Annotated in this window: 54 protein-coding genes and 1 tRNA gene (2 of these 55 running past the window's edge); 27 read left to right on the top strand and 28 right to left on the bottom strand. The window is 40.3% G+C overall.

The genetic code is table 11. The features are described from left to right. The 3 genes from HPC41_RS12675 to lgt all read right to left on the bottom strand — a co-directional run. On the bottom strand, positions 1-102 hold the beginning of the coding sequence (locus HPC41_RS12675; protein ID WP_172394367.1) for a L,D-transpeptidase family protein. The gene continues 441 nt to the left of window position 1, outside the view; the window shows 102 of its 543 coding nt (coding positions 1-102); its start codon is at positions 100-102; the stop codon falls past the left edge of the window. Positions 103-222: 120 nt separating this feature from the next. After that, positions 223-1,413, bottom strand: coding sequence for a tryptophan synthase subunit beta (gene trpB, locus HPC41_RS12670; protein ID WP_216660743.1), 1,191 nt, complete (start codon positions 1,411-1,413; stop codon positions 223-225). Positions 1,414-2,146: 733 nt separating this feature from the next. Continuing rightward, positions 2,147-2,962 (bottom strand): prolipoprotein diacylglyceryl transferase, encoded by an 816-nt coding sequence (gene lgt, locus HPC41_RS12665; RefSeq protein ID WP_172394366.1) that lies wholly within the window; start codon positions 2,960-2,962, stop codon positions 2,147-2,149. 163 nt (positions 2,963-3,125) lie between these two features. On the opposite strand from lgt, the gene HPC41_RS12660 reads away from it, so the two are divergent. From HPC41_RS12660 to HPC41_RS12585, 16 genes are all read left to right on the top strand, one after another. Continuing rightward, entirely contained in the window at positions 3,126-4,244 is a 1,119-nt protein-coding gene (locus HPC41_RS12660) for a M42 family metallopeptidase (RefSeq protein WP_172394365.1), read from the top strand. Between the two features lie 37 nt (positions 4,245-4,281). Beyond that, a complete protein-coding gene (locus tag HPC41_RS12655; RefSeq protein WP_104382326.1) occupies positions 4,282-4,623 on the top strand; it encodes a DUF3467 domain-containing protein in 342 nt (113 codons plus the stop codon). Between the two features lie 154 nt (positions 4,624-4,777). Beyond that, a complete protein-coding gene (locus HPC41_RS12650; RefSeq protein WP_172394364.1) occupies positions 4,778-6,286 on the top strand; it encodes a carbon-nitrogen hydrolase family protein in 1,509 nt (502 codons plus the stop codon). A gap of 68 nt (positions 6,287-6,354) precedes the next feature. Beyond that, positions 6,355-8,397, top strand: coding sequence for a M13 family metallopeptidase (locus HPC41_RS12645; protein WP_172394363.1), 2,043 nt, complete (start codon positions 6,355-6,357; stop codon positions 8,395-8,397). 149 nt (positions 8,398-8,546) lie between these two features. Further along, the gene (rplU, locus tag HPC41_RS12640) at positions 8,547-8,858 is read left to right on the top strand and encodes a 50S ribosomal protein L21 (protein ID WP_028068281.1); all 312 of its coding nucleotides are present in this window, start codon (positions 8,547-8,549) and stop codon (positions 8,856-8,858) included. Between the two features lie 43 nt (positions 8,859-8,901). Beyond that, positions 8,902-9,165: a 50S ribosomal protein L27 gene (gene rpmA, locus HPC41_RS12635; protein WP_046672918.1), complete on the top strand. Its 264-nt coding sequence runs from the start codon at positions 8,902-8,904 to the stop codon at positions 9,163-9,165. 415 nt (positions 9,166-9,580) lie between these two features. Next, entirely contained in the window at positions 9,581-10,324 is a 744-nt protein-coding gene (locus HPC41_RS12630) for a hypothetical protein (protein WP_246250627.1), read from the top strand. Positions 10,325-10,329: 5 nt separating this feature from the next. Beyond that, the gene (locus tag HPC41_RS12625) at positions 10,330-10,920 is read left to right on the top strand and encodes a hypothetical protein (protein WP_172394362.1); all 591 of its coding nucleotides are present in this window, start codon (positions 10,330-10,332) and stop codon (positions 10,918-10,920) included. A gap of 238 nt (positions 10,921-11,158) precedes the next feature. Further along, positions 11,159-12,127 carry a formylglycine-generating enzyme family protein gene (locus HPC41_RS12620; RefSeq protein WP_172394361.1) on the top strand — a complete coding sequence of 323 codons (969 nt, stop codon included), beginning with the start codon at positions 11,159-11,161 and terminating at the stop codon, positions 12,125-12,127. A gap of 34 nt (positions 12,128-12,161) precedes the next feature. Continuing rightward, entirely contained in the window at positions 12,162-13,475 is a 1,314-nt protein-coding gene (locus tag HPC41_RS12615) for a Gfo/Idh/MocA family oxidoreductase (protein WP_172394360.1), read from the top strand. Between the two features lie 52 nt (positions 13,476-13,527). Beyond that, positions 13,528-14,511, top strand: coding sequence for an FAD:protein FMN transferase (locus HPC41_RS12610; RefSeq protein WP_172394359.1), 984 nt, complete (start codon positions 13,528-13,530; stop codon positions 14,509-14,511). Between the two features lie 15 nt (positions 14,512-14,526). Further along, entirely contained in the window at positions 14,527-15,450 is a 924-nt protein-coding gene (locus HPC41_RS12605) for a hydroxypyruvate isomerase family protein (protein ID WP_172394358.1), read from the top strand. A gap of 95 nt (positions 15,451-15,545) precedes the next feature. After that, positions 15,546-16,790 (top strand): nucleoside permease, encoded by a 1,245-nt coding sequence (locus HPC41_RS12600; RefSeq protein WP_172394947.1) that lies wholly within the window; start codon positions 15,546-15,548, stop codon positions 16,788-16,790. 43 nt (positions 16,791-16,833) lie between these two features. Beyond that, the gene (locus tag HPC41_RS12595) at positions 16,834-18,519 is read left to right on the top strand and encodes a GMC oxidoreductase (protein ID WP_172394357.1); all 1,686 of its coding nucleotides are present in this window, start codon (positions 16,834-16,836) and stop codon (positions 18,517-18,519) included. Positions 18,520-18,538: 19 nt separating this feature from the next. Next, positions 18,539-19,972, top strand: coding sequence for a Gfo/Idh/MocA family protein (locus tag HPC41_RS12590; protein ID WP_121121941.1), 1,434 nt, complete (start codon positions 18,539-18,541; stop codon positions 19,970-19,972). 19 nt (positions 19,973-19,991) lie between these two features. After that, complete coding sequence (locus HPC41_RS12585; protein ID WP_172394356.1) at positions 19,992-20,621, top strand: gluconate 2-dehydrogenase subunit 3 family protein; 630 nt, start codon at positions 19,992-19,994, stop codon at positions 20,619-20,621. Between the two features lie 28 nt (positions 20,622-20,649). On the opposite strand, the gene HPC41_RS12580 is transcribed toward HPC41_RS12585, so the two are convergent. Then, positions 20,650-21,375 (bottom strand): acyl-[acyl-carrier-protein] thioesterase, encoded by a 726-nt coding sequence (locus HPC41_RS12580; RefSeq protein ID WP_172394355.1) that lies wholly within the window; start codon positions 21,373-21,375, stop codon positions 20,650-20,652. Positions 21,376-21,698: 323 nt separating this feature from the next. Here HPC41_RS12580 and HPC41_RS12575 point away from each other — a divergent pair, with 323 nt between their 5' ends. Then, positions 21,699-21,965, top strand: a complete 267-nt coding sequence (locus HPC41_RS12575; protein ID WP_172394354.1) for a hypothetical protein — start codon at positions 21,699-21,701, stop codon at positions 21,963-21,965. Positions 21,966-22,069: 104 nt separating this feature from the next. Here the strand turns inward: HPC41_RS12575 and HPC41_RS12570 are convergent, their stop codons facing one another. The 6 genes from HPC41_RS12570 to panB form a co-directional block, all read right to left on the bottom strand. Then, complete coding sequence (locus tag HPC41_RS12570; RefSeq protein WP_172394353.1) at positions 22,070-23,371, bottom strand: TolC family protein; 1,302 nt, start codon at positions 23,369-23,371, stop codon at positions 22,070-22,072. A gap of 7 nt (positions 23,372-23,378) precedes the next feature. Then, entirely contained in the window at positions 23,379-26,462 is a 3,084-nt protein-coding gene (locus HPC41_RS12565; RefSeq protein ID WP_172394352.1) for an efflux RND transporter permease subunit, read from the bottom strand. Positions 26,463-26,468: 6 nt separating this feature from the next. Further along, complete coding sequence (locus tag HPC41_RS12560) at positions 26,469-27,530, bottom strand: efflux RND transporter periplasmic adaptor subunit (RefSeq protein WP_172394351.1); 1,062 nt, start codon at positions 27,528-27,530, stop codon at positions 26,469-26,471. Between the two features lie 189 nt (positions 27,531-27,719). After that, positions 27,720-27,875 (bottom strand): 30S ribosomal protein THX, encoded by a 156-nt coding sequence (locus HPC41_RS12555; RefSeq protein ID WP_172394350.1) that lies wholly within the window; start codon positions 27,873-27,875, stop codon positions 27,720-27,722. A gap of 85 nt (positions 27,876-27,960) precedes the next feature. Continuing rightward, positions 27,961-28,563, bottom strand: a complete 603-nt coding sequence (locus tag HPC41_RS12550) for a PH domain-containing protein (protein ID WP_172394349.1) — start codon at positions 28,561-28,563, stop codon at positions 27,961-27,963. Between the two features lie 9 nt (positions 28,564-28,572). After that, positions 28,573-29,388 (bottom strand): 3-methyl-2-oxobutanoate hydroxymethyltransferase, encoded by an 816-nt coding sequence (gene panB / locus HPC41_RS12545; protein ID WP_172394348.1) that lies wholly within the window; start codon positions 29,386-29,388, stop codon positions 28,573-28,575. A gap of 82 nt (positions 29,389-29,470) precedes the next feature. Here panB and HPC41_RS12540 point away from each other — a divergent pair, with 82 nt between their 5' ends. The 6 genes from HPC41_RS12540 to HPC41_RS12515 are packed head-to-tail and all read left to right on the top strand — an operon-like array spanning position 29,471 to position 35,689. Next, the gene (locus HPC41_RS12540) at positions 29,471-30,214 is read left to right on the top strand and encodes an RluA family pseudouridine synthase (RefSeq protein WP_172394347.1); all 744 of its coding nucleotides are present in this window, start codon (positions 29,471-29,473) and stop codon (positions 30,212-30,214) included. An 18-nt stretch (positions 30,215-30,232) separates the two neighbouring features. Beyond that, the gene (locus HPC41_RS12535) at positions 30,233-30,817 is read left to right on the top strand and encodes a TlpA disulfide reductase family protein (RefSeq protein WP_172394346.1); all 585 of its coding nucleotides are present in this window, start codon (positions 30,233-30,235) and stop codon (positions 30,815-30,817) included. 19 nt (positions 30,818-30,836) lie between these two features. Continuing rightward, positions 30,837-31,673: an orotidine-5'-phosphate decarboxylase gene (gene pyrF, locus HPC41_RS12530; RefSeq protein ID WP_172394345.1), complete on the top strand. Its 837-nt coding sequence runs from the start codon at positions 30,837-30,839 to the stop codon at positions 31,671-31,673. A gap of 42 nt (positions 31,674-31,715) precedes the next feature. Further along, positions 31,716-33,266, top strand: a complete 1,551-nt coding sequence (guaA, locus tag HPC41_RS12525; RefSeq protein ID WP_172394344.1) for a glutamine-hydrolyzing GMP synthase — start codon at positions 31,716-31,718, stop codon at positions 33,264-33,266. Beyond that, positions 33,223-34,506, top strand: a complete 1,284-nt coding sequence (locus HPC41_RS12520) for an ABC transporter substrate-binding protein (RefSeq protein ID WP_172394343.1) — start codon at positions 33,223-33,225, stop codon at positions 34,504-34,506. Before guaA ends, HPC41_RS12520 begins: the two co-directional genes overlap by 44 nt. Positions 34,507-34,513: 7 nt before the next feature. Next, complete coding sequence (locus tag HPC41_RS12515) at positions 34,514-35,689, top strand: RsmB/NOP family class I SAM-dependent RNA methyltransferase (protein ID WP_172394342.1); 1,176 nt, start codon at positions 34,514-34,516, stop codon at positions 35,687-35,689. Between the two features lie 90 nt (positions 35,690-35,779). Here the strand turns inward: HPC41_RS12515 and HPC41_RS12510 are convergent, their stop codons facing one another. Then, a complete protein-coding gene (locus HPC41_RS12510; protein ID WP_172394341.1) occupies positions 35,780-36,253 on the bottom strand; it encodes a universal stress protein in 474 nt (157 codons plus the stop codon). A gap of 73 nt (positions 36,254-36,326) precedes the next feature. Between HPC41_RS12510 and HPC41_RS12505 the strand changes: the two genes are divergently transcribed. Continuing rightward, complete coding sequence (locus HPC41_RS12505; protein ID WP_172394340.1) at positions 36,327-37,106, top strand: C40 family peptidase; 780 nt, start codon at positions 36,327-36,329, stop codon at positions 37,104-37,106. A 53-nt stretch (positions 37,107-37,159) separates the two neighbouring features. Here HPC41_RS12505 and HPC41_RS12500 read toward each other — a convergent pair whose 3' ends face one another. From HPC41_RS12500 to HPC41_RS12475, 6 genes are all read right to left on the bottom strand, one after another. Beyond that, a complete protein-coding gene (locus HPC41_RS12500; RefSeq protein WP_172394339.1) occupies positions 37,160-37,747 on the bottom strand; it encodes an outer membrane beta-barrel protein in 588 nt (195 codons plus the stop codon). 313 nt (positions 37,748-38,060) lie between these two features. Next, the gene (dnaJ, locus tag HPC41_RS12495; protein WP_172394338.1) at positions 38,061-39,215 is read right to left on the bottom strand and encodes a molecular chaperone DnaJ; all 1,155 of its coding nucleotides are present in this window, start codon (positions 39,213-39,215) and stop codon (positions 38,061-38,063) included. Positions 39,216-39,225: 10 nt separating this feature from the next. Then, positions 39,226-39,774 (bottom strand): nucleotide exchange factor GrpE, encoded by a 549-nt coding sequence (locus tag HPC41_RS12490; protein WP_172394337.1) that lies wholly within the window; start codon positions 39,772-39,774, stop codon positions 39,226-39,228. A 157-nt stretch (positions 39,775-39,931) separates the two neighbouring features. Further along, entirely contained in the window at positions 39,932-40,612 is a 681-nt protein-coding gene (locus tag HPC41_RS12485) for a cell division ATP-binding protein FtsE (protein WP_172394336.1), read from the bottom strand. Positions 40,613-40,617: 5 nt separating this feature from the next. Beyond that, positions 40,618-40,821: a fructose-6-phosphate aldolase gene (locus HPC41_RS12480; RefSeq protein ID WP_172394335.1), complete on the bottom strand. Its 204-nt coding sequence runs from the start codon at positions 40,819-40,821 to the stop codon at positions 40,618-40,620. 55 nt (positions 40,822-40,876) lie between these two features. Further along, on the bottom strand, positions 40,877-41,890 hold the full coding sequence (locus tag HPC41_RS12475; RefSeq protein ID WP_172394334.1) for an acyl-CoA reductase: 1,014 nt from the start codon (positions 41,888-41,890) through the stop codon (positions 40,877-40,879). Positions 41,891-42,047: 157 nt separating this feature from the next. On the opposite strand from HPC41_RS12475, the gene HPC41_RS12470 reads away from it, so the two are divergent. After that, on the top strand, positions 42,048-42,398 hold the full coding sequence (locus tag HPC41_RS12470; RefSeq protein ID WP_172394333.1) for a 4Fe-4S dicluster domain-containing protein: 351 nt from the start codon (positions 42,048-42,050) through the stop codon (positions 42,396-42,398). A 173-nt stretch (positions 42,399-42,571) separates the two neighbouring features. After that, positions 42,572-44,008, top strand: a complete 1,437-nt coding sequence (locus tag HPC41_RS12465) for a dicarboxylate/amino acid:cation symporter (protein ID WP_172394332.1) — start codon at positions 42,572-42,574, stop codon at positions 44,006-44,008. 87 nt (positions 44,009-44,095) lie between these two features. Here the strand turns inward: HPC41_RS12465 and HPC41_RS12460 are convergent, their stop codons facing one another. The 11 genes from HPC41_RS12460 to HPC41_RS12410 form a co-directional block, all read right to left on the bottom strand. Further along, on the bottom strand, positions 44,096-44,476 hold the full coding sequence (locus HPC41_RS12460) for a YchJ family protein (RefSeq protein ID WP_343043822.1): 381 nt from the start codon (positions 44,474-44,476) through the stop codon (positions 44,096-44,098). Between the two features lie 15 nt (positions 44,477-44,491). Beyond that, the gene (gene metQ / locus HPC41_RS12455) at positions 44,492-45,304 is read right to left on the bottom strand and encodes a methionine ABC transporter substrate-binding lipoprotein MetQ (RefSeq protein WP_172394331.1); all 813 of its coding nucleotides are present in this window, start codon (positions 45,302-45,304) and stop codon (positions 44,492-44,494) included. Between the two features lie 200 nt (positions 45,305-45,504). Further along, positions 45,505-46,158 carry a methionine ABC transporter permease MetI gene (gene metI / locus HPC41_RS12450; RefSeq protein WP_172394330.1) on the bottom strand — a complete coding sequence of 218 codons (654 nt, stop codon included), beginning with the start codon at positions 46,156-46,158 and terminating at the stop codon, positions 45,505-45,507. After that, the gene (locus tag HPC41_RS12445; RefSeq protein ID WP_172394329.1) at positions 46,151-47,170 is read right to left on the bottom strand and encodes a methionine ABC transporter ATP-binding protein; all 1,020 of its coding nucleotides are present in this window, start codon (positions 47,168-47,170) and stop codon (positions 46,151-46,153) included. Before HPC41_RS12445 ends, metI begins: the two co-directional genes overlap by 8 nt. 166 nt (positions 47,171-47,336) lie before the next feature. Next, complete coding sequence (locus tag HPC41_RS12440) at positions 47,337-48,197, bottom strand: fumarylacetoacetate hydrolase family protein (RefSeq protein WP_172394328.1); 861 nt, start codon at positions 48,195-48,197, stop codon at positions 47,337-47,339. 58 nt (positions 48,198-48,255) lie between these two features. After that, the gene (locus HPC41_RS12435; protein WP_172394327.1) at positions 48,256-49,188 is read right to left on the bottom strand and encodes a TIGR01777 family oxidoreductase; all 933 of its coding nucleotides are present in this window, start codon (positions 49,186-49,188) and stop codon (positions 48,256-48,258) included. 279 nt (positions 49,189-49,467) lie between these two features. Continuing rightward, positions 49,468-50,310 carry a DUF3347 domain-containing protein gene (locus HPC41_RS12430; RefSeq protein WP_172394326.1) on the bottom strand — a complete coding sequence of 281 codons (843 nt, stop codon included), beginning with the start codon at positions 50,308-50,310 and terminating at the stop codon, positions 49,468-49,470. Positions 50,311-51,022: 712 nt separating this feature from the next. Next, positions 51,023-53,398: a hypothetical protein gene (locus HPC41_RS12425; RefSeq protein WP_172394325.1), complete on the bottom strand. Its 2,376-nt coding sequence runs from the start codon at positions 53,396-53,398 to the stop codon at positions 51,023-51,025. A 52-nt stretch (positions 53,399-53,450) separates the two neighbouring features. Continuing rightward, complete coding sequence (locus HPC41_RS12420) at positions 53,451-54,320, bottom strand: SH3 domain-containing protein (protein ID WP_172394324.1); 870 nt, start codon at positions 54,318-54,320, stop codon at positions 53,451-53,453. A 254-nt stretch (positions 54,321-54,574) separates the two neighbouring features. Further along, positions 54,575-54,661, bottom strand: a tRNA-Ser gene (locus HPC41_RS12415). 127 nt (positions 54,662-54,788) lie between these two features. Continuing rightward, on the bottom strand, positions 54,789-56,906 hold the full coding sequence (locus tag HPC41_RS12410; RefSeq protein WP_172394323.1) for an HD family phosphohydrolase: 2,118 nt from the start codon (positions 56,904-56,906) through the stop codon (positions 54,789-54,791). 150 nt (positions 56,907-57,056) lie between these two features. Here HPC41_RS12410 and rpe point away from each other — a divergent pair, with 150 nt between their 5' ends. Then, on the top strand, positions 57,057-57,671 hold the 5' portion of the coding sequence (gene rpe, locus HPC41_RS12405; protein ID WP_172394322.1) for a ribulose-phosphate 3-epimerase. Its footprint extends 66 nt past the window's final position; only the first 615 of its 681 coding nucleotides appear in the window; the start codon lies at positions 57,057-57,059; its stop codon lies off the right edge, out of view.

The raw sequence follows: 57,671 nt of genomic DNA, 5'->3' as shown, positions 1-57,671 counted from the left end.
GGGTTCTGGATAGAGGTTATAGGCGGTAGTCCCCAAAAACAATACGAGGAATACGACAGCAACGATTTTTAGCCAGTTGCGGCGGTTTTTATTTCGTTTCATAAGAATCACTATTATCTAAATGGATCGGTTAGCTTACATGGAAAACCAGGATTCATATTAATAGCCATAACGAATTGCTGCATGAGCAATCCGCTATAGCTATTTAAATTCAGTGATCTATTAAAATTCACGGTCGACATCCTTGTCTCCACGGCCAGATAGATTGACGATAGCAAGTTTGTTTTTATCTTTCAATAGTTTGACTGCCAAGGCAACAGCATGTGAGGACTCGATTGCCGGGATGATTCCTTCTAATTTGGAAAGCAATTTATAGGCGTCGATTGCTTCGTCGTCCGTAACCGGATAATAGTTGGCCCGATTGCTGTCCTTTAAAGCGGCATGCTGAGGCGAGATGCCCGGGTAATCTAGTCCAGCAGATACGGATGTGGATGGGATCGGATTGCCTTCATCGTCAACAAGGCAGTAGGAATAGGTACCCTGAAATACAGTTGGTTTACCAAAAGATAGGGTAGCGGCTGTTTTAGGGTAAGTGCCTGAGCCGCCGCCTTCACCGCCATTGATTTCAACTTCTTGATCATCCAGAAAACCTGAAAATAACCCAATGGCATTTGATCCACCGCCTACACAGGCAAAGATACTGTCTGGAAGGCGTCCTTCCTGTGCAAGAATTTGTTGCCGGGCTTCCTTGCCGATCACACTCTGAAAATAGCCCACCATTTTAGGATAGGGATGCGGTCCGACATGTGAACCAAGAAGATAATAAGATGTCGGGTTTTCAACATAATACATCAACGCGGCGTCAACAGCATCTTTAAGTGTTCGGCTTCCTAGATTTGTTGTGACAACCTCAGCACCAAGCAGCTCCATCCGTTTCACATTCAAGGCCTGACGGACGGCATCGATTTCGCCCATAAACACCTTGCATGGTATATTTAAGAGAGCAGCGGCGGTCGCGGTTGCAACTCCATGTTGACCAGCTCCGGTTTCGGCAATAATTTCCGTAGCTCCCATTTGTTTTGCCAATAAGATCTGACCGATACAATTGTTGATTTTGTGTGAACCTGTATGATTCAGGTCTTCCCGTTTTAAGTAGATCTTGGATCCTACATATTCACTCAGATTTTTTGCAAAATACAAAGGTGAAGGACGTCCCACATAGTGTCTGAGGATGGAGATGAATTCCTTCTGAAATTCTTCTTTCTGAACATGGCTGTCAAAAAAATCGGCTAATTTGTTTAACTGATTTTCTAGGACAGGTGGGATATAAGATCCTCCATACTCACCATATTTACCATTGTATTGAAGCATGTTCTCGTTCGCTTCGACAGATGCACACTTTTCTAGACTCATTTTAGGCTTAAGTTTCTTGTTGTAAAAATTTTGCTCATTAAAGAGGCCTAAATATAGTAATCTTTGTAAGCTTTAGCTATACAACGCACTAATTTTGTTAATTAATATGGATGCAATAATTATTATTGAGCTGGGTGATTCATAACAGCTATATAAAGCATTGAACAGATCTAATAGAAAATTGAAAGTAGACAGGCATAACAATACGTAGGTTGTGTATTGAAGTTTCGAACCTAACGAATTATTCGTGATACAAGTATTATCTATAGCTCCTTTTGTATAGATAAATACATTAATTCTTATTTTTAAAATATTGTTTTACTATTTAAAAGTATGGGTTTTAAATTCAATAATATATTTATATTATATATTCATATGTTTTATATAAATAGAGTCCGTGTTTAATACGAGATATAACAAGTGTTCGGTTCTTATTCGAGACTGATTCATGGCTGATTCGTATCTGAGAGCAGGTGTGAGGAGCTTGTCAATAAGGTGACAGCAGCCTGAATCCGTGCTATACTCGGACTCACCACGGACTCATGTCGGATTCATCATGGATTTATAGTGAGGAAGGCCCGACGGAGGGGCGGAGCAGTCTGCCATCATTGTCGAAGGAATATCGCGGCCGAAAGCGTAAGGGTATCTGAACTGCTAGGGCACAATAAAAAAAAGCATCTTTGCTAAAAAAGATGCCTTAATGAATATTTTTTAGGTTAGTTTAACCGCTTTTTTATGCTTTTGGTTTGCGGAAGATAAAATAGAGGCCGATCAAAATAAACGGTATACTCAAAATCTGTCCCATATTGAGCAGCATACTTTGTTCAAAAGGTTCCTGATCAATTTTAAAGTGCTCCAATACCATTCGTGCACCAAATAATAAGACCATAAAAATACCGAACAATTTTCCTTTTTGACGATTCGGGTCTGATTTGAATAAGGAAGCGATGATAATAAAGATGACAATATAGGCTATAGCCTCATAGAGCTGGCCTGGATGACGGGGGATATTGTCATGACGCTCAAAAATTATTGCCCAAGGCAAGTCCGATGGTGTACCGACCATCTCTGAATTGAAAAAATTGCCGATACGAATCAGCGCGCCAGCAATAGGTACAACCACAACTAATCTGTCTGCCAACCATAAAAAATCGGTCTTCGTCTTACGGCAGTATAGGTAGAGTGCAACAAGGATGCCGATCGCTCCTCCATGCGAAGCCAAACCGGCAAAACCGGTGACGTGGAATCCGTTTTTATCCCATTTAAAAGGAAGAAAAATTTCCAATATATGGTCTTTGTAATAATCAAAATCGTAGAATAAGCAATGACCAAGTCGTGCGCCGATCAGTGTGCCGAGGAAGATATAGATAGATAGTTGATCCAGTTGTTCTTGCGTGCGGCCTTCATTTTTGAAAATGCGCAACATAATAACATAGGACACAAAGAAAGCGAGGAGCCAACATAAGGCGTAATAGCGTAGGGCAAAAGCGCCAAAGTTGAACATCTCGGGATCTACATTCCAATGTATTGCACTTAGTATTGAATTCATATTTTTTTATGTCTGTTTAAATTACTAAGGTAAAGATAGGGTTTAATCTTATTTTTCAATAAAATCAAAGTGAAATGTAAAAGGAATATTCCAAAAAACATTTTTACTTTTGCATTTCATTGAAATTTTCATATTTTGACGAAAGTAAATAGAAAAGGACAAGATGGCTGAAAAGAATAAGAAAAAAGAACAGAAAACAACTGCGGTCGTAACAAAAGATTCGCTTTCATTTTTTGAAAAATATATAAATAATGCTTCACCCACAGGTTTTGAATGGGACGGTCAGCGTTTATGGTTGGATTACCTGAAGCCTTATGTCGATGACACTTTCGTTGATAATTATGGTACAGCTGTTGGCGTTATCAACCCAAAGGCTGCCTATAAAGTGGTAATCGAAGCGCATGCCGACGAAATTTCCTGGTTTGTCAATTACATTACAAAAGATGGATTAATCTACGTGGTACGGAACGGTGGTTCGGATCATCAAATTGCTCCTTCTAAACGTGTCAATATCCATACAGAAAAAGGGATTGTAAAGGCTGTATTTGGCTGGCCTGCTATTCATACCCGTTCGGGAGAGAAGGAAGAAAATCCTTCCCTGAAAAATATCTTTTTGGATTGCGGCTGTAGTTCTAAAGAAGAAGTGGAGGAACTGGGTGTACATGTCGGCTGTGTGATTACTTACGAAGACACGTTTTCGATCCTGAATGATCGTTATTATGTCGGACGTGCTTTAGATAACCGTGCCGGTGGTTTTATGATTGCTGAGGTTGCGCGTTTGCTAAAAGAGAATAAAAAGAAATTGCCGTTTGGATTATATATTGTAAATTCGGTGCAGGAAGAGATTGGTCTGCGGGGTGCAGAGATGATTGCAGAGCGTATTAAGCCCAATGTGGCCATTGTGACGGACGTAACACACGACACCCAGACACCAATGATCAACAAGATCACCCAGGGAGATTTGTTCTCCGGAAAAGGTCCGGTATTGTCTTATGCGCCAGCAGTTCAGGTCAATTTGAATAAACTGTTGGTGAAAGTTGCAGAGCAAAACAATATTCCGTTCCAACGTCAGGCATGCTCACGATATACTGGGACAGATACGGATGCTTTTGCGTATAGCAATGGCGGTGTACCTTCGGCGTTGATTTCCCTGCCATTACGTTATATGCATACGACTGTTGAAATGGTACACAAAGAGGATGTTGACAATGTGATCCGTTTGATTTATCAGACATTGTTGAATATCGAGGATGGACAGGACTTTAGAACTTTTACAAAATAGAATTTAGGATTATATTAACTTATCATTTAGAATTATTATGGAAAATAACCAAAATCAAAACGAATTGAGCATTGAGTTGACAGAAGAAGTAGCAGAAGGAATCTACTCAAATCTTGCGATTATCACTCACTCTAATACAGAATTTGTGGTTGACTTTATCCGTGTGATGCCAGGAGTGCCAAAAGCAAAAGTGAAATCAAGAATCGTTTTGACTCCAGAGCACGCAAAACGCTTGTTAGGTGCATTGGTTGATAACGTGAATCGTTTCGAAGCATTGAACGGTCCGATCAAAATGGATGTAGGTGTTGCAGAACAACCTCAACAAGGTGGTGACCCAACAGTGGCATTTCCATTCGGAACTCCTCAAGGTCAAGCATAGTCAGTAGTACAATCTATCGATATTTTAAGGCGCCAATAAAACAATTGGCGTCTTTTTTTGTCTCAATTTGTGGTTGCTTGGCTACCCCGATATTTGGGCTCAGGCTCGACTTTTACTATTTTTAGGAAAACTTATTTCAAAAGGAGATTTATATATGGATATTCAGGTGCGCAACTTGACAAAGAAGGATTATGTTGATCTGAAAAAATCAATGGAGCAAGCTTATGATGGTGTAGGGGATACCTGGTCAAAGGAAAATATTCAGGATTTGATCGAAATATTTCCCGAAGGACAATTGTGCGTGGAGATCGACGGGCATGTAGTGGCCTGTGCGCTGTCCATTATCCTTAATTCCAAAAAGAATAATATCTACGATAGTTATTACGATATTATTGATGATGGAAAATTCAGTAAACACAGTGATGACGGAGATACGTTATATGGCATCGAAGTGTTTGTTCATCCCGAACATCGTGCATTGCGCTTAGGGCGACGCCTCTATGACGCACGGAAGGAGCTGTGTGAACAGATGAATTTAAAATGTATTGTTGCCGGCGGCAGGATTCCCAATTACCATAATTATGCGGACAAAATGAGTCCGAGAGTATACATTGAGAAGGTAAAACGCAAGGAAATTTATGATCCGACACTGACCTTTCAGCTTTCCAATGATTTTCATGTCAAAAAGGTGCTGAAACATTATCTACCGGAAGATGCCGAGTCTATGGAATTTGCCACCTTGCTGGAGTGGAATAATATTTACTACGAATCAGAAACCCGATCGATCTCAACGACCAAACAGACAATTCGTCTGGGATTGGTACAGTGGCAAATGCGTTTATTTGATAATATAGAAGCTTTTTATGATCAGATTGAATTCTTTGTGGATACGGTAAGTGACTATGGAACAGACTTTATTATGTTTCCGGAGTTTTTCAATACGCCACTAATGAGCCCGTATAATGATCTTCCCGAGCGGCTGGCGATGGAAAGGCTGGCACAGCATACTTCAGATATTATCGATCGTATTCAGCAATTTGCTGTTTCCTATAATGTGAATATTATCGCGGGATCTATGCCGCTGATGGAAAATAAGAAACTCTATAATGTTTCTTACTTATGCCATCGTAATGGTAAGCTGGATGAATTTAAGAAAATTCATATTACGCCAAATGAATTTAAATACTATGGTATGGTAGGTGGAAGCGAGGTGAAGGTATTTGATACCGATTGTGGTAAGGTTGGCCTGCTGATCTGCTACGATGTAGAGTTTCCGGAACTCAGTCGTATATTGGCTGACCAAGGTATGCAGATCCTCTTCGTACCTTTTATGACTGATACACAGAATGGCTACATCCGGGTCAGGACCTGTGCACAAGCGCGCGCCATTGAAAACGAATGTTATGTGGCAATTGCTGGTTCTGTCGGTAACTTGCCACGTGTCAACAACATGGATATTCAATACTCGCAATCTGCAGTCTTTACACCGTCAGATTTTGCATTTCCGAACAATGCAATCAAGGCTGAAGCCACCCCCAATGCGGAGATGGTACTGATTGCAGATGTAGATCTTTATGCCTTAAGGGATCTGCATGAATATGGCACTGTAAAAGTTAAAAAGGATCGACGCAAAGATCTCTATGAAGTAAAACTTTTGAAATAATTAACCTGTATTTTTGAAGGACTTCAAAATATGCTTAGCTTTAATTATATTCTTTAATCTAATAAAGTATGATACAAAAATTCAAATGGGGGACGCTCTCTATCGTCTTAATGATGATGTCATGTCAGTCAAATAAGAGCAAGGAGAGTTCTCAGGAAGTCAGAACCAGCTTTTTTGATGTTTCTGGCATGGATACAACGGTCCATCCTGGCGATAATTTTTTTCAATATGCGAACGGAGCATGGATGAAAAATACCCAGATACCAGCTTCTGAAACAGGTTGGGGGTCATTCTATATTTTGGCAGATGAAAATTTGCAGAAACTAAAAACTGTTTTGGAAAATGCAGCCCAATCCAACAGTAAAAAGGGATCAGATCAGCAAAAAGCTGGTGATTTCTATGCGAGTGGAATGGATACCGTAACCATCGATAAATTAGGTGCCAAGCCGATAGAAGAGGCTGTTCAGAAAATCAATGCGTTGAAAAATGTCGATGAACTGATCGCCTATGCGGCCGATGGATTCAAAAATGGTGATGGCGACCTATTCAGCTTTTATGTGGCTGCAGATGATCGAATCAGTAGTAAAAATGCGCTACAATTTTTTCAGGGTGGATTGAATCTACCGGAAGCTAGTTATTATTTGGATCAGGATGATAAGGCCAAAAAGATCAGGGAAGCCTACAATGCTTATCTGGTTAAACTGTTTGGATTGATCGGTGAGGAAGCAAGTGCCCAAAAATCTGCCGAAGAAGTGCTCAAGCTGGAAACAGAAATTGCGAAATCCCATTTGACACCTGTTGAATTAAGGGATCCGATTAAAAACTATAACAAGTTTGCTGTTCAGGATTTTCAGAAACAGACCCCAAATCTGAATTGGAAAGAGATCCTCGGTCGCTTGGAGGTAAAGACCGATACGATTTTGGTACAGCAGCCTAAGTTTTATATCGCATTGAACAATTTGTTGAAATCGCAATCTGTAGATGTCTGGAAAACAAAGTTAAAAGCTGACTTAGCGAATGCATCGGCAAGTGCGCTTAGCAAGGAATTCAGAGATGCTAAATTCGAGCTATTCGGCAAGACCCTGAATGGACAGAAACAACAGAAAGAACGCTGGAAATTGATGGTCAGTTCGGCTGATGAAAATTTGGGTGAGATTGTCGGAAAACTCTATGTGGATGACTATTTTAAACCGGAAGCAAAACAGCGCATGCTGGAATTGGTCGATAATTTGCAAAAGGTCTACAAGACAAGAATTGAAAAATTAGACTGGATGACGCCGGAAACCAAGAAAAAAGCAATTGAAAAATTGGAAGCGTTTGTCAAGAAGATTGGTTATCCGGAAAAATGGAAAAATTATAGTGATGTAGAAGTAGCGAAAGATACTTACTATGCCAACCTTCAGTCCTCAGCTAAGCATGCCTATAAAGAAATGGTCAATAAAATAGGTAAACCGGTCGATAAAAAAGAGTGGTTGATGACGACTCCGACAGTCAATGCATACTATAATCCACCATACAATGAGATTGTATTCCCTGCGGGAATTCTGCAATTTCCATTCTTTGATGCCAATGCGGATGATGCGATTAATTACGGTGCTATTGGTGCTGTAATAGGGCATGAGATGACACATGGTTTTGATGATCAAGGTAGACAATATGATAAAGCTGGTAACTTAAACGATTGGTGGACAGCAGTAGATGCCAAACAATTTACCGAACGTGCAAATCAAGTCGCAAAATTATATGGAAGCTTTACCTTGTTGGACAATCAACATGTCAACGGGGAACTAACCTTAGGTGAAAATTTGGCTGATATCGGTGGTTTGAATATTGCTTACGATGCTTTTAAATTGACCAAGCAGGGGCAGGGAAGTGAGAAAATTGATGGTTTTACGCCCGATCAACGTTTCTTCTTGAGTTTTGCGCAAGTTTGGCGGGTAAAAAGCAGCGATGAACGTATGCGTTTGCGTTTGAAGGTTGATCCTCATAGTCCAGAGCAATTTCGTGTAAATGGACCTGTTTATAATATGGAAGCGTTTTATAAAGCATTCAATGTGCAGCCTACAGCTAAAATGTACGTTGCACCCGAAAAAAGAATTTTAGTTTGGTAAGCTGTTAATAGCTGCTTTTCTGTTATTTCCGACGGTAGTAGCGGATCAGCTGGGCGTAAATGAAGGGAAAAAGATAGATTTATCTTTGAATTGTGGTAAAAACTAATTACTTTTGCCCTTCATTTAATAACACATTTAATTAATTAACAATGTACGCAATAGTAAATATAGCAGGACAGCAATTTAAGGTTGCAAAAGACCAGTTCCTTTTTGTACACCGTTTACAAGGAGATGAAGGCGCTAGTATTGAATTTGACAATGTATTGTTAGCAGAAGACGGTGGTAAATTTACCATTGGTACACCTAGCGTTGCTGGTGCAAAAGTTTCGGCTAAAATTTTGTCTCATTTAAAAGGTGATAAAGTTATCGTTTTCAAGAAAAAACGTCGTAAAGGCTACAAAAAGAAAAACGGTCACCGTCAACAATTTTCTAAAATCCAGATCACTGGTATTACGTTATAATTGAATTTTTAATCAGACATTAGTCTTAAATTAAGATAAAGAAATGGCACACAAAAAAGGTGCGGGTAGTTCTAAGAACGGCCGTGAGTCACATAGCAAGCGTTTAGGTATCAAAATCTTCGGTGGTCAACAAGCAATCGCAGGTAACATCATCGTACGCCAACGCGGTACACAACACAATCCTGACACAAATGTTGGTATTGGTAAAGACCACACATTGTTCGCTTTAGTAGACGGTAAAGTAGTTTTCCGTAAAAAAGCTAACAATAAATCTTATGTATCTGTAGTTCCTACAGAGCAAGCATAAGTTTTGCAACAATATTTGAAAAAGGCATCAAGCAATTGATGCCTTTTTTATGCAAGGTACTTTCTGCTATTAAATTTTTATGCTTAATAAATTTATTCCATTTTGTTAAAATTGAAGCGATTCATCTTGTTGAATATGAGTTTATTGTAGGTTTGTGGAGTCCAAGTGTGTTGAATTTACGCCTAAATTATACGCTTAAATAATACCGCGAACTGTTATTTTCTGTTAAATGTAACCGCTTTGGTACAATTTTTATAAGGGATAGGTGTTTTTAAAATAAATACCGATTTATGAATTATTCGCGATTGGAAAATACAAATGACCAGGCAATAGCATGTACGCCATTTGGAGTTAAATACTTGTGCCTAAATAATCGGGATCTTCCTATAGCCTTTAAAATACTAATTATTTACATATGAAATACAACAAGTTGGGATATGGTATGTGTGTTGGGGTGTTTGCCTGTTCATTATATTCCTGTAGTTCCATTTATATGCCCAATGTGCCTTCGGCGCCCATGTTTACAGAAGCGGGTGAGGTATATGTTTCAGGGAATATCAATACAAAGGCAAATGTGTCTGCAAATCTAGGCGTAGCGGTGACCGATCATGTCGCTGTTATTGCAAATGGGTCTTATGTGGATAACAAATCCAATACGAAAGACTATGCACAGAAAATGGGCGAAGCGGGGATCGGGTACTATACGCGTTTTGGTAGAAAAAATAATCGTGTATTTGAGGTATATGGAGGATACGGACTGGGGACTACAAGTGTAGTTGACAAACGATCTTCAACAATGGGACAGGCGATTGTGGAGACGCAGGATATGGATTTTGATAAGGTATTTGTGCAAGTAAACTTTTCGTCCGAGAAGAAAGATGCCCTGAAATTGTTCGGTAATAGACATGATATTGATTATGGGACTATTATAAGACTGAGTAATATGCGGATGAAGAATTTTGCCATTGATGGTCTGCCAGTGGAGAAAGAAGACAACATGCTCATTGAACCTGTATTTTATACAAGGATGGGGCTTGGAAAAGGATGGAAGTTACAGTATACAAATGGTATGGTTTTCGGTTTTAAAAGTAATACATATTTAAAAGCGGGCTATCCATTGTTTACACTAGGAGTTTTGTATAAATTTGGAGGAAAATAGCGGCTATGAGCAAGAAAATTTTATTTGCGTGTTTAGTATTTTTAGGTTTGTTCATTTCCGGATGTGGAGTGAATCGTCAAAAAGCACAGATCGAGAACTTGGCAAAATGTAAGTTTGATGTGGAATCAGTTGATAGTATTCGATTGGCAGGAACATCTTTACAGCGTCTGATCAAAAATAATCAGGTTGATCTAGGGGCAGCACCTAGCTTGGCTTTGGCCTACCTACGGAAGGATATTCCATTGGATGCTGTTATCCGTCTCAAAATAGATAATCCAACCCTAAAGAAAGCATCAATCAATAAATTTCAGTATATCATCCTTTATGGTGGCCAGCAACTTGTCGAGGGGATTGTCAATCAATCCTTACAAATTGAGCCAGGCGGGTCTACTATAGCTAATGTGCGTATTTCGACCAATATTTATGATCTTTTGATAAATTCAGACCTGCAAAATTTTTTAATGTCCAGTGATGAGAATAAAAAAGGAATATTTACGTTAAAAATTAAACCTTCAATCAATATTGCTGGCCAATCGATATTTTACCCAGGATACATTACCATTGACAAAACGGTAAGCCGAAAAATCCTGTTATAAAAAACTATAGCGCAGCAAAAGATAATAAGGTTTTCCATGCACATGGAAAACCTTTTTTATGAACAGAATTATCTTTTTGATTTGTTGAGTGCTGTAGAGAGGGCAAGCTCGATTTGCTAAACCGTTATTATGATTGACTCTTTTGCTACGGAATTAAACTGTAATAAAAAAGTTATACTATCAAAGTGTAAAGTGTACACCTTATTTTATATTTTAGTCCTTAAATAGAAACCTAAATATGTTAAAAAGATTCTTAATTCCTGTTTTGCTGTTAGCTGGAGCATATACCTTTGCTCAGACGAAATTTGATCCTTATGAGCAGACCATTGCGGGGACCAGTCTTTCGTTTAAAATGGTGGCTATCCCCGGCGGAAGTTTTAAAATGGGATCCGTTTCTGGCGGAAAAGAAGATGAAAAACCGGTACATGAAGTTAAGCTCGACCCATTTTGGATGGGGCAGTACGAAGTAACCTGGGATTTGTTTGAACCCTTTTTGTACAAAGATTATGAAATCGCGAAAAGCAAGGATGGTAAAGTTGCCCCAGAAATAGATGCGGTAACCCGACCTACAAAACCCTATCTTGATATGACATTTGGTTTTGGTAAAGAGGGGCATCCGGCACTTGCTATGACTCATTATAACGCGATTCAATTTTGTAAGTGGCTTTATGTACGCACAGGCGTATTTTATCGTCTTCCTACAGAGGCGGAATGGGAATATGCTGCTCGCGCTGGAGCTAATACTGCTTATTTCTTTGGTGACAATGATGCTCAGCTCGCTGAATATGCTTGGTTTAAAGATAATGCCGAGCAAAAAACACATGCTGTAGGAGAGAAAAAGCCAAATCCTTGGGGTCTTTACGATATTTATGGTAATGTCGGCGAATGGACCTATGATCAATATAAGGCAGATAGTTATGCCCAGGGCAAGGATAAAGTGTTGATAAATCCGGTTGTTGTTCCAACGACTTTGTATCCACATGTCGTTCGCGGTGGTGCTTTCGACAGTGCAGCTGCGGACCTTCGTTCGGCTGCCCGTGCTGCTTCGGATCCAATATGGAAACAATTAGATCCACAAGTTCCAAAAAGCAATTGGTGGTTTCCAGAAGCACCATTTGTCGGCCTGCGTTTAGTTAGACCAGTCAACCCACCTAGCCAAGAGGAGATTATGGCTTATTATGATAAAAAACCAATAAAAGATTTTTAAAAAATAAAATAATCAATATCAATATAAAACTATTATGGAAAATCTAGAAAGAAGAGATTTTATTAAAACATCTGCCGTGGTTGCAGGCGGTGCCATGTTGAGCTCACTGCCTTTATCCGGGGCTTACGCTGCTGGTTCTGATGTTATCAAAATAGCCTTAGTGGGCTGTGGGGGTAGAGGTACGGGGGCTACCTTCGATGCGCTAAGTTCGGGTGCGAATATCAAAGTTGTCGCTTTGGCTGACGCGTTTAAAGATAATTTAGATAGTACATATAACACGCTTAAGGAAAAATGGCAAGATAAAATTGATGTCAGCGATAATCATAAATTTGTTGGATTTGATGCTTATAAAGAGGCTATAAAATTGGCTGATGTTGTTATTTTGGCCACGCCTCCGGGATTTAGGCCAGCACATTTTGAAGAAGCTATCCGTCAAGGAAAACATGTTTTTATGGAGAAACCTGTTGCGGTCGATATTCCGGGGGTACAACAGGTCATACGTGCGGCAGCCGAAGCTAAACGTAAAAAGCTGAATGTTGTCGTTGGATTACAACGTCGCTATCAGACAAATTACCGCGAAGCGATCAAACGTATTCACGATGGTGCAATCGGTGATATTACTTCCGGACAGGTTTATTGGAACTCGGGCGGGGTATGGGTACGCCCACGTAAGCCTGAGCAAACAGAAATGGAGTATCAGATGCGGAATTGGTACTACTTTAACTGGCTGTGCGGAGACCATATCGTTGAGCAACATGTACACAATATTGATATTGCCAACTGGGTGAAAGGATCTTATCCGGTGTCTATCCAAGGGACTGGAAGCCGGGCGCATCGTACCGGTAAAGAGTATGGTGAGATCTATGATAATTTTGCGTTGGAATTGACCTATGCGGACAACAGTGTGGTATATAGCCAATGTAGACATTTTGAAGGAATACAAAATCGTGTCGACGAGCAGTTTCAGGCGACAAAAGGCCGTGTATACCTCTCTGCCGGTGGACAAGCTGTATTGTATGATTGGAAAGGTAAAGAAATCTATCGTCATGATGCGAAAGGTAATCCAAACCCTTACCAACAGGAGCACAAAGAACTTTTCGAGGCGATTTCTAAAGGTGAGTATAAGTTTGAGAATGCAGAGTATGGCGCATACAGTACACTAACTGGTATCATTGGTCGTATTGCTTGTTATACAGGTAAGGTTATCAAATGGGATGAGGCATTGAAATCCAGCATCAAGTTAGGGCCAGATGTACTCGCATGGGATGCTAAACCGAAGTTATTGCCTGATACCGAAGGTTTTTATGCCGTAGCTAATCCTGGTCAAAATACAAACCTTTATATTTAATAGCTGTGCGGTGATGGGGCTAAACAGTAAAATTTGCTATATATTCTTTTTTATGCTATCCACGCTTGCTATACAGGCGCAAACGGTTTCAAAAGAATTGCGCAAGATTCGCCTGGAGGGCCCTGCACAAGGCACACAGTTTCACATTACTTATTTCGCAACGGATAGCGTTGTCAAGCGTCAGGAAATAGATAGTATCTTAAAAGTTATTGATCTATCGATGTCGGTCTACCATAAGGATTCGAAGATATCCCTGTTCAACCAGGATACTGCGACACATATCGAAATGGATAAACATATGGCTCATGTCATCGCTGCTTCATTTCGATATAACAAGCTATCCAGCGGCCAATTCGATATTACCATTGCCCCACTGGTCAACCTTTGGGGCTTTGGTGTGAAAAGAAGCGAAGTTGTACCAGATTCGGCAACGGTCTATCAGGCAAAGAAATTTGTTGGTATGCACTATCTCAACGTGAAGGGCAGACGGCTAATAAAGAAAAAACCGGGTGTTAAGATTGATGTAAACGGTATTGCACAGGGCTACACAGTAGATGTGCTGGCTGACCACCTAAAACATAAAGGGCTGTCGAGTTATATGGTGGAAGTGGGAGGCGAAATCAGGGCATCGGGAGCGCCACCTGAGCAACAGGGCTTTTCAATTGGTATTTTACATCCCGATGAAAATAAACAGGGGGAGATAATAACGGCCATTGTCCAACTCCGATCCGGAGCTTTAACCACGGCCGGTAGTTTTGAAAAGTTTATTCAATATAAAAATAAAAAGATGGGCCATCATATAAACCCGCTGACAGGATTTCCCTATACAACGCGCGTTTTAAGTGTCTCGGTATATGCCAAAACCGCCATGGATGCAGACGCCTTGGATAACTACTTTATGGGAATGGAGCCCGCTGAAATTATTGCTAAAGCCAGGAAGTTGAAAGGCATAGAAGTTTTTGTCATTTATCATGATAAAAAGCAGACGATTCAGACGATTTATTCGGATGGATTTGGTAAATTATTCAAAAATTAATCAACTATAAACAAAATGAAGAGATCAGATTTTATCAAAAGCGGCCTTTTGGCTGCTGGGGCCGGATTATCCGGTCATACATTTGCTTCAGCACATCAAAATGCAACCAATATGACGGATAAAGGAAAGACATTTAATTTAAATTATGCACCACATCAAGGAATGTTCAAGAATCACGCTGGGGACAACTTCCTAGACGAAATTCGCTACATGTATGATTTAGGATTTCGCGGAATTGAAGACAACGGCTACCTCGGTCGTACATTGGATGAGCAAAAGAAAATAGGTGATCTATTGGCCAAATTGGGAATGACCATGGGAGTATTTGTGGTTGATGGTGGTCAAAATTGGATGCCTTCCCTGGCGACAGGTAAACAGGAATTTTTGGATAAATTTATAGAAACTTGTCATAAGTCTGTCGAGGCTGCTAAACGCTGTAATGCGAAATGGCTTACGGTCGTTCCCGGATTCTATGAGCGGAGACTCCCCTGGGGGAATCAATTCGGTAATATCCTTACAGCAATGCGTAAAGGAGCGGAGATCTTTGAACCCCATGGTTTGGTGATGGTTCTCGAAACGTTAAGTGATACACCGGATTTATTTTTACAGCAAACGCATGAAACTTATGCGCTATGTAAAGCCGTAAACAGTCCCTCTTGTAAGATTTTGTATGATATCTACCATATGCAACGTACGGAAGGGGATTTGATCGCAAACATGAACCGCTGTTGGGAAGAAATTGCCTACATTCAAATTGGTGATAATCCGGGACGTAAAGAGCCTACTACTGGTGAAATCAATTACAAAAATATTTTCAAACACATTCATAGTAAGGGATATAAAGGTATAATGGGCATGGAACATGGGAATTCTAAGCCTGGCAAGGAAGGAGAAGATAGACTGGTAACTGCCTACCGTGAGGTAGATAGCTTTTTGTAATATTTTAATAGTGTACTATTGACAATTAGATTTAATTTCTTAAATTGAGCAGGTAAAACCAATTAGTAGTATTGTAAAACACCATTTTTTTTATGATTTCATCAACAATAAAATTTAAACTATCCTTCATGATGTTCCTTGAATTTTTTATTTGGGGGGGATGGTTTGTCACATTAGGCACCTTTTTGAGTAAGAATCTGCATGCAACGGATTTTGAAATGGCCAATGTATTTTCGACGCAATCATTGGGCGCGATCATTGCACCCTTTATCGTAGGAATGATTGCCGACCGTTATTTTAATGCAGAGCGTATTTTGGGTGTTTTGCACTTAGTCGGTGCCGTATTAATGTATCAGATGTACGGGGCGGCTGACATGTCTACTTTTTATCCGTATGTATTGGCTTATATGGTTTTATATATGCCAACATTGGCTTTAGCAAGCTCAGTTTCATTTCGCCAATTGACCAATCCGGAAAAGCAATTTTCAGGCATACGTATCTGGGGAACAATTGGATGGATCGTAGCGGGCTTGGCAATTAGCTATATCTTTAAATGGGATGCTGCCGCATCTGATGGTGCCTTGAAAAATACATTCTTGATGTCAGGCGTTGCTTCTTTGGTATTAGGGGTGTTTTCCTTTGCTTTACCAAAAACACCTCCAGTCAAACTCGATGAAGGTGAAAAACCATCATTCGCATCAATTATTGGTTTGGATGCAATCAAATTGTTGAAAGACAAGAATTTTTTGATCTTTTTTGTATCCTCCGTTTTAATCTGTATTCCTTTAGCATTCTACTATTCAAACGCGAACTTATTTCTTACCGAAATCGGATTAGAAAACCCAACCGGTAAGATGACTATTGGTCAAGCATCAGAAGTTTTGTTCTTATTGGCGCTTCCGATTTTCTTTACCAAATTTGGCTTTAAGAAAACCATCCTTGTAGGGATGTTGGCCTGGGTGATCCGTTATCTGCTATTTGCCTATGGCAACGCGGGTGAACTTTCATTCATGTTACTTGTTGGTATCGCCTTACACGGTATCTGTTATGATTTTTTCTTTGTTTCGGGACAAATTTATACAGATAGTAAAGCTGGCATTAAATACAAATCTGCAGCGCAGGGCTTGATTACATTGGCAACATACGGTGTTGGTCAGTTGATTGGCTTCTGGGTAGCAAGTTATGTAGGTGATAAATATAAAGAATTAAAAACAACTGATTTAGCAGGATTTTGGAATCATACCTGGGTTGTTCCTGCTATTATTGCAGCTGTGGTATTTTTTATCTTTCTAGCGCTATTCAAAGATGAGAAAATAGATAGTACCAATGCTACACACTAAACGAAAAAAATAACTATTTAAAAAACAAATAATTAGAAGAGAGATGGCAACAAATACTTATGACGCAATTGTGATCGGTTCGGGGATAAGTGGTGGATGGGCTGCGAAAGAATTGACAGAAAAAGGACTGAAAACAATTATGCTAGAGCGTGGTCGTAATATCGAACACATTAAGGATTATACTGCGCCAAACAAAAATCCATGGGAATGGCCTCATGCAGGTGGTCGCACGCAGCAGATGATCGAAGACTATCCGGTATTGCGCAGAGATTATCCATTAAATGAGAAAAATTTGGATTTTTGGGTAAATGAGAAAGAAAGCCCATACACAGAGGTGAAGCGTTTTGACTGGTTCCGTGGATATCATGTAGGAGGAAGATCTTTAATGTGGGGTAGACAATCTTATCGTTTAGGTGATCTGGATTTCGAGGCTAACTTGAAAGATGGGCATGGTGTAGATTGGCCGATCCGCTATAAAGATATTGCTCCGTGGTATAGCTATGCTGAAAAATTTGCTGGTATCTCTGGAAATAGAGATGGAATTGCTTCTCTTCCTGATGGAGACTATATGCCGGCAATGCCAATGAATATTGTGGAGAAGGATCTTGCTGAACGGTTGAAAAAACAATATGGCGGACAACGTCACTTTATTATGGGGCGTACTGCGAACATCACTGTTCCGCACGAAGGCCGTGTCAACTGTCAATATCAAAACCAATGTTGGTTGGGTTGTAACTTTGGTGCTTATTTCAGTACTCAATCGGCGACTTTACCGGCAGCAAGAAAGACAAATAACTTAACCTTACGTCCCTTTTCTATTGTCACAAAGATTATTTACGATAAAAATACGAAAAAGGCAAAAGGTGTCGAAATTATTGATGCTGAAACAAATAAAACATACGAGTTTTTTGCTAAAGTAATCTTTGTATGTGCATCTGCTTTAAATTCAACTTGGGTATTGATGAACTCAGCTACAGATGTATGGGATGGTGGATTGGGTAGCAGTAGTGGAGAACTCGGTCATAACCTAATGGATCATCACTTCCGCTGTGGAGCTGGGGGTAGAATAGAAGGCCATTTGGATAGTTATGTGTATGGACGTCGTCCTACAGGTCTTTATGTACCACGTTTTGTGAACGTTGAAGGAGATACCAAAAAACGTGATTATGTTCGTGGCTTTGGTTATCAGGGCGCAGCAAGTCGGGGCCGTTGGTCTGGGGCGGTTGCGGAGATGGAAGTTGGTGGCGCATGGAAAGATGCGATCTGTGAAGCTGGCGACTGGAGCGTAGGTTTTACCGCATTCGGAGAAACTTTGCCTTACCATGAGAATAAAATCACCCTGGATAAGAGCAAAAAAGATAAATGGGGTTTACCTGTCTTATCGTTTGATGCTGAAATCAAAGATAATGAGTTAAAAATGCGTGGTGACATGCAAAATGAGATGAAGGAAATGTTGGAGAGCATTGGCGTAAAGGATACTTATACTTACGATAATGTATATGGATTTGGCCAAGGTATCCACGAGATGGGAACAGCCCGTATGGGACGCGATCCTAAAACATCGGTATTGAATGGCAATAACCAAGTATGGGATGCTTTGAATGTATTTGTTACGGACGGAGCCTGTATGACTTCTGCTGGTTGTGTTAACCCATCACTTACATATATGGCACTTACTGCACGTGCGGTCGATTTTGCGGTTAGTGAATTGAAAAAAGGTAATATCTAATAGCTAAAGATTGATAACAATGGAAAATAACTCAAATAAGTCGAGTAGAAGAGATTTCTTAAAGACTGCGGCAACCGCTGCCGCAGCTTTCATGATCGTTCCTCGTCATGTATTAGGAGGTAATGGTTTCATCGCTCCTAGTGATAAGTTACAAGTGGCTGGTATTGGTGTAGGTGGTAAAGGGTTCAGCGACATTAACGCATTTCATGATTCAGGTAAGGCGGATCTCGCTTTCTTGTGTGATGTGGATGATCGTCGCGCTGCAGGTGCGTTGAAACGTTACCCAAAAGCAAAATATTATAAAGATTACCGTGAGATGTTGGACAAAGAGCATAAACGCATTGAAGCTGTTTCGGTTTCGACTCCAGATCATCAACACGCGATCCAGGCATTGGCGGCAATGCAACTGGGCAAGCACGTTTATGTTCAGAAACCTCTGACACATGATGTTTGGGAAGCGAGAGCATTGACGCATGCAGCGAAGAAATATAAAGTGGTAACCCAAATGGGAAATCAGGGGGCATCCAACGATGGGCCACGTTTTGTACGTGAATGGTATGAAGCTGGGTTAATCGGTGATGTTCATACGGTATACTGTTGGACTGACCGTCCGGTATGGCCTTCTGGTATTGCATGGCCAACAGGTAAAGCAGAGATTCCGAAAGAGCTGGATTGGGATCTTTGGTTGGGAACTGCTCCATATAAAGAGTATGTGGATAAATTGGTGCCCTTCAACTGGCGTGGTTGGTGGGATTATGGTACTGGTGCATTGGGTGATATGGGCTGCCACTTATTGGAAGTTCCTTTCAGTACATTAGGATTGACTTACGTACAAGATGTGCAGGCAACTGTAGGATCTGTCTATGTGGATGAATTTAAACGTGGATATTTCCCTGAAAGCTGTCCTCCGTCAAGCCACGCAACATTGACCTTCCCTAAAACACCGCGTACAAATGGCCCGGTAACATTACATTGGATGGATGGTGGTATTCAACCTGCACGTCCGGATGAATTGGGTCCAAATGAAATCTTTGGTGACGGCGGTAACGGTATCTTATTGGTAGGTACAAAAGGTAAAATTTTGGCCGATACGTACGGTCAGAATGCACGTTTATTGCCAACATCAAGAAAAGATCAGGTCGCTCAGAAATATGCACGTGTACCAGGACAAGAAGCCGGTCACTATGCACAATGGGTAGAAGCTTGTCAAGCAGGTTATGGTAAGAAAGAGGTGAGTTCTCCTTTCGAAATCGCTGGTCCTTTGACAGAGGCTTTGTTAATGGCTAATTTAGCGATCAGAGGTGCTGACTTACGTATAGACGGAAAATATCCAGGACGTAATTTGAAATTGTTATGGGATAACAACAATATGCGTGTGACAAATTTTGATCACGTGAATCAATACGTCAAACGGAACTATAGACAAGGTTGGGAAATGAAGTATAATTTCTAAAATTAAGATATTTAGTAGTATGAATAGAAGAGAAGCATTACAACGGGTTGCCTTGATTTTAGGAGGGACCGTTATCGGCGCCAATTTATTTTTGGAAGGTTGTACGCGTTCGGCTACAAAAGATGTGGAAGCCTTATTCGAAGCAAAAACAACAGATTTATTGGGCGATTTAGCCGAAGCTATTTTACCAGCAACAGCAACTCCTGGAGCAAAAGAAGCTGGTGTTGGGAGCTTTATCCCAGTCATGGTGCGCGATTGCTACACTGAGAAGCAGCAAAAAGCGTTTATGACGGGTTTTGCCAGCTTGGACGATAAAGCGAAGGAAGTGAAGGGAAAACCTTTCCTCGAGCTTTCAGCTGCAGATCGGACAGCAGTAGCAGCAGCTTTGGATAAAGAATCAAATGAGTTTAATAAAAAACAGGCCGAAGACCAAAAGGATATTCTAGAGAAAAACAAAGAAAAACAAAATCAATTGTATAATTACGTAGAAAACGATCCACCACACTGGTTCACGATGTTTAAACAATTGACGTTGACAGGTTTCTTTAATTCGGAATTGGGCTGTACAAAAGCATTGCGTTTTGTCAAAATCCCCGGAAAATATGATGGGAACCTTCCGTACAAAAAAGGAGATAAAGCATTCGCTTAACATAAAAAAGGGGGCCTAGCCCCCTTCGTTATTTAGTCTCTACTTCCAGCGCAAAATGAACGCGTTTTTGTTTTGTCACAGTCATAAAATAGCCATTGTTAGTTGAATCGCCATTGATGTCCACGTTGTCATTGTAGCGGAGTTCTCTGAGGTAATTCATCTCCAAGGATTTGATTTGATTGGTCAACACCAGTTCGATCGGTAATCTATCCATACACCAGTCCAGGTATTTTACATTATTGGCGTGATTGACAATATCAAGGTCGGATAACTTGACGCTATATTGATCAATATTTTTGACAGGCTGCGAAATATCCAATTTTGAGAATGGCCGCTGTGTTGCGGGCCGGTCTGGGTAAGTTGTAAAATCATCCGCTGAAATGGCCAAATTTTCAGAACTCCTCTTTACGGTATTGATCACTGCCCAATAGCTTGTGGCTGTGACATACATTTGCCCATTCACCAAAATTTCAAAATTACGTGTAGAGCGCGCGCCTTCTAATTCCTGTATCCATGTTCTTACCTGAACGATGTCCATCCATTTGGGCAGTCTGTTGATTTCAATACGCATTCGGCTGAGTACCCAGGTTTGGTTGTGCTTAGCCATGTCTTTAAAACCGAAACCAAGGCTGGTCGCATGTTCGCCAGCAGTAAGCTGAAGGATATTTGATAAGTCGGAGAAACGGATACGACCATTGGAGTAGCATTGTGTAAAATAAATTTCCCAGTTTTTCTCAAAGACTGATTTTTCCATCTGTTGTCTAGTTTTTTATAAAATTAGGCAATATGACTGATTTGATCCCTTAAATCAAAATGAAATGACATAATTTTAAGATATTCAGATAATATTGTATTGTATGGCAAATTTCAGGCATTAATAGCACAAAAAAGCGAAAACCGCCAATCGTTTTTTTATTGTAAAATAAATGATGGTTTTCAAATATTTAATTGATTATTATCATCAGATTAGGTAGATTTAAATAAGCCAATGGCATAAAATAATAAAATAAGATTGGTTTTATCGCGTTATATCTAGTGTAGCGCGAACATTAAATTTACACATTAAATGCTAATATTATGGTTGGAGAACTAATAGCTAAAGAGGAAATTCCTCAATTTAAATTTATCCCTGCGAGTGAAGATAAGTCAGCGACATTTATGGATAAATTGAAAGGGGCACTTCGGTTAGGAAACGAATTTAAATCCAAAACTGAAATAGCCTTTCAAACAGATTCCGGACCAAAGCGTATCGAAACCACAGTGTGGTCATTAACTGATAGATATATTCAGATCAAAAGTGGCGTATTAATCCCACTGCGGTCTATTATTGCAATTGACTATTAATACGAAAGGCTCCTGAATACGTTCGGGAGCCTTTTTTCTTTGTATATTTAATCCTAAAAGGAAAGATCTTAGTTTGCGCTTTTGAGGCAAATAATTGAGCATATTCAATAGGTTTCGCCGGTTAGTTCTTTTAGGCGTATTTCTGAAACTTTAGCATTGTACTGAGCTGTATAGCTGCGGGTCATCGCGTTGATGTAATTTAATTGCGCTGTCCTAACTTCCAATGTCGTGATTGTTCCGATACGAAACTTATCCATCGTGATATTGAGGTTCTCTTTGGCAAGCTCTTCGTTCTTTTTCTCTACGTTTGCCAGTTCTATACTGGTGATATAGGTTTGAAATAGTGTCCGAACTTGCGCCTGTATACTTTGCTTTTGTTGTTGAATCTGTATTTCTGTGCTTTGCATCTGAAATTTGGCAATTCGTTCGTTTCTATTTTGTAGGAATCCATTAAAGATATTTAGCGAAGCGGTGACGCCATAGTTGAGCCCCTTATTTTTGTTCTCCGTGGAGAAACCCAATGAAGAGTGAGATTCATTCCAATTATATCCCGTATTCAGTCCTATTTTGGGATAACGTTCGGCTTTTACAGATTTTAGGTTCAATTCAGCAACCCGCCTGTTAATGAGTGCCAATTGAATTTGCGGATTCTGTTCATCAGCTATCTGGATCAGGTCGCCTAGTTTAAGTTCGGTATCCAGCGTCATCTCATCTTCTACCTGAAAATCTATTCCCAGGTCACGGGTCATTAGCTGATTCAAGTAAGTCTTCGTATTTTGGAAGCTTTCTTGTTGTCGCAGCAAATTCGTCTGATCTGTATTCAGGTCTACTTTTGCGTTCAATAAATCTAATTTGGATCCCTTTCCGATTTTCAGACGGTTTTCGGCCAACGTGACGCGATATTGAGATAGAGCAATGGTCGTGTCTAAAGCATTTAATAAACGTTTCTGCTGTACCAAATTGTAATAAGTTGCTAAGACTTCGCTCAATTGGCTGATCACTTCAAATTTGATTTCGGCTTCACCTAGACGCTGTATTTCTTTAAATCTATCGCGACGGGCAAACATGCCAAATCCGTCAAATACTGTCCAGTTGAGATTGACTCCATAGGACATATTGTCGTTCTTTGCATTGGAAATCTGCTGCACTTGACCATCAGCCCGGACCTGGCGGGAATTTTGGATGGAATTGCTCCGGCTAAAGCTCCCAGTGACTGCAGGGAGCATCCCAGCACTGCCGAGGCTGGTATTTTCAATGTCTATTTTGTTGTCATTTTTTGCCAACAGGATATTGAAGTTGTTGCTCAAAGTGGTTGTCAGGGCCTCTTCCAGTGTTAATACTTGTTGTGCACGGGCTTGAAATAGAATGAAGCTAAGCAGCAGTGCGATGATTATATTTCTCTTCATGTCTGATCTATTCGTAGCTTTTAATGTTATCAAATTCAGGTCTGTGTTTCTTTGGTCTTGACCACATGTAATAGATTGCAGGGATAATGAACAAAGTCAATATGAGCGAAAAAATGGTACCTCCGACAATAACTACTCCCATACCAATACGGCTTGTCGAGGCTGCTCCAAGAGACATGGCAATTGGTAAGGCACCTAGTGCGATGGCAAGACTGGTCATTAAAATAGGTCGCAAACGAGATTCGGCGGAATGCATAATGGCCTCAAATTTTTCCATGCCTTCTTCCCGCATCTGGTTGGCAAATTCAACAATTAAAATACCGTTCTTCGTCACCAGACCAATCAGCATGATGGTTCCGATCTGGCTGAATATATTCCATGTCTGATCAAACAACCATAAGCTGATCAGTGCACCGGCTACAGCCATCGGCACGGTAAGGATGATAATAAAGGGATCCAGGAAGCTTTCGAATTGCGCAGCCAATATCAAATAGATCAGCAATAGGGCTAATCCAAAAGCAAATAGGGTATTGGAGCTACTTTCTACGAAGTCGCGGGATTCGCCACTGAGGTCGGTTGTAAAGCTCTGATCCAGTACTTTCTCCTTGATACGGTCCATCGCTGCTATACCGTCGCTCATACTCATGCCAGGCGCCAGTCCAGCGGAAACCGTAGCTGACATGTAGCGGTTATTGTGGTAAAGTTGGGGCGGACTGCTTTCTTCTTTTACATTAACGACATTATCCAGCTGTATGAGCTGTCCGATATTATTGCGGACATAAATCGAGGTCAGATCTGTTGGCGTTGCCCGTCTATCGTCTTCTACCTGTCCGATCACCTGGTATTGCTTACCGTCGCGCATAAAGTAAGCGAAACGTTGTCCACTTAACAACAGTTGGAGGGATTGGGAAACATCAAGTACGGATACCCCCATACTCAGGGCCTTTAAACGGTCAATTTCGACATGGAGTTCGGGTTTGTTAAATTTCAGGTTGATATCTGTTGTCGAAAATGTTGGGTCGTTATTCACTTCATTCATGAATTCAGGAATCTTCTCCTGAAGCTTCTCAAAATTTTGTGCCTGAATAATGTACTGCACAGGTAAACCGCCCCTACGGTTCATGGAAATGGTTGGGGTTTGCGAAACATTAACACGTACTCCATCGTATTTCTTTGTCCATTTAGTCAGCTCTTTTGCCACATCGTCCTGCGACCTGCTGCGTTCTTCGGGATCCACTAGGGTCATCCGAATCCGCCCAGAGTTGACAGAACTAGCTCCAAAACCCGGAGACGTGATATTTAAACTAATCTTATTTTCAGGAATAGAATCGTAAACCAGTTTGTCCAGCTCCTGCATATAGCGATCCATGTATTCATATGTTGCACCTTCCGGCCCAGTCACATTGACCATAATGCTACTCCGGTCATCATAAGGAGCGGTCTCTTTTTTGATTGAGGAGAAGATTATCCCGATGATGGCAAAACAGATCACTAAGATCGGAAAACTGATCCATTTGAACTTCATGAATTTATCCAGTGCACTGGCATAGCCCTTATTCATTTTCACGAACATGGGTTCGGTCCATTCATAAAAGCGGGTCTTTTTATGACCTCCGCCTTTGATCAGGTAAGCATTGAGCATGGGTGTCAGGGTCAGTGAAACAAAGGCCGATACCAGGACGGCTGAAGCAATAACCACACCAAATTCCCGAAACAAGCGGCCCACGAAGCCCTCTAAAAATATCACAGGCAGGAAAACAGAGGCGAGTGTGATGGAAATGGAAATGACCGCAAAGAAAATCTCCTTTGAGCCCTTTAGCGCTGCTTCAATAGGGGACATGCCTTCTTCCACTTTCTTAAAGATATTTTCGGTAACGACAATCCCATCATCGACCACAAGACCTGTCGCCAATACAATTGCCAGCAAGGTAAGTACATTGATCGAAAAACCAAATATGTACATAATAAAGAACGTTGCGATCAGTGATACGGGGATATCCAATAAAGGACGTAAGGCTATTCCCCAGTCCCGAAAGAAAAAATAGATGATAAGTGTAACCAAAATGATTGAGATCAGTAAAGTCTCAGCTACCTCAACAACGGATTTTTTAATGAATTTGGTATTGTCGGATGCGATATTGATGCTGATATCCTGTGGGATATCCTCTTTCATCTGATCGAGCATCTTATAGAAATTGTCGGCGATATCAAGGTAATTTGTTCCCGGCTGCGGAATAATGGCAACACCGACCAGTTGTTTACCGTTGCTGACCATTTTTGTCTCTAAATTTTCAGCGTCAATTTCGGCATGGCCAATGTCGATAAATTTGACTAGCCGTGTACTATCTGCTTTTAGGACAATATTGTTAAACTGTTCGGGGGAGGAAAGATTTCCTACTGTTTTTACCGTTAATTCGGTGGTATTACCAACAATTTTACCGGAGGGCAGTTCGACGTTCTGATTGTTCAGCGCGGTACGGATATCGGATGCAGTAATGCCATAAGCAGCCATACGTTCTGGGTTGAGCCAGAGGCGCATAGCATAACGTTTCTGACCATAAATTTGCGTACTACTGACGCCCGGAATGGTCTGTAGTCTTTCGGATATCACATTTTCTGCGTAATCACTCAATGAAAGCTTATCTCGGGTTTCGCTCTGCAAGGTAAGCGTAATGATCGGGTCGGAGTCAGCATCTGCTTTTGATACTACAGGAGGTGCATCAATATCCTGAGGCAAACTTCTGACGGCCTGTGATACCTTATCACGTACGTCATTGGCCGCTTCTTCCAGATTTTTCTTTAGATCGAATTCGATTGTAATATTGCTGGAACCCTGATTGCTCGAGGACGATATATTTCGGATACCGTCAATGGAGTTAATCGCCTTCTCCAAAGGTTCGGTGATCTGCGATTCGATAATATCGGGATTGGCACCCGCATAATTGGTGCGCACCGATACGATCGCGGGGTCAATGGAAGGGTATTCACGAACGCCCAGAAAACTAAACCCAATGTAGCCAAATAGGATAATCGTAATATTGACGACAATGGTTAAAACAGGACGCTTTATAAAAACAGCTGAAAAATTCATGTACAGTTAGTTAGCTAGTGAAACTTTAACCTTCACTCCATCTTTTAAAGCAAGAACACCAGTTGTCAATACGGTGTCTCCTGCGCTTATTCCAGATAAGATAACGATCTCCTTATCGGTACGGGCGCCCGTTTCCACTTTGGTTTCTTTTGCTAGCCCATTCTGTAGGATAAATACTTTTTTGCCTTCTTGAACAGGGACGATGGCCTCCGTTGGAATAGCGATCGCATCATTTTCTACTTCAATCGGAAGGATAACATTGACAAAGGATCCTACCCGAAGCCGTCCCTGCTCATTTGCTGCCCGCGCACGGACAGTCAGTGTACGGGTGCTTAGCGATACTTCAGGTTCTATTGCATAAATATTTGCTTTGATGACCGTTGGATCATTGGCTACACTAAATTCGATGGGCACATTTAATTTGACTACATTGCTGTATTTTTCAGGGATGGCGAATGTGATCTTGACCGAATTGTCCTTGACTAAATTTGCGATCAGGGTATTGGATGAGACAATCGCACCGACTGAAATATTTCTTAAGCCGATCATGCCACTGAATGGCGCGCGCACAGTTGTTTTGGAGATCTGCGCCTGGATCAACTGAATCTGCGCTTGTGCAGTTTTTAAGGCTGCACTGGCAATGTCAAATTCTTCCTGACTGATTGCACCTTTCTGGAGCAGCAGTTTTGCCCGGCGTTCATTTTCGGCATTAAGCTGATTTGCTGTCTGGGCCTGCTTTAGTTGCGCCTGAAGTTCAATATCATCAATCTTGATCAAAGGTTGCCCCTGTTGGATACGCTGGCCCTCGGAAAAGTAAATTTTTGTAATTCGACCACTGACCTCGCTTCTGATCTCTACCTTTTCTTCGGCATCTATACTGCCCGACAAATTAATGGACCTATCCGCCACAGATGACCTGGCAATAATTGCTTGCGCGGCGACAGGCGTATCTTTTTTGACAGCAGATTGAGCACTTTCTTTCTTGTCTTTTTTTGGATTTATGAGGAAATATCCACCTCCGATAACAGCACAGGCTAGAAGGATGTAGATGGTTGTTTTTTTATTCATGCGGTATAGTCCTTATGTGGTTTTTGATTTGACGGATAAAGATAGGTTTATTCTAATGATGATATCAGTTGTCAAAAGGATTTTACAATACCGACTTTCATGGCAACGATAAATATATCATGGTATCAATTTGCCGGATTATGCACGCGTATAAAAAAAGCTAGAAACCTTGTTCTAGCTTTATGCTTCCTATTTTTTAGCTTTAGCTGCTTTCTGTTCGACTTCCTTTGGAGCTGCGTCATCTACTTTTGGCTTGATGGAAGCTTTCGATAAATGCGGCCTTCTTTTTCCAAAAGAACCATTTGATATTTTTCCTCTTCTGGTTTTTATATCACCTTTTCCCATAGTATAAAATATTTTGGTTTTAACAATATATTGTTGATAAGCCTAAATATACCACTTTCCTTTCGGATGTGCAATTTACTAAGTGTTAAATGATTGGAAAAATTCTTTTCTGAATGTCAATTTTAAAGTTTTGCGTGATGGTGTCAAAAAACAGGTTATTGGCCGGTTTATTTTCCGCTACGAGATAGGGGATCTCCAGGATGCGATCTTTTAGTTTTATCCGATAGTAGCCATACAGCAGACCTCTTGTTGTCTGAACAGACTCAATCCGCTGTACGCCCTGTATGTCCCGGAAAATGTTAAAAGCATAGTTATCAGCTTTAAGCTGTTCCACAAAAACCTCATTTGTTTTGGCATTAAACCATATCTGCTGTCTTTTGATCTTGCTGAAGTGATTATTGAAAAGGAACAGGTAGCCCACTAAAAAGAAGGCGATTGGAAGCAAGAATAAAACAAGCTTTATTTTGACAACGAGTAATACCGTAATAAGGATAAGAACCACACCCATAAGGGTATTGGAGATTGTTTTTTTAAGGGTGGATTGAATCAGCGCAGCTGGTGCTTCTATCAGTTGAAAACCAGATTTTAAATTTTTGGAATTGGTATCTGATGATTCGGAAAATTTAAACTTTTTCCGAATCATCAGATACGCAACAAGGAGAATTAGTCCAACAATCAACAATCTCATCGTGCTCAGTTAATATTGTTCGTCTGCATTTGGATATTTTACAGCTTTCACTTCAGCAACGTAATTGCTTACAGCTGTGGTGATCTGCTCGTGCAGATTGGCAAAATATCGCATAAATTTAGGTTTGAAATCTGCATTCATGCCCAACATGTCATTGATCACAAGCACTTGTCCGTCGCAATCTGGGCCGGCACCTATCCCAATTGTTGGTATGGCTAATTTCTCGGTTACGGTTTTGGCCAAAGCGGCTGGAATTTTCTCCAAAACGATGGCAAAACAGCCTGCCTCTTGAAGAGCTAGTGCATCATCAATAAGTTTGGCTGCTTCTTGTTCTTCCTTTGCACGTACACCAAAGTTTCCAAATTTATTAATGGATTGCGGAGTCAAGCCCAAATGTCCACAAACTGGGATTCCACCGGAGATAATTTTTTTAATATTTTCAATTATCTCCAGGCCGCCTTCTAATTTCAGCGCATGGGCACCAGATTCTTTCATCATGCGTACTGCAGCATTGTATGCTTCGTTTGCAGAGCCCTGATAGCTACCGAAAGGTAAGTCTGCCAAGACCATGGCACGCTGGGTACCTCTGGCAACGGCCGCCGCATGATAGATCATATTGTCGAGCGTGATCGGTAAGGTTGTTTCGTAGCCGGCAAAGACATTGGCCGCGGAATCTCCGATCAGAATGACATCCACACCAGCGTTGTCTACCATTTTGGCCATGGAGTAATCATAGCTGGTTAACATCGAAATCTTCTCTTGACGTTCTTTCATTGCTTGTAGCATTGCTGTACTTACTCGCTTTATTTCTTTGTTTACAGACATCTTAACTTATATTGTATGCCCAAAAGTAAGGTTTTTATCATACATTGGGCAATATTCTGCTCGTGTTTTGTATTTTTGTAAAATGATACAGAATGAAACCCGTCTATTTAAATTTCCCAAATTTTCAGAATTAATCATCCATGAGGACGAAAATTTGATCGTTATAAATAAGCCACCTTTTGTTGCTTCATTGGATGAAAGGGAAGGGGGAGAGATTAACATTCTCCGTTTGGCAAAGAAATATCATGCTGACGCTCAAGTCTGCCATCGTTTGGATAAGGAGACTTCAGGTATTTTGTTGATCGCAAAAAATCCGGAGACCTACCGTTCGATTTCCATCGCATTTGAAAAGCGCAGGGTCAATAAGATTTATCATGCCATCATTGGAGGGACGCATACCTTTCAGGATCTTGTAGTCGATTTACCTATTTTAAACGTAGGTAATAAAAATGTTTCTATTGACCGTGCAAATGGCAAGCCTGCCGAAACCATCTTTAATTCCCTTAAATATTATAAGAATTATACGTTAGTAGCGTGTAAACCGATCACTGGGCGCATGCACCAAATCCGTATTCACTTGGCTACACAGCATGCGGCGATCGTGGGCGATAGCATGTACCGCGGAAAACCTGTTTATCTCTCGCAAATCAAGAAAAGAGGCTATACTTTATCCAAAGATGAAGAAGAACAACCGATCATGAAACGTTTTGCCTTGCATGCCAAGCATGTCGAGTTTGAATTGAATGGCGAGCAGATGGTGTTTGAGGCACCTTATCCGAAGGATTTTGCGACTTTGCTGAAGTTGTTGGATAAGTTTGATGCTTAACCACCATAATTATTTCTTATGAATCCAAAAACAAAAAAGATAATTGGGAACGTCGTTTTTGCGCTGCTCATCGCTTTGTTAATATGGCCGACGAGCAGAAGTTATTTTCATCAGCTGCTGATGAAAATCGGCTTTTTTAAACCGAAATTGGAAGCACCACAACAGGTTGCGAAGCCTCTCAGCGCGGGGATAGAAAAGGCCGTTTCGTTTGTGAATCAATTGGGTGAAGAGGTGCCGGTATCGGATTTAAAAGGTAAGGTGGTGTTTATCAATTTTTGGGCAACCTGGTGTGGGCCATGCCGTGCGGAAATGCCTTCCATTAATGTGCTTTATGATAAATTCAAAGACAATCCCAAGGTGGTATTCCTCATTGTGGAGATAGAAGGTGATAAGGAAAAAGCAGCTGCTTTTGTCAAAAATGAAAAGCTAACTTTACCCATCAGCTATCCGAACAGTGATATCCCGAGAGAATGGCTTTCAGAGTCAATTCCAAGTACAGTTATTTTGGATAAAGACGGCAACCTGGCGACACGACATGAGGGCATGGCTGACTATTCTACCCCCGATGTAGCAACTTTTATTCAAAATTTAATCAACAAATAATTACGATCTATACATTAGCATGACCAGAGCAGAACTTATTCATCAAATCAAAGAGAAACGTTCGTTTTTATGTGTCGGATTGGACACAGACCTTACTAAGATTCCTGAGCACCTTTTGGATGATGAGGATCCGATCTATAGTTTTAATAAAGCAATTATAGATGCTACAGCTGATTTATGTGTCGCTTATAAACCAAATATTGCCTTCTATGAATGTTATGGGCTAAAAGGATGGCAATCGCTTCAAAAAACCTGGGCCGCATTGCCAAAGGATTGCTTTAGTATTGCTGATGCCAAACGTGGCGATATTGGAAATACTTCCGGCCGTTATGCGATGGCATTTTTTGATGAGTCAAATTCAGGTTTAGGATTCGACAGTATTACCATTGCTCCTTATATGGGGAAAGATTCGGTCACACCGTTTTTGGACTTCAAAAGTAAATGGGCTATTGTATTGGCATTAACATCGAATGAAGGGAGTTTGGACTTTCAGAATTTTGAAAATAAGGAGGGACTCCAATTATTTGAGCAGGTTATTGACAAAGTAAATACTTGGGGGAATATAGACAATTTAATGTACGTCGTCGGCGCAACAAGGGGAGAAGGCTTTATTAAGATTCGTGAGCATGCACCGGAACATTTTCTATTGGTTCCAGGGGTCGGTGCACAGGGCGGTTCGTTAGAAGATGTTTGCAAATATGGGATGAATAGAGATTGTGGACTCTTGGTGAATAGTACTAGGGGAATTATATACGCTTCAAAAGGACGTGATTTTGCAGAACGCGCGCGTGAGGAAGCCTTGAAACTGCAAAAAGAAATGGAAATTGAACTATTAAAAGCAGGTATTATTTCCTGATTTGACATTTAATAATTCATTCGTAATACTTACCTTTGCAGCATGCCAGAAAAAATTATCATTCTAGACTTCGGGTCTCAGTACACGCAATTGATCGCAAGACGTGTCAGAGAACTAAATGTGTATTGTGAGATACACCCGTTTAATAAATTGCCAGATTTTGACGAATCTGTGAAAGGTGTTATATTCTCAGGAAGTCCTTTTTCCGTTCGACAAGAAGATGCACCTCAAATTGATTTTGTCGCTATTCAGGAGCGCTTCCCACTTTTAGGTGTGTGCTATGGTGCGCAGTACATTGCTCAAAAATCGGGCGGAAATGTATTGCCATCTGAAATCCGTGAATATGGTCGTGCAAATCTGCAATTTGTCAATAGTGAAAATGAATTGTTGGCAGGTGTACCCGTACAATCTCAGGTATGGATGTCACATGGTGACACGATTAAAGAGGTTCCAGCAAATTTTGATATCATTGCCAGTACAGATAAAGTACGCGTAGCGGCTTATCAGGTAAAAGGTACTCGTACTTATGGTATACAGTTCCATCCGGAAGTAACACACAGTACGGATGGTGCTATTTTGTTGAAAAATTTTGTTGTCGGTATCTGTGGTTGTACGCAAGACTGGACGCCAGATGCATTTGTAGAGACAACGGTAGCATCCTTGAAAGAACAACTGGGTGAAGACCATGTGATCATGGCTTTATCTGGTGGTGTGGATTCTACTGTTGCGGCAGTTTTATTACACCACGCGATCGGACAGAAGTTACATTGTATTTTCGTAGATCATGGCTTGCTTCGCAAAGACGAATACGAACAAGTATTGGATTCTTACAAAAATATGGGTTTAAATATTAAGGGAATTAATGCGAAAGACTTATTCTATGGTCGTTTGGCAGGAGTTTCCGAACCTGAGGAGAAGCGTAAGATCATCGGTAACTCCTTTATTGATGTGTTTGATGAAGCTGCGAAGGAAATCCAAAAAGAATTACCGGAAGGAATCGAAGCGAAATGGTTGGGACAAGGTACGATCTATCCCGATATTATTGAATCAGTTTCGGTTAAAGGACCTTCAGCAACCATAAAATCGCATCATAATGTCGGCGGCTTACCTGATTTTATGAAATTAAAAGTTGTTGAACCATTAAAGACTTTGTTTAAAGATGAAGTCAGAAGAGTCGGGAAGGCATTAGCGGTAGATCAGGCAATTTTGGGTAGACATCCGTTTCCAGGTCCTGGTTTGGCCATTCGTATTTTAGGTGATATTACTGCCGAAAAAGTAAGAATTGTTCAGGAGGCCGATGCAATCTTTATCAATAACTTAAAGGAATCCGGTTGGTATGATAAAGTATGGCAAGCTGGCACGATCTTTTTACCTGTACGCTCGGTAGGGGTAATGGGGGACGAACGTACTTACGAGCATGTCGTCAGCTTAAGAGCTGTAGGATCGCTTGATGGAATGACTGCGGATTGGATACATCTACCATATGACCTGTTAGCAAAAATTTCAAATGAAATTATCAACCATGTGAAAGGAATAAACAGAGTTGTATATGATATCAGTTCAAAACCACCCGCTACGATTGAGTGGGAATAAAATATGGGTTGCAGCTCTCGTGGCACTATGCCTGGCGAGCTGTACGACCAAGAAAAGCACCGTATTGCGTTCGCCCTCTTCTAGTCGGGGCGAACAGCAAACTGCTGTCACTAAACCAAACGGAGAGAAAGATAAGCCGGTCGTAAAAGTAGGCGATGTGCAAAATGTAAATGGCCATTCGGTTAAAAATAATAAAATTGCACTTCTTTTGCCATTTGAATTAAATAGTATCGCTAAAACAGTGACTACCGAAGATGTCGAGCGCTCTGCGCTGGCATTGGATTTTTACCAAGGTTTTCAGATAGGTCTGGATAAGATCGCTAAAGATGGAATGCTGTTTGATCTGCAGGTGATTGACTCGCGTGATAATGTAGCTTACAATGCATCTTTGGGTACATCGGCAACGGTGAAAGACGCTGCTATTGTTGTCGGGCCTGTTTATCCGCGCGAAATTAAAAGTTTTGCGCAAACCTTTGCCAACAAAAACGTTCTTCAGGTGTCCCCATTGGCGGCTACTATGGCTTCGGAATTTAGTGTTCCCAACCTCGTGTCGATGACCCCCTCAATACGCACGCATTCGGAAACATTGGCGAAGTACGTGGCCGAACAATATTATAATGGTGACCAGATTTTAATCTATGATGCTGGTGATGATGAGAGCAAACAGTTTTTAGTTAATTTTTCCAATGAAGTTGCCAAAGCAAATACACAGGCAAAAGTAAAAACGATTATGAGCATCAATGAGCTCAACAATAGTCTTGTCCTGACAGGGACGAATCACATAATATCCGGAACGGCTAATAAAAACCTCGTAAAGGGGCTGTTGGATGCTATGGATGATCGGTTTTTGAATCCTGGTAACCAATTTAAGTTGTATGGGCATCCAAATCTTTCGAAACTCACTTTCGAGAATTTTGAAAACATGGATTTTTACAGCCTGACCATTACTTCTTCCAGTTTGGCCGATGAATCGGATAGTGACACAAAAAAATTTATATCAAATTATAAATCGCTGTACAAGGTAGATCCTTCGGAGTTTTCTTACAAGGGCTATGATGCGGCTGTTTATTTTGGCCGTTTATTGCATAAATATGGTGTTGACTATGTAAGCCATATCACCCAAGAAAAATTCTCAGGGCTGAATAGTGATTACAGGTTTGAGTTTTATCCGAAGTGGGGATATGCCAATAGAGCTTTGGGGATAATGGTCTATCACAATAAAAAATTTGAAAGAAAATAATCTTTGAATGGCTGAATTCAGTGAAAAACGTGTGTACCAGCAGATACGTAATTTTGAGCGAGCAATGGATGGTTTTGAGGAGGATCAGCCATTTTCGCGGTATTTGACAACTTTCTTTAAGCTCAATAAACAGATGGGATCTTCAGACCGTAAGGCTACTTCTCGTCTGTGTTATAATTATTTTCGTCTAGGATTAGCAGCTTCGCAACTGTCGCAACAACGACGGTTAGTTCTTGCGGAATTTTTATGTGAACAGGAAAGTCCGTTGGTAAGGACGCTTGAACCTGCTTATATCGATAAATTAAGGTTGACCTTGGATGAAAAAATAGCTTTTCTTGAATCTGAAGGCCTACTGAAAAGCCATGATCTATTTCCTTTCACGGCTTATTTTTCGCCCCAGATTGATACCAGGCTTTTTTTGAGAAACCAGTTGGTTCAACCGGACCTATATATCCGAGTCAAACAGGGGAAAAATAAAATCGTTCGTGCCATCCTTGACGAAAACCAAATTTCCTATCGTGAATTGGGTGAACAAACTATCTCTTTGGCAAATGGTACCTCGTTACAACGATTCTCAACACTGCAAGGCATCATTGAAGTGCAGGATTTATCTTCGCAGCGTACACTCGAGTTTATGAAACCTGAGGGAAAAGAATCCTGGTGGGATGCTTGTGCTGCTTCTGGCGGTAAATCTCTTTTATTAATGGATTCCTGTCCTTCGGTTAACCTTTTGGTATCTGACCTTCGGATGAGTATTCTTCGAAATCTGGATGAACGATTTGATCAGGCTGGTATTAAGCATTATCGAAAGAAAATACTTGATTTGACAAAAGATCCATACCCTATATTGGGAAATGAAAAATTTGATGGCGTATTATTGGATGCACCTTGTACCGGTTCGGGCACCTGGGGGCGTACACCAGAGATGATTCGACAATTTCAAACAACCAAGATTGCGGAATTTAGTACATTACAGAAGACAATTGCGAGCCATGTCGCTGGTTATGTGAAAGTAGGCAAACCACTAATTTATATCACCTGCTCCATATTTAAGGCAGAAAATGAAGACGTTGTTGATTATATCTTAAATAATTTGGGATTTGAGCTCGAAAGTATGCGCTGTCTGGAAGGCTATACTGAACGGGCAGATACCATGTTTGTAGCCCGACTCATAAAAAAGTAACTGAGTTGGCCTATTGGTAATTAAAAGCCTATTCTTTTAGAAAAGGATAGGCTTTTAATTATATTTCTGGTTACTGATGTATGAATTCTATTAATCACATTTGCTCGGAATGACTAACACCGGGCAGGTTGCTTTACGGATAACGGATTCAGATACAGAACCCGAGATAAAATGGTCGAATCCAGTTCTTCCATTAGATCCCATAATGATCAGATCAGCCGACCATTCGTGAGAGGTGGCAAGTATTTCTTCTTTGATGGATCCAATTCGGTTGAAAAGATACACTTCTCCTGGGCCGGTAAATTCCCGACTTAATTTTTCTAGATACTTCTGCGCATTTTCCTGTTCCATTTCGGATACCTCCGGTACAATTATCGGTTGTTGGCCCAGTAGGGGATCAGCTCCAAAATTGGTGGGGGAAGTGGGCGGTATTACCGTTACAAGGGCAATAGCGGCGCTAAATACCTGAGCCATTTCTTCGGCGTATAGAATGGCTTTTTCTGAACATGGAGCATCATCAACTGCAACGAGTATTCTTTTGAATTTTAAATTTGTATTCTCCATATCTACTATATTTAATTTATCTTCGTTTTATAATGTATAATCATAGATTTGACAATTTTGTTTTGCTTGACCAATGAAATATGGTATTTGTACACTTGCTCTCGTTCCATTGCGTGCGGAGCAAACGCATCGGAGTGAGATGGTTTCTCAGGTATTATTTGGTGAATTATTTGAGATACTGGATATACAACCCGACTGGACCGCGATAAGGTTGTTAGAAACAAGTTACTTGGGCTGGATTCAGAATGGTCAGTTTAAAGCGCTTGAAACACTGGCGATGGAGCACTATCTCAAGGGAGAGCCACGTCTAGTCGGAAGAGATGGAGGCTTGTTGTATAATGATACAGATCAACATCAGCTCTGCCATGGTACAAAGCTTTATTTAGATGAAGCAAATAGATTTAGGTTAGCCCAGTTGGATATGGTCTACCATGGGAGTTTCAATTTGTTTTCTAAGGCCGATTTTGAGGCGAAAGTGGCTGAACTCGCCTTAAGCTATAAAAACAGTCCGTATTTATGGGGCGGACGTTCGCAGTGGGGAATTGACTGTTCAGGTTTTTCGCAATTAATCTACAGTAGTTTTGGGATAGATTTACCAAGGGATGCGTATCAGCAAGCGGAAATTGGGGAGACAGTTGATTTTATTTCGGAAATTAAAGTCGGTGATTTGGCTTACTTTGACAATGCGGACGGACGGATTACCCATGTGGGCATTATGCTAGATCGGGATACCATTATCCATGCCTCAGGTAAAGTGCGTATTGACCGGATGGACAATGAAGGAATCTTTAATCAGGAATTGAATCGCTATTCGCATAAATTGCGAATTATTAAACGCTATACCTCAGGATGAAAAAAGGCTATAGTATCCAATACTATAGCCTTTCTTTTCCTATCAACTATCGATTAGAAGTGGAATTGTACACCTAAAGTTGGTGCTAAGGAATTCGCATCTAAACCGAATGTATTTGTTGTGATATCGTTGGTTTTATCTTTGTTATAGTTATAGTATAAGCCTCTAACTTTTAATTCGATACCAATTTGGCTTGTTGGGAAGTATGCCAAACCTGGCGCTAATTCAACACCATAGTTTTCAAATTTGTTTTTTGTTTCAACGTTATTTGATTCAGCTGTCATTTTTCCCCAAGACATTGGTACGGACAATTGTGCAAAGAATCTTAATGGACCATTAGCAGAGTATTTTCTTACGAATGGGGCTACTTGAAAAGCATCAACTTTAGTACTGTTGTTTTTGTCAGCTTCGTTTTTGCTCCAATTGTAACCAACACCAGTACCTACTGCCCAGTTGTCGCTGACAAAGTAGCCAACAGTTGGGTTGATCGAAAACGAATTATTTTTATGGTCTGTATCTTTAACTTTTGAAGTTTCGAAGCCAACTTGACCACCAACCATAATTTTTCCTTTTTCAGTTTGTGCGTTTGCTGCAATTGTTAAACCTGCAATGGCAGTTAATGTAAGTAAAACTTTTTTCATGTCTTTTTTATTTTAATAGTTTGTTCTAATGAGCCAGTAATTACTTGCTGACTTTTTAAATTCATTAGTCAAATATCGTAAAGTTATTTTATTTTATTGTCACTATATTGTCTAGATGTTTTACCAAAATCGTAAATGATAGTGGTTCAATTGATTAAATTTTGTGATTTTTTTTATAAATTACTTATTGTTTTAACAATGTCTAAAGAGTGTTGACTTTTTGTAATTATTTGTCAGTACTATGTAAGGAAGAAAAAAAAGAGCCATATATCAATTCGATATATGGCTCTTGGCATTGTCGTTTACGCTGACTTTATTCGAAATATTCTTTTATTCGTTCGAAGAATGACTTTTCACTTTTACCGGGTTGTGGTTTAAAGTTTGGTGATTCTTTCAATTTATTCAATAATTCTTTTTCTTCGGAGGACACAGCTTTTGGTGTCCAGATATTTACATATACAAGTTGATCCCCTTTGTGGTAGGAATTGACTTCGGGAATACCTTTTCCTTTTAGACGTAATATTTTACCCCCCTGGGTTCCAGGTTCAATTTTTATTTTGGCTTTTCCGTCAATTGTAGGAACTTCTACGCTAGTGCCTAAAGCGGCATCCACAAAATTGATGTATAGATCAAAGATGACATTTAGGCCATCCCGTTTTAAGCTTTCGTGCGGTACTTCTTCGATTAATATAATGAGGTCTCCTGGAATACCACCGCGAGGAGCTGCGTTACCCTTGCCGCTCATCGAGAGCTGCATTCCTTCGCTCACACCTGCAGGGATATTGATCGCGATTGTTTCTTCTCCACGCTCTAATCCTTCGCCTCGACAGGTTGTACATTTTGCAGTTATTTCAACACCTTCGCCATTACAGGTAGGACAGGTGCTGGTCGTCTGCATTTGTCCTAAGATGGTGTTGGTCACTCTTCGCACCGATCCAGAGCCACCACAGGTTTTACAAGTATGGAAAGAGGATTTATCCTTTGCTCCTGAACCATCACAGCTGTGACAAACGACCTGTTTGTTGACCTTAACTTTTTTCTCAACACCTTTAGCGATTTCTTCAAGAGTCAATTTAACTTTAATACGTAAATTGCTTCCGCGCGCTACCCGGCGGCCTCCGCGTTGACCTCCGCCGCCTCCACCGAAGAAGCTTTCGAAGGGATGTCCGCCACCAAAAATATCGCCGAATTGGCTGAATATATCATCCATATTCATACCGCCACCGCCATAGCCACCACTCGCGGAATTGCCTGCATGGCCAAACTGGTCGTAACGTTGACGTTTTTGTGGATTGCTCAAGATATCGTATGCCTCAGCAGCTTCCTTAAATTTTTCCTCAGCTTCATGATCTCCAGGATTTTTATCCGGGTGATATTTAATCGCCAACTTGCGATAGGCTGATTTAATCTCCTTCTCGTCCGCTGAACGCGCGACACCAAGTATATCGTAATAATCTCTTTTTGACATCGTCTTAATATTATTGACCTATAACTACTTTAGCATGACGGATCACTTTGTCACCTAAATAGTATCCCTTTTCGATTACGTCTACCACTTTATTTTTTAAATCTGAAGTAGGTGCTGGAATAGATGTAATAGCTTCTTGTAATTCAGGGTCAAATGCTTGACCAACTGTTTCCATTTCTTTTAACCCCAATTGAGACAATGTTTGTCTCAGTTTGTTGTTAACGATATCCATTCCCGTTTTGACAGATACCACGTCTGTTGCAGTTTCCATTGCATTTAATGCACGATCAAAATCATCTAAAGTAGGTAATAATTTACTGATCACATCTTTTCCTGCTGATTGAATCAATTCAACACGTTCTTTGCTCGTACGTTTTCTATAATTGTCAAATTCAGCAGAAAGACGAATGTACTTATCCTTTGCCTCTGCCAATTCTGCAGCCATCTTTTCTTCAGGAGATAGTTCTTCCTGATCGTCCATAGGTTGCTCTTGTTGATCAGAAGAATTTGTTTCTACTTGATCTTGACTCTCATCATAATAATTATCTTGCTCATTCATATCTTCAATGCTAAATAGATTCAAAAATTTACTATATTTTCTTTTGTCAAAGTTTTTGCCAAACAATAAAATTCCGACAGCTTGTCAGATTTTATTAAAAAAGCCTAACAATTTGTCGGAATTTGAAAAAATGTCTTTTTAACTGTCAGTTTTTCCCTTATATACTGACATCATCCTGTAGAATACCGTCGCCCGTTTTAATAATCCGGGAAGGCATACTGCGAATGATTGTATAATCGTGGGTAGCCATTAAAATTGCAGTTCCGGAATTGGCAATGTCGCGTAGTAAAAGGACAATCTCTTCTGAAGTGGCAGGGTCTAGGTTACCTGTTGGCTCATCTGCCAAGATAATCTCCGGGTTATTGAGCAGTGCTCGGGCAATAACAATCCGTTGTTGCTCTCCACCAGAAAGTTCATGGGGCATTTTTTTTAATTTGGAGCGAAGTCCAACTTTTTCCAAAACGTCCAAGATACGTCCATCAATCATTTTTTTATCTTTCCAGCCCGTCGCCTTTAAGGCAAACTCAAGGTTTTTCTCTATTGTTCTATCCGATAGTAAGTGAAAATCCTGAAAAACGATTCCAAGCTTCCGACGTAAATAAGGTACGTCATTTTCATGAAGTTTCTTTAAATCAAAGCCAGCAATCATTCCTTCGCCATTGCCGATATACAAATCGCCATAGATGATTTTTAATAAACTACTTTTTCCACTGCCAGACTGTCCGATAAGGTAGAGAAACTCTCCCTTGCCGATACTTAAATTGACATTGGATAATACTAGATGTTTCTGTTGAAAAATATCAACGTTCTTTAATGTAATTACTTTATTTTCAATCATGGGCGTTAAAACTCTAATTTTTTAATCTGGCCAAAGGGCATTTCTTTGACCAATTTCATGATATATTCTGCCTTTTCTCCCAATCCGATCTTATCAAGAGACTTGTCAGGACGATCCACTCTAAAATATGCCAACAAGGTGAAGGCATCATCTCGCAGCTGCACATAGTCGGGGATTTTGGCAACACCTCTTACTTTAATGATATACATGATTTCAAAGTTAGTATTTTTAATGCAATTTCCGTACTACGAAATTAACCGAAGCTTACTTGTTTGCAAATAAGAAGTTTAAGGTATTTATCCCATCTGCATAATCATCCAAGGCAGGACACTGACTTTCACCAAAATGAAAAACGGGCGACTGAATATTCAATTGCACTTCGGAAACTACACATTGGATGTTTTCAGCTTGTTGATTCAGCTCGTTTTCGACATCTCCAAGGCTGTTGTATTCTTCATAATAAACGACAGATAGGGGCGATGCTGTACGTTCATCCTGTTTGAGCAACAGAAAACCATTGTCAAAATGTTTGTCCCCATTGATCAAATAGATGGATTTATTGTAATCGTAATTGTTATTGTATTTATAGTGGTCTGCCACATCTTTGAAATCTGCTATTCCATCAAAAAAATGGGAGACATTATAGTCTTTTGGAACAAAAATTTTGGAAACAGAACGACAGCCGAGTCCGAAATAATCGAAGATGTCGTGTCCTAAAGCTCGTAGCTGTACCGCAGATTCTTTACCTGTAATAACGGCAACACTATTTCTGTTGCGTCGGATAATATGAGGCTTAGCCCCAAAATAATAGTCAAAGTAACGGGCTGTATTGTTTGAGCCTGTCGCAATGACGAGATCGAAGTCTTTAAGTTTATCAACAATTTCAAAAGATGCTTCAAAAGCGGGCTCGATTTGTTTTAAACGATTGAGTACATAGGTCGTTAAGCCTGCGTCATCAGAGGATAATTTAATTTTTGCTTTAAATCCACTGATCAATACACAAAGAATATCATGAAACCCAACCAGCGGAATATTACCCGCGAGAATCAAGCCTACTGTTTTTGTTGATTCGAGATCGGGATAATCCTGTAGCCAATAATTGAGCTTTTCTACTGATAAGTTCGATGAAATCACATGAAGTGCCTTTTCAACATTTTTTATAGTATACCAAGGGTTTTTATGTTGCGCCAAATGAATGATCTGAGTAAGATCCTCTGGCTGCCTTAGCAACAGTTCACCCAGTTTTACAAACGCATTTATTCGTTGTTGCTTTGTCAAAATATTAAATTTTTAAAAGATGAATACACAAATTTGTATTATATTTGTGCTGTTAACATTAATCAACGTGAATCAACTAGCCTTATTGTACAATCAGACTTTGTTTTCATATTGATAATGCAAAAATAGTTTATTTATCATAATTGTGAGGTTATAAATGGCGATTAAAATTACAGACGAATGCATAAACTGTGGTGCTTGCGAACCGGAATGCCCAAATAATGCAATATACGATGCTGGTGTAACTTGGAAATTCTCAGATGGGACGGCTCTGGACGGTGTTATAGATTTTGGTGATGGTGTTACGCTTGATGCGAATGAGTCACAGGAAGCGATCTCAAATGAAGTCTATTATATTGTTTCGGATAAATGTACAGAATGTGTAGGTTTTCACGATGAACCTCAATGCGCTGCTGTTTGTCCAGTAGATTGTTGTGTGGATGACGAAGATGTACGTGAGTCTAAGGATGAGCTATTGGCGAAAAAATCTTGGTTACACGCGGAATAATTTTTTATTCCGTTAAAATATGGAGCAGGGTAAAAAATTATCCTGCTTTTTTTGTGCCTTGCTTTTCGGGCTAATCGGTATTTTGTTGCGAAACATGGGTGATTTAAATAATAATATTTGCAAAAGAATAGGATTTTTTTATTTTTGTTCTTTTGACCATCAAAATCTTTTAAATGTTAAAAACCAAAATAGGGTTAATCACCCTCATCACAGTTACATTAGCTTGTATCATTGCTGTATTATACGAATTTGATGTTGTAGGCTTTTCGCATGAATTTCTAATGGCTGTCCGTTGGATAGTTGCCACCGTTTTGGTTGTGAATGCGCTTTATAAGAAAAATTTGACCACTTGGATTTTGACCTGTATGATCCTTGGCATTTTTGTTGGCCTGGATTTTCCAAATCTGGCAATCTCTTTACAGCCATTGAGCAAGGGATTCATCAAACTGGTAAAAACAATTGTTGGGCCTATTCTTTTTGCAACACTGGTTTATGGTATTGCAGGACACTCAGACTTAAAACAAGTAGGACGTATGGCTTGGAAGTCTATGTTGTATTTCTTCTGTGCTACAACTTGTGCTATTTTTATTGGTTTAGGTGCCATTAATCTGACCCGTGCTGGTGTGGGTGTCGATGTTGCACATATGCCACATGAAGAACTGCCCGCTCCCAAAGAAAGTATGGACGAACATGTATTGAAATCACTGCCTGATAATGTACATCCCGTTTACAAATTCACTTCATTTATCCGAGACCTTTTTCCTGAAAATATCGTAAAATCTGTCGCTGATAATCAAGTCCTACAGATCGTTGTCTTTTCGATATTATTCGGTATCGGGCTTGCAATGGTCGATGAGAAGAAGCGGAAACCGCTGGTCGATTTTACGGAAAGTATGTCCGAGACGATGTTTAAGTTCACGAACATTATTATGTATTTCGCGCCAGTTGGGGTAGGAGCTGCGATGGCCTATACGGTGGGGCATCTTGGTGTTGATATTTTGAAAAACTTATTTATGCTATTGGCAACATTGTATTTTGCCTTGCTTTGCTTTTTGACCTTGGTGCTGCTTCCTGTGGCACTTTATTTAAAGGTTCCGGTTCGGCGTTTTATCAATGCCATCAAAGAACCTGTATCTATTGCTTTTGCCACGACAAGTTCAGATGCCGCTTTACCAAAAGCAATGAGCGCAATGGAGAAGTTTGGTGTTCCCCGTAAGATCGTTTCATTTGTTATTCCGACGGGTTATAGCTTCAACTTAGACGGCACCTCTCTTTATCTGTCATTAGCCGCTATTTTTGTGGCACAAGCCGCAGGAATTCACCTGTCTTTTGGGGAGCAGTTGATGATCGCTTTTACTTTGATGATTACCTCCAAAGGAGTTGCGGCAGTGCCACGTGCTTCGTTGATTATCCTAATTGCAACAGCGGATCAGTTTGGTTTACCCACTTTTGTTATTGCCGCTATTTTGGGAATAGACGAATTGATGGACATGGCTCGTACTTCAGTGAATGTTGTTGGTAACTGCCTCGCAACAGTTGTGGTGGCGAAGTGGGAAGGTGAGTTTGATGAGGAGGCGCCTTATCGTGAAGATACTGAGGAATTGGTGTAAATTATCATTATCTCTCGTAAACGCAAAACAAAAGCTGCTCTAACGTCACGTTAGAGCAGCTTTTGTTTTGAACTGGACAATATCACTTTATTGGCCATCTACATAATACCAAAGGTTGCTCTGCTGTTTAAATATAGACTTTTCATGGTGGACCTGAATTTCCATTGTTGAATCCAGGTAATGAGCTTCGAATTCCACAGTTTGCGGTGTAGATCTGAGGATTGAAAGCTGTATCCATTTATTTTCGACAGCCCACCGTCGAATAGCATTTTTATTTTGAAACCTCCTTGTTGATGGATGGAATGTATCATATAGAAAATCTACGTCATGTACAACAAATGCACTGTAACGTGCTCGCATCAACTTTTCTGCTGTATTCGCCTTGGCATGGGAAAGATGTACCTGCCGGCAACAATCTCCGTAAGAGCTACCTGAGCCACATGGGCATAAATCATCTATTTCTAACACTTAATCAATATCAATTTACCAGCCTTTTATGGCGCCGTTTTTAAATACTTTTTTTGCTGTTGCTTCTACCTCTGGTGATTGATAGGCCTGTATAAATTGCTGTACTTTTTCATCATTTTTATTATCTGCACGAGCAACAATTAAGTTGACATACGGTGATTCTTTATCCTCTGTAAACAAACCTTGTTTTTCAGGATCCAGTCCAGCTTGCGAAGCAAAGCTATTATTGATGATCGCAATTACAATTTGAGGGTCGTCAAGTACGCGTGGTAGCTGTGGCGCTTCCATTTCAATAATTTTGACCTGTTTCGGATTGCTCACAATGTCTGTTACTTTGGGTTGTATGCCCACATTCTCTTTTAAACCAATTATGCCTTCGCGTTGAAGCAGTAATAACGAGCGTCCACCATTAGTTGGATCATTTGGAATTGCGATACTTGCACCTGGCTGAAGTTCGGTAATCGTTTTGATTTTTTTTGAATAGGCGACAATTGGGAAGACAAATGTGTTTCCAACGATAGTTAATTTGGTAAAGCCGCGTTGTTTGGACTGTTCTTGTAGATAAGGCTGATGCTGAAACACATTGATATCGATATCACCTTGATTCAAGGCCTCATTTGGAACAACGTAATCATTGAAGGAAACGAGTTCCACATCCAGATTGAACTTTTCTTTTGCAACTTTCTTAGCCGTTTCAGCAAGTTCCTTTTCAGGACCTGATACCACACCAACTTTAAGGGTATTTTCTTTTTTTTCCCTGTTATTACAAGCTATAATAGTCGTAAGACTAAAAGCTAAGATCGCAAATGCATAGTTCAATTTTTTCATCTGTTTAATTTGTTTATTCATTAATCAATTTTCCCTTTAAGGCATTCATGCTGCCTTCGGCGGTTTCAGTTGTGATGAAGCTATCAGATTTATTCATCGAGTGTATGTTTTAAGCGGCATTCATGAGCTCGCTTTGTTCGGTTATTCACTCTGCAGTATGATCGAATAAATCATGATGGTTTCATATGATACAATTAATGTTAACGATGGTTTACTTTTTTCGATATATAATCACCTGTATACTGCAACAGGAATACAATTAAAATTAATAAAATAAGAACAGAATTCATGATAAAGGTGTCATAACCTACGTAGCCATATTGATAGCCAATCTGCCCCAGTCCGCCAGCTCCAACAGCACCCCCCATGGCCGAATAGCCTACGAGTGTAATTAGTGTTATTGTCGCATTGTTCACCAACGAGGGAAGCGCCTCAGGGAGCAGTACTCTAAAGATGACCTGCTGTGTACTTGCACCCATGGCCCTGGCGGCTTCAATTAATCCATTGGGAACTTCCAGTAGACTATTTTCTACCAATCGCGCAATAAACGGTGCTGCACCTATACTTAAGGGGACCAATGCTGCTGATATACCTATTGATGTTCCTACAAGCTGACGTGTAAATGGGATCATCCATACAATGAGAATAATGAATGGAATAGATCTGAACACGTTCACTAGGAGCGAAACAATCTGATGCATGGTTTTGTTTTCCAGCAGCTGATGTTTCCGCGTTAGGAAGAGGTAGATTCCAAGCGGAAGCCCGATCACAAATCCAAAAAAGCCCGATAGGAAAGTCATCATAAGTGTTTCGAGTGTTCCCCATAAAAGTAAATCCAGTACTTGATCAGACATAACCTAATATTTTAGTTTGCGGATGCTGCTCTTTTAAATAGGAGAGACTCGCCGTTATATTTTCGATATTACCAGACAATTCAGCCAATATGACACCGAATTTCATTTCTCCAACGTAGTCTATTTGTGCGGTGATAATATTTGTTTTAACCTGAAACTGCTTTTCCAATTGTTGAATAAAAGGGATAGACTCTTCACTTGATGTCATATAAATTTCCACAAGTGGATTTCCCTGCGTTTTTAACCGCTCTTGAAATCCTAAAGGAATATCAACCTGCAATGAGGACTGAATAAAGTTTTTAGTGATTTCTTGCTGCGGATTTGCAAAAATAGTTTCAACAGATCCGCTCTCAATTAAAGTCCCATGATCCAGCACGGCTACTTGGTCGCATATCCTCTTGATCACGTCCATTTCATGGGTGATCAATAAAATTGTAAGTCCCAGTTGCTTATTGATTTTTTTTAATAAGGCAAGTATGGATTTGGTCGTTGCAGGATCCAATGCGCTGGTAGCTTCATCACAAAGTAGAATATGGGGGTCATTGGCGAGTGCTCGGGCTATAGCAACGCGTTGCTTCTGTCCTCCCGATAAATTAGCCGGATAGCTTTCGGCTTTGTCTTCGAGACCAACTAAATGCAATAATTCGGAAACTTTTTGACGGATAAACGTTTTTGATTTACCTTCAAGCTGCAATGGAAAGGAGATGTTTTCAAAGACCGTTAAGGATGACAGTAAATTGAAATGCTGAAAAATCATTCCAATTTTTCTCCGTTTCATCATTAAGTCTTTGGAAGACATGGATATTAAGTCATTATTCTCAATAATGACTTGACCTGTATCCGGTCTCTCCAAAAGATTGACACAACGAATCAGTGTACTTTTTCCGGCGCCGGAAGCTCCTATGACACCAAATATTTCTCCTTTACCGATGGTCAGGGAAAGGCTTTTCAAGGCATCAATTCGTCTGGATTTAACCTGAAATGATTTAGATATGTTGTTTAATTGAATCATTGACCCTTTAAGGATTTATGCATTTATGTTAACAAGTCGATGTCGATATAAATGTACACAAATACGGTTGATAAATTACAATGAAATGACGAAAAAAATGGCAGTTGATTCGGTCTTTCCAGGCTTTAGTTGCTGCATGGAAAGACCGGTCCATAAGCACAGATTTCTAAGATAAGGTGTAAGCTGATACAAGTTGTTTTCCAGATCCAAGTCCTTCAATGCCATATTCAATAACATCGCCATCGCGGAGGAACCGTTGCGGAGATTTTCCCATACCTGAGCCTGCTGGCGAGCCTGTTGAGATAATGTCGCCTGGAAGGAGGGACATAAACTGGCTTAAATAGGATATCAATTTAGGAACACGGTAGATAAAATCGCTCGTGTTACCATCTTGCATCAGTTCACCGTTTAATTTAAGCCAAATTCTCATGTTATCTACATCTTGAATTTCATCTTTTGTGGCAATAAACGGGCCGATAGGGGCGAACGTATCGCAACCTTTACCCTTGTCCCAGGTACCACCTCTTTCGATCTGAAACTCCCGTTCAGTCAAATCGTTATGCAATACATAGCCAAATACGTAATCCAGTGCTTCTTCTTCACTGACATAAGAAGCTTTCTTGCCGATAACGATAGCAAGCTCAGTTTCCCAATCGGATTTCACGGAATTTTTAGGCAATGTAATACCATCGAAAGGTCCATTAAACGCAGAAACCGATTTCATGAATACAATAGGTTCTGCTGCTTGTTGCAAGTTGGTCTCCCTGACGTGATCATCGAAATTCAATCCAACACAAAGAATTTTGGAAGGAGCCTCTAAAGGAGTACCGATACGTTCATTGGCATCGATTTCTCTCAGGTTTTCACTATTCTGTGCTACATATGCCTGAAGTTTCTCCAAATTTGCCGTATTTGCAAAGAAATCGCGGTTATATTGAAAATTTCCTTCTGAAACATCATATTTCTTTTCATTTAAAATGACTCCCGCCTTCTCGGAGCCCCTTGCGCCATATCTAAAAATCTTCATAAGCCGCAAATATACGGATTTTGTCCCAAAAAGGGTGTAATTTAACGGGAATTAACAATTAACCAATGTGTAAATTATCTATACAATTATTGTCCAAAGTCGGATACTGAAATGGAAATTTCTCATTGAGGATCTTTTTATTGCTCACCCAGGTTCCGTTGAGTACCATTTCTTTTCCTTTTTTTCCAAGAACTAACTTAATCAAAAAGGCGGGTACGGGAAAAGGGAGGTACAGTATGCCATAGCGTCGTCTTGCAATCCGTTTGGTGAATTGGCTAAGGGGCAAAGGTTCGGACGAACAAGCATTATAAACGCCGGCGATAGCGTTGTTTTGTATTGCAAATAGGAGCATCCGAGCAAGATCCTCCATATGGATCCAGCTCAACATCTGTTTGCCTGATCCCAAAATGGGAGTCAGCCGAAAACGTAACAATTGATTGATCTCTTTCAGCAGGCCCTGGTCTTTGCTGAGCACAATGCCGAATCGAAAGACAACAAGTCTTTTTCCAAGTGTTTCAATTGGTTTGACACTGCTTTCCCAAAGGTTACAGACCCAGGATAAAAAGTCACCACCCTGGGGATCACCTTCCTCAAATGGCTTTTTTTGATAACTGTCATCAGCCCCATACCAACCGATCGCTGATGCCGAAATGACTGCTTTCACCTGGTTTGGAATCTGTTTTAATGTCTGATAAATCAGCTGTCCGCTTTCTACACGACTAGATATAATTTCTTGCTGGTACGCTTTGTTCCATCGTGCGGCATTGAGGTTGGCGCCAGCTAAATTGATGATATAATCAGCCTCCTGGATTGACTTTATATCAATAATTTGCTTTTTCGGATTCCAGTCAACATACCGAACGTTATATTGTGCAGGTTGAGCCTTTGGCTCTCTTGTGAAGATGATTACTTCATAGAAATTGGCGACTAGCAATTTTGTCAAATGAAGGCCAATTGCCCCTGTTCCGCCTGTAATAATTACTTTTTCCATGGATTAAAACGCTTCATAATTGATCCCTTTATTTCTCTTCATTAGTCACTCCTTACATGGTTATCATGCTTCTCCTAATATACTATTTTGAATCAATAAAAGAAGTTATAATTTAAGGTTTATCCTTCGAAATAATCAGTTTATGAGAATTTCGTTTGGTAATTTATATTTCCCTGTCAAGATGGAGTAGCCAAATCTAGAGATATCATAAAAAGGTCCGCCTGTGTTGCGGACGAACCTTTTGGTATAGAGACTGATATTTTTGAGATGCTGGTTTCTTTATTGTATCGTTTGGATTGTACTTCCACAAGTTAGCATCTGGGCGCCATAGTATGGATTTTTGATATCTTTATTGAGGCTCAACCAAGTTGCTCCTTTGCCATCGTTAAACATGGGGCACTTTTGTTGATAAACCAGAAGTGTAGGTTTGGAACTTTTTGCCAGCTTATAGACCTCTTCGGAGAGCGATACAAATGCCACACGTTGTTTTGCAAGATTCTCTGCCTCCTGGAGCGTCTTTGTGTACTGTGTTATCGCGATTGCTTGTGTTTTCCACGCCTGTTGTTCAGCAGCAGTTAGGTCGGTCGATTTTAACGTCGTCAGCAGACTTGCAAGTTTTGCAGCACCCGTAGCGACAGTCTTGCGATCGGAGGCAACCAATGCATCTTTCAACTGGAAATATTGGTCGTAAATAACCTGAAAGTTGCCCGCCTTTGCGACAGATGAGGATCCTGTGCTTTCTTCTTTGCTTTCAGGAGTATTTTCAGGATTGGCCGGTGGGGCACTTAAGGTTCTTTCATATTGGCAACAACCATGCAGTTGAGCGTAAGTTGTCGCTGGTGCGAGGTACTTTTCATTGTCATAACCGGCAAGTGCAATGTTTTTCAACACCACATCCAAAGAAGTTTTGCTTGCATCGAAGGAAACATTGGCTGTTTGATTGTCTTCGTTCCAATCGACCTTGGAATCCGCGGAGTTTCCCGCTTTTTCTATTGTTTTTTTGCACATACCGCAGTTGCCACTGATTTTTACGGTTTGTGTTGTCATGGTATTATGCTGACCATAAGTAAATATGCTCACGCATAGAAGGCCAGCTGTTATGATGTTATTTAGAATTCTCATGTGTTCCAAATTTTTTAAAATGTTTGGTTGATTCAATGGGCTTTATCCGACCTTATCCGGTTCCCATTGCGAGTTTGAAATGCGTTCTCTTTTAAAATATACTGCGCTCTTTTTTTAGCTTGAGCCGTTTTTTTTGTCAGCTTATTTTTGGCGGAACCCAAGGGTAAAAGTAACCGTCTAAAGGGTAAACGAATAGCAAATTGCTATATGATTTATTAAAGGATGAAGAAGGGATTTTAGGAAGCTGTACCTCGGCTGTCGAGAGTGCTAATATACTTGTTCCAGAAGTACAGTGGCACCTGCAATCACGACATTGCTTGTGGTGCTGGCATTTGTTTTTCTTCTTACTGAGAAACTTTTTACAGCAATTATTTTTTTTACTTTCAGATTCCGTACTGTCCATACGGCAAGTTTGAACTTTACTATGGTGACAGCATAGCGCAGCCATTGGCTTGAGCCATAAGCCAAGAAAGAGCAATAATCCGATTAGATGTTTCAGTCCGGTCACAGTTCAAAGATAAGCTTTTTTGGCTAAGTACTAAATCCATTCGGATGCTTGTCCGAGCTCTTTTGTTTCTATTCATACCAGTGTAGATTCTTGGAAGAGCGGAGGGTATTGCAGCATTATTCCTGTTGTTTCGTAAAGTATAAAGCGTAGTAGGCAGCTTATTACTTACTACGCGTTATACTTACTTAAACCGCGGTGAGGCTGTTAAAACTTGAAATTCGATAGAAATCCGGGTTTCTTCCAGGTCTTTTTATAGTCATCTGCCAGTGGATTGTGATCGGAATATGTCAATACTTCATTGAGTAGACTGTGCGCTTTTTTCAAATTTCCCGTCTTGTAGTTAACGAGCGCTTCAGCTAGCTTTACAGACTCACAGTCGTCATCATAACCCCATTCATGTTGTGCGTAAGTATCATTAAAGATCGCACCGTAGTGGTTGATTTTCGCTAGGTTTCCTTGTTCGGCAAACAACATGATCCCGAATTTAATCCAGAGCACATAGTCTTCGGGATCCATGACGGTTGCAACCCAGCTGTCATAGCGTTGAAATATTTCTTCGCCCAGCTTAAATTCCGATAGGAAGTAATACCCTTTAATAATGAGATATAAGGTTTTTGCCTTATCAAAATCATTGATGATAAATTCCTTTTTGTTTTTAAGGTATTTTTGTGCAGCAATAACAATGGCACGATAGTCGAATATCTCATTGTATAGTTGCATCAGAATATATTGTGGCTGTGCTTCATGTGGATATTGTCGCGCCATATCCGTATAATAGCGGATTCGGTAATCCCGGTCATGTGGCTCAAGGATATCATAAATTACACTTTCCACACTATTTTTAGCGGCCTCAAAATCCCGGTAATGATAGTCGTTCAAGGTCGGATGATTGATATAGAACTGATAGATATGCTCCAACAGATATTGCGCTTCAGCCTGTATATCTTGGGAAAGGCCCAGGTGATAATTCACTTCAAGCTGGTAAACAAACATTTGGTAACAGCTGGGAAATACCAGGTCTGAGTCTTCTTCTGTTGATTCTTCCTCGATTTCTTTGTGCTGCATTTCTTCAAGGTCGCCCAATGTGACCTGATAGGTGTCGAAATATTGCGTGAAAGCATCTCTCATGCGTTCATAGTCTTCGAGCTTAGACAGGGCATCTGTACGGGTGTAGTGTAGCTCTTCAAAATCTGAGTAAATTAGTCCTTCGGTTGCGATTTGATAGCTATCTTCAACGAGGTCAACATTTTTTAATGCAATAGCTAGGTTGTTGCAATTCATTGCACGATTGTGGCTTCCACCAAAATAATCGCTTTCATATTTCCCCTCTCCGAAATAAGCTGCGAAAGCATCATAAGCTTGGCGATAAATAGCAAGGTACAGTTCGCGCAAGGCAAGAGTATCTTCGGTAGATACATTGTCCAGTGCGTCTACAAAATCAGCTAAATTAACGGCTTCATTATAGAGTTCACGTGGTAAGTCGTCAAAAGTAGGGATCTCTATGTGTATATCACCAGTTGTTAAGTAGGTACATTCAACAAGACGCCGCCAAGATGTAGCGTTCCATTGGCGTTCACCAGATTGTTGAAGATAGGGTATAGCAGCCTCGTGCTGTCCATCGTCGTAAAGGTATGCACCGGCAAAATGATAGCCAGCGTACAAGTCAGGATACTGGTCAATGAGTTTCAATGCATGCAGGTAATAATAATCGAATGGTATACCGATATCTTCGGAATAATTACGTTCAATGATCAGCTGATAATAGAATACCTCCGGATGCTCATAGCCGTCAGCGATCAGTTCTTCAAAACGGCCGTGCCACTTGACCAGTTCCTGGTGGATATGTGCCGCTGAATTTTCTCCTTTAATAAGTTTTAATAATATCTTTAAAGCCAGATCTATATCTTTATTTTCATAAGCGATCTCAGCAAGATCCACATACTGCATTTCATGGCTGCTGACGAAACGATCAAATTGCGCCCTGATTGACGCCGTTAATGCAGCTCCGGAAATTTGCTTTGTGCGGTCCAAAAGATATATTTTTTTTATCCAAAATAGGGAGAAATTATTGTCTGCACTTTCGCGGTCGTCTTTAAAAGCTTCGTTGAAATAATTGATCCCTTCTTCCAACACTGTCAATAAGGCTTTATCATTCTGAAGCCCTTCATAAATATTCGCCAGGAAGCCATAACCATACGAAGTCATTTTTGGTTTGGCGATCAACTGCTTTGCATAGCGAATAAACTGGTCTTTGTTGTCCTCATGAATGTGTTTCCTTGGGCGATTGATCAGAGCTAATGAAGCCTCGTTACTTAGGACATAGTTGAGCATATGATAGAGCGTTGTTTCGTTTTCGGGCTCTATGCTAAGTGCTTTTTGAAGATAAGGGATCATCTTCTCCTGGATGATATCAAAGATGGCTTCGTGTCCTTCGTAGAATACCTGATCGTGATAAGCAACAGCAAGATGTGTCCAAAGCGGCACATCCTGGTCGTTTTGTCTTAATTGATTTTCACCTTCGATGATAAATAAATCCAGTTGTCCACTGTAAAATAAATCGTATATATTTTTTTCGTCCATTCCTAACCTTTTCTTTTTGTTCTTTTCCCTAATATGTTAAATTTTATTGAAATTATTTCGAAAGCGAGAGTTTTGTGAACTTTATGCCATCCCATTGAAAATGTTCTTCCCGAGTTGAAATGCGATAGTTGGGAGTTTCGGCACCATCATCTTTTACTTCACCCTCTTCGATGTATTTATAAATCAATTGATTATTTTTTTTGTGTTCTGATGGGAATAGGATCTTCTCGTCGTGATAGAAGGCGCCTGCATCAGTAACAGCATACCTGCTGGGGAGGTTGATTAGTTTTTGTCCAGTCCAGGCAACGTAATAATATTCGCTCGGAACACCGCATGCGCCTGAAAGAAACTCCATTCGTAAGATCTGTTTTACAGTATTTAAGCCCATGCCGGACAATAATTTACCTTGAGCGCTTAGCTGGCCAGTAAAAGGAAATGTGTAGGATTGGTTTGCGATGAGCGAATCTTGAGTGTTTAATAGCTTTACTGTAGTTAAAAAATACGCTCGTTCTTCACCATTTCCTTGTTTGATAAAGCGGTCAAAACCGAATAGGTATAGAAGGCCTTCCTTGTCAACTTGCTTACTAAGTGCCAATAAGCCAAGCCAGATAAAACCTTGTTTAGGCTGGCCATTCTTCGTATAGCTGATCTGGTGCCAGGGAGTATAGAAATTTTTGATTGTGGCGCCTTTAAACGGATCACTGGTAATGGTGACAGTTGAGCCATGGGTTAATGAATCTACCAGTTTTGAGCTGAGCCCAGGAGCGGAACGGATGTAGGCCTTTTCAACAAAAATAGTAGCAGTTTGCCCTTTCTGTATATTCCAAAGGTTAAAATCATCGTCAAATGAGATACTGTCCTGTGCTTTTAGCAGCAAGGGTAATAAGCTTAAGCATACGCATGTGAAATTCTTAAAACTCATCGTTGTCCTGTTCGTTGTTGCAAAAATAGAAGAATTTTGGGCTAAAATTATCACTGGTTTCCGGTATTTTCCTAGCCGATAGTCTGTAACGGCAAGAAAATTTTTCCGTCAGCTGTGATGAACGACGTTGTTGAACAAAAGAGGAATTCAAACGTGATTTTTATGGGAGAATATCGGAGTTGCTTATTCGGCAAAATGATCAGAGATATGAAAGAAAAAAGCTCAAACTAATGTTGAGCTTTTCGGAATCTTAGCGGAAGAGGCGGGATTCGAACCCGCGGTACCGTTTCCAGTACGACAGTTTAGCAAACTGTTCCTTTCGGCCACTCAGGCACCCTTCCGTGTTTTGACATTGCAAACATAAGGCAATTATTTGAATCTGCAAAGCCTAAATATCAAAAAATATGCAAAAAAAACGTAATGCTACAATAAGCATTTGAATTTCAATTTGTTGTTTAGCAGTTAAAATTACATTGTTTTTTTGCTCAAATCATAATCCACTCGAACATGGTAAATACTTTTGAGCATCGCCTTGAAAATAACGGCCGATTCGGTGATATCCTTTAATGTAATATTGCTATTGTTGAATTGTCCGCGCATCAATTTGTGTTCAATTATTTTATCGACCAGATTGTTGATAGACTCTTCTGAAGGTTCTTTCAAAGCTCTGGACGCAGCTTCAACAGAATCGGCCATCATTAGCACAGCGGTTTCTTTAGAGAAAGGAATCGGCCCAGGGTAGGTGAATAAAGATTCGTCCACAAGTTTGTCGGGATTATTTTTAACAAATAAATTGTAAAAATAGTCGACCCTTGTGGTACCATGGTGCGTCCGTATAAAGTCGAGGATAACCTCCGGAAGCTGATGTTTCTTGGCGACATCTACACCTTTGATAACGTGTGAGATAATGATCTGTGCACTTTGCTCCGGAGATAGTTCATCATGCGGATTTTTCTCGGTTTTTTGGTTTTCAATAAAAAATTGTGGGTTTGTCAATTTACCGATATCGTGGTATAACGCTCCTGCACGGACCAACAGGGGATTACCGCCAATTTTATAGATTGCTGCCTCAGCTAGGTTAGCAACCTGTAACGAGTGCTGAAATGTGCCGGGGGCTTTAAAGGAAAGCTCCCGTAGTAATTTGGAATTACTGTTTGTCAGCTCCATCAGGGTTAGATCAGATACTATTCCAAAGAGTTTTTCGAAGGCGTAGATCATCGGATAGGCCAGCAATGTAATCAATACACTCACTAGAAAGGGGAGTAAGTCCGACCAATAAATGGTGTCAATGGAGCCATTTCTTGTGATTACCAAGCCGATGTACGCAATCCAATATGTCGCTAGAATAATCGCTGAAGAGACAAACAGCTGTTCGCGTTTCACCAACGTTTTGATACTATAAATTGCAACAATGCCTGCCATAAATTGTAAAAAGACAAATTCAAAACTGTTCGGTACAAATAGTCCAGCTAGGAGAACCATTAGCAGGTGGATATTTAGGGCGACCCGCGTGTCAAATAGGATGCGAATAATAATAGGAACCGCACAAAAAGGAATATAGTATAGATTTGGGATTTTGATCTTGATGGCCCAGGATAGTACAGCAAGCATCCCTATGATAACAATCATGATGATCATTAATAGCCTATTGTTAAAATAGATATCCTTACGAAACAGAAAGAGAAATACCATTAGGATAGAAAGCGCGAGTGAAATGATCAGAAACTGCCCAAGCGTGACATAGTTTTGATTTCCACTGATTTTACCCTCGTCCTCATATACTTTGCGTAGCGACTCAAGTTTTTGATAGGTCTCATTGGATATAATCTTTTCTTTTTCAGCAATCAATTCACCTTTTTGGACAACACCTCGGGTAGCAGATATATTGGCGATGGCATTTTGTTCCAGTGCTTCGGTCTGCTGATCATTATAAATGTAATTAATGGTGATATAGTTTTTTAATGTTTCCTGTAGCCAGCTCTTCTGTTTGATTTTAGTCAATTTGGGCATTAAATTATCCATGTATTCGTAAGAGCTTTCGATCGTATAACAGTCAGCCGTGTTTTTCTGTGTGGCGACTTTATCTTGAATTAACGTAAAATTATAATGCCTTGAAGCCGGTGATTTCTCGTTGTTGCGGTTTTGAAACCGATTATTCAATGAGAGAATGCCTTTTCCGTAAAGGTGGTTTAATATGGCATTTCCGGCACTACGATAATCGTTGATATTTTCATGTGTCGTATCCAGCTTGCTGCTTTGCCATTTTTCGGACAAGTCTGTATTGAACTGGTCAATCTGCTCCTTACTTGTGGTTATGTTAACGTTATAAATCGGCTGGATGGTGTTCAGAATGCCTTTTTTGTCAGCATTGAGCTCTTCCTGTGTTTTTAGTATCGCAAAATTATAAGGCGATATTAAATTTTCATGATTCCAAACTTTTCCCTTTTGGAATTCATATCGGAATCGCGGTTGTTTGGGAAGAAAAATACAAATCAGGACAATGGTGATTAGTATTAATCCAATTTTTCGGATGAGATTTTCTGTTGTATTGAGTTCTCTTTTGTATTTTATTTTTAATCTTCCCACTGTGAACGATGTTTTTATATAATGTTAATATACAAATGTAGTTATAATTTATTTTTTGTTAATTCTGTCAGATGCAGTTTGAACGTGTTAAATGTACGTAATACTGTGTCGAACGAAAAATACTTGTTATCTTTGCAAAAAAAATACAACATGTCAAAAAAATCACATCTCATTGCACCATCCGTCCTTGCAGCAGACTTTGCAAATTTATCCGATGATATCATCATGGTAAACAACAGTGAGGCTGATTGGTTTCATATTGATATTATGGATGGCGTTTTTGTACCGAATATCTCGTTTGGATTTCCGGTCATGCAAGCTATTGCGAAACATGCTACAAAACCATTGGATGTACACTTGATGATTGTTGATCCTGATCGCTATTTGCAGGTCTGTAAAGATTCTGGAGCAGAAATAATTAGCGTACACTATGAAGCTTGTACGCATTTGCACCGTACATTGACAGCTATTAAAGAATTGGGCTGTAAAGCAGGGGTCGCGTTGAACCCACATACACCAGTTGCCCTTTTGAAAGATGTTTTGGCTGATCTGGACCTGGTGTGTCTGATGTCTGTCAATCCCGGATTCGGTGGACAAAAGTTTATCCCCAATACCTATGCGAAAGTGCAGGAACTTCGTGCGATGGCGCAGGGTGTCAACGATGGCTTATTGATTGAAATCGACGGCGGAGTTACCACAGCAAATGCTGCACAGCTCTTGAAAGCAGGTGCTGATGTGCTGGTTGCGGGTTCTTTTGTATTCAAT

The organism is Sphingobacterium prati (assembly GCF_013167215.1).
Taxonomy (GTDB): Bacteria; Bacteroidota; Bacteroidia; order Sphingobacteriales; family Sphingobacteriaceae; genus Sphingobacterium; species Sphingobacterium prati.
Note: the sequence above shows the minus strand (reverse complement) of the source record. Positions and strands in the feature narration are given on the sequence as shown.

What these genes read in the sequence shown, in the direction of transcription:
- trpB (WP_216660743.1), bottom strand. Translation starts at nt 1,413, where the DNA reads ATGAGTCTAGAAAAGTGTGCATCTGTCGAAGCGAACGAGAACATGCTT.
- lgt (WP_172394366.1), bottom strand. Translation starts at nt 2,962, where the DNA reads ATGAATTCAATACTAAGTGCAATACATTGGAATGTAGATCCCGAGATG.
- HPC41_RS12660 (WP_172394365.1), top strand. Translation starts at nt 3,126, where the DNA reads ATGGCTGAAAAGAATAAGAAAAAAGAACAGAAAACAACTGCGGTCGTA.
- HPC41_RS12655 (WP_104382326.1), top strand. Translation starts at nt 4,282, where the DNA reads ATGGAAAATAACCAAAATCAAAACGAATTGAGCATTGAGTTGACAGAA.
- HPC41_RS12650 (WP_172394364.1), top strand. Translation starts at nt 4,778, where the DNA reads ATGGATATTCAGGTGCGCAACTTGACAAAGAAGGATTATGTTGATCTG.
- HPC41_RS12645 (WP_172394363.1), top strand. Translation starts at nt 6,355, where the DNA reads ATGATACAAAAATTCAAATGGGGGACGCTCTCTATCGTCTTAATGATG.
- rplU (WP_028068281.1), top strand. Translation starts at nt 8,547, where the DNA reads ATGTACGCAATAGTAAATATAGCAGGACAGCAATTTAAGGTTGCAAAA.
- rpmA (WP_046672918.1), top strand. Translation starts at nt 8,902, where the DNA reads ATGGCACACAAAAAAGGTGCGGGTAGTTCTAAGAACGGCCGTGAGTCA.
- HPC41_RS12630 (WP_246250627.1), top strand. Translation starts at nt 9,581, where the DNA reads ATGAAATACAACAAGTTGGGATATGGTATGTGTGTTGGGGTGTTTGCC.
- HPC41_RS12625 (WP_172394362.1), top strand. Translation starts at nt 10,330, where the DNA reads ATGAGCAAGAAAATTTTATTTGCGTGTTTAGTATTTTTAGGTTTGTTC.
- HPC41_RS12620 (WP_172394361.1), top strand. Translation starts at nt 11,159, where the DNA reads ATGTTAAAAAGATTCTTAATTCCTGTTTTGCTGTTAGCTGGAGCATAT.
- HPC41_RS12615 (WP_172394360.1), top strand. Translation starts at nt 12,162, where the DNA reads ATGGAAAATCTAGAAAGAAGAGATTTTATTAAAACATCTGCCGTGGTT.
- HPC41_RS12610 (WP_172394359.1), top strand. Translation starts at nt 13,528, where the DNA reads ATGCTATCCACGCTTGCTATACAGGCGCAAACGGTTTCAAAAGAATTG.
- HPC41_RS12605 (WP_172394358.1), top strand. Translation starts at nt 14,527, where the DNA reads ATGAAGAGATCAGATTTTATCAAAAGCGGCCTTTTGGCTGCTGGGGCC.
- HPC41_RS12595 (WP_172394357.1), top strand. Translation starts at nt 16,834, where the DNA reads ATGGCAACAAATACTTATGACGCAATTGTGATCGGTTCGGGGATAAGT.
- HPC41_RS12590 (WP_121121941.1), top strand. Translation starts at nt 18,539, where the DNA reads ATGGAAAATAACTCAAATAAGTCGAGTAGAAGAGATTTCTTAAAGACT.
- HPC41_RS12585 (WP_172394356.1), top strand. Translation starts at nt 19,992, where the DNA reads ATGAATAGAAGAGAAGCATTACAACGGGTTGCCTTGATTTTAGGAGGG.
- HPC41_RS12580 (WP_172394355.1), bottom strand. Translation starts at nt 21,375, where the DNA reads ATGGAAAAATCAGTCTTTGAGAAAAACTGGGAAATTTATTTTACACAA.
- HPC41_RS12575 (WP_172394354.1), top strand. Translation starts at nt 21,699, where the DNA reads ATGGTTGGAGAACTAATAGCTAAAGAGGAAATTCCTCAATTTAAATTT.
- HPC41_RS12570 (WP_172394353.1), bottom strand. Translation starts at nt 23,371, where the DNA reads ATGAAGAGAAATATAATCATCGCACTGCTGCTTAGCTTCATTCTATTT.
- HPC41_RS12565 (WP_172394352.1), bottom strand. Translation starts at nt 26,462, where the DNA reads ATGAATTTTTCAGCTGTTTTTATAAAGCGTCCTGTTTTAACCATTGTC.
- HPC41_RS12560 (WP_172394351.1), bottom strand. Translation starts at nt 27,530, where the DNA reads ATGAATAAAAAAACAACCATCTACATCCTTCTAGCCTGTGCTGTTATC.
- HPC41_RS12555 (WP_172394350.1), bottom strand. Translation starts at nt 27,875, where the DNA reads ATGGGAAAAGGTGATATAAAAACCAGAAGAGGAAAAATATCAAATGGT.
- HPC41_RS12550 (WP_172394349.1), bottom strand. Translation starts at nt 28,563, where the DNA reads ATGAGATTGTTGATTGTTGGACTAATTCTCCTTGTTGCGTATCTGATG.
- panB (WP_172394348.1), bottom strand. Translation starts at nt 29,388, where the DNA reads ATGTCTGTAAACAAAGAAATAAAGCGAGTAAGTACAGCAATGCTACAA.
- HPC41_RS12540 (WP_172394347.1), top strand. Translation starts at nt 29,471, where the DNA reads ATGATACAGAATGAAACCCGTCTATTTAAATTTCCCAAATTTTCAGAA.
- HPC41_RS12535 (WP_172394346.1), top strand. Translation starts at nt 30,233, where the DNA reads ATGAATCCAAAAACAAAAAAGATAATTGGGAACGTCGTTTTTGCGCTG.
- pyrF (WP_172394345.1), top strand. Translation starts at nt 30,837, where the DNA reads ATGACCAGAGCAGAACTTATTCATCAAATCAAAGAGAAACGTTCGTTT.
- guaA (WP_172394344.1), top strand. Translation starts at nt 31,716, where the DNA reads ATGCCAGAAAAAATTATCATTCTAGACTTCGGGTCTCAGTACACGCAA.
- HPC41_RS12520 (WP_172394343.1), top strand. Translation starts at nt 33,223, where the DNA reads ATGATATCAGTTCAAAACCACCCGCTACGATTGAGTGGGAATAAAATA.
- HPC41_RS12515 (WP_172394342.1), top strand. Translation starts at nt 34,514, where the DNA reads ATGGCTGAATTCAGTGAAAAACGTGTGTACCAGCAGATACGTAATTTT.
- HPC41_RS12510 (WP_172394341.1), bottom strand. Translation starts at nt 36,253, where the DNA reads ATGGAGAATACAAATTTAAAATTCAAAAGAATACTCGTTGCAGTTGAT.
- HPC41_RS12505 (WP_172394340.1), top strand. Translation starts at nt 36,327, where the DNA reads ATGAAATATGGTATTTGTACACTTGCTCTCGTTCCATTGCGTGCGGAG.
- HPC41_RS12500 (WP_172394339.1), bottom strand. Translation starts at nt 37,747, where the DNA reads ATGAAAAAAGTTTTACTTACATTAACTGCCATTGCAGGTTTAACAATT.
- dnaJ (WP_172394338.1), bottom strand. Translation starts at nt 39,215, where the DNA reads ATGTCAAAAAGAGATTATTACGATATACTTGGTGTCGCGCGTTCAGCG.
- HPC41_RS12490 (WP_172394337.1), bottom strand. Translation starts at nt 39,774, where the DNA reads ATGAATGAGCAAGATAATTATTATGATGAGAGTCAAGATCAAGTAGAA.
- HPC41_RS12485 (WP_172394336.1), bottom strand. Translation starts at nt 40,612, where the DNA reads ATGATTGAAAATAAAGTAATTACATTAAAGAACGTTGATATTTTTCAA.
- HPC41_RS12480 (WP_172394335.1), bottom strand. Translation starts at nt 40,821, where the DNA reads ATGTATATCATTAAAGTAAGAGGTGTTGCCAAAATCCCCGACTATGTG.
- HPC41_RS12470 (WP_172394333.1), top strand. Translation starts at nt 42,048, where the DNA reads ATGGCGATTAAAATTACAGACGAATGCATAAACTGTGGTGCTTGCGAA.
- HPC41_RS12465 (WP_172394332.1), top strand. Translation starts at nt 42,572, where the DNA reads ATGTTAAAAACCAAAATAGGGTTAATCACCCTCATCACAGTTACATTA.
- metQ (WP_172394331.1), bottom strand. Translation starts at nt 45,304, where the DNA reads ATGAAAAAATTGAACTATGCATTTGCGATCTTAGCTTTTAGTCTTACG.
- metI (WP_172394330.1), bottom strand. Translation starts at nt 46,158, where the DNA reads ATGTCTGATCAAGTACTGGATTTACTTTTATGGGGAACACTCGAAACA.
- HPC41_RS12445 (WP_172394329.1), bottom strand. Translation starts at nt 47,170, where the DNA reads ATGATTCAATTAAACAACATATCTAAATCATTTCAGGTTAAATCCAGA.
- HPC41_RS12440 (WP_172394328.1), bottom strand. Translation starts at nt 48,197, where the DNA reads ATGAAGATTTTTAGATATGGCGCAAGGGGCTCCGAGAAGGCGGGAGTC.
- HPC41_RS12435 (WP_172394327.1), bottom strand. Translation starts at nt 49,188, where the DNA reads ATGGAAAAAGTAATTATTACAGGCGGAACAGGGGCAATTGGCCTTCAT.
- HPC41_RS12430 (WP_172394326.1), bottom strand. Translation starts at nt 50,310, where the DNA reads ATGAGAATTCTAAATAACATCATAACAGCTGGCCTTCTATGCGTGAGC.
- HPC41_RS12425 (WP_172394325.1), bottom strand. Translation starts at nt 53,398, where the DNA reads ATGGACGAAAAAAATATATACGATTTATTTTACAGTGGACAACTGGAT.
- HPC41_RS12420 (WP_172394324.1), bottom strand. Translation starts at nt 54,320, where the DNA reads ATGAGTTTTAAGAATTTCACATGCGTATGCTTAAGCTTATTACCCTTG.